This is a genomic window from Pseudomonas fontis (assembly GCF_028656955.1).
Lineage (GTDB): Bacteria > Pseudomonadota > Gammaproteobacteria > Pseudomonadales > Pseudomonadaceae > Aquipseudomonas > Aquipseudomonas fontis.
In genome coordinates, this window is sequence record NZ_JAMDGY010000056.1 from 55,587 (window position 1) to 113,257 (window position 57,671).

General features: G+C 63.9%; 43 protein-coding genes and 1 tRNA gene (2 of these 44 cut by a window edge). 25 read left to right on the forward strand and 19 right to left on the reverse strand.

Features of this window, described 5'->3' with window-relative positions; genetic code table 11:
* The 3 genes from selA to M5G11_RS18065 all read left to right on the forward strand — a co-directional run.
* Positions 1 to 296, forward strand: partial view of an L-seryl-tRNA(Sec) selenium transferase gene (selA, locus tag M5G11_RS18055; protein WP_273912113.1) — the 3' portion only. 1,135 nt of this gene lie to the left of the window's left edge; 296 of the gene's 1,431 nt are visible here — the last part of the coding sequence; the start codon falls outside the window, past its left edge; the stop codon is at positions 294 to 296.
* Entirely contained in the window at positions 293 to 2,215 is a 1,923-nt protein-coding gene (gene selB, locus M5G11_RS18060) for a selenocysteine-specific translation elongation factor (RefSeq protein WP_273912112.1), read from the forward strand. The genes selA and selB overlap by 4 nt, the downstream gene beginning before the upstream one ends.
* 4 nt (positions 2,216 to 2,219) lie before the next feature.
* Positions 2,220 to 2,315, forward strand: a tRNA-Sec gene (locus M5G11_RS18065).
* 5 nt (positions 2,316 to 2,320) lie between these two features.
* Here M5G11_RS18065 and M5G11_RS18070 read toward each other — a convergent pair.
* Positions 2,321 to 3,313: an asparaginase gene (locus tag M5G11_RS18070; RefSeq protein ID WP_273912111.1), complete on the reverse strand. Its 993-nt coding sequence runs from the start codon at positions 3,311 to 3,313 to the stop codon at positions 2,321 to 2,323.
* An 82-nt stretch (positions 3,314 to 3,395) separates the two neighbouring features.
* Positions 3,396 to 4,838, reverse strand: coding sequence for an alanine/glycine:cation symporter family protein (locus M5G11_RS18075; protein ID WP_273912110.1), 1,443 nt, complete (start codon positions 4,836 to 4,838; stop codon positions 3,396 to 3,398).
* Positions 4,839 to 5,014: 176 nt separating this feature from the next.
* Here M5G11_RS18075 and M5G11_RS18080 point away from each other — a divergent pair, with 176 nt between their 5' ends.
* Positions 5,015 to 5,833: a helix-turn-helix domain-containing protein gene (locus M5G11_RS18080; RefSeq protein ID WP_273912109.1), complete on the forward strand. Its 819-nt coding sequence runs from the start codon at positions 5,015 to 5,017 to the stop codon at positions 5,831 to 5,833.
* Positions 5,834 to 5,839: 6 nt separating this feature from the next.
* Here the strand turns inward: M5G11_RS18080 and M5G11_RS18085 are convergent, their stop codons facing one another.
* The 3 genes from M5G11_RS18085 to M5G11_RS18095 are packed head-to-tail and all read right to left on the reverse strand — an operon-like array spanning position 5,840 to position 8,546.
* Positions 5,840 to 6,679 (reverse strand): alpha/beta hydrolase, encoded by an 840-nt coding sequence (locus tag M5G11_RS18085; protein ID WP_273912108.1) that lies wholly within the window; start codon positions 6,677 to 6,679, stop codon positions 5,840 to 5,842.
* A gap of 9 nt (positions 6,680 to 6,688) precedes the next feature.
* On the reverse strand, positions 6,689 to 7,483 hold the full coding sequence (locus M5G11_RS18090; RefSeq protein ID WP_273912107.1) for a TSUP family transporter: 795 nt from the start codon (positions 7,481 to 7,483) through the stop codon (positions 6,689 to 6,691).
* Between the two features lie 19 nt (positions 7,484 to 7,502).
* The gene (locus M5G11_RS18095; protein WP_273912106.1) at positions 7,503 to 8,546 is read right to left on the reverse strand and encodes a Fe(II)-2OG oxygenase family protein; all 1,044 of its coding nucleotides are present in this window, start codon (positions 8,544 to 8,546) and stop codon (positions 7,503 to 7,505) included.
* Between the two features lie 296 nt (positions 8,547 to 8,842).
* On the opposite strand from M5G11_RS18095, the gene M5G11_RS18100 reads away from it, so the two are divergent.
* Positions 8,843 to 9,727 carry a sugar nucleotide-binding protein gene (locus tag M5G11_RS18100; protein ID WP_273912105.1) on the forward strand — a complete coding sequence of 295 codons (885 nt, stop codon included), beginning with the start codon at positions 8,843 to 8,845 and terminating at the stop codon, positions 9,725 to 9,727.
* Positions 9,720 to 10,649, forward strand: a complete 930-nt coding sequence (locus M5G11_RS18105) for an NAD-dependent epimerase/dehydratase family protein (RefSeq protein ID WP_273912104.1) — start codon at positions 9,720 to 9,722, stop codon at positions 10,647 to 10,649. The genes M5G11_RS18100 and M5G11_RS18105 overlap by 8 nt, the downstream gene beginning before the upstream one ends.
* Positions 10,650 to 10,848: 199 nt before the next feature.
* Here the strand turns inward: M5G11_RS18105 and M5G11_RS18110 are convergent, their stop codons facing one another.
* The 5 genes from M5G11_RS18110 to M5G11_RS18130 form a co-directional block, all read right to left on the reverse strand.
* On the reverse strand, positions 10,849 to 11,532 hold the full coding sequence (locus tag M5G11_RS18110; protein WP_273912103.1) for an OmpW/AlkL family protein: 684 nt from the start codon (positions 11,530 to 11,532) through the stop codon (positions 10,849 to 10,851).
* Positions 11,533 to 11,641: 109 nt separating this feature from the next.
* The gene (locus M5G11_RS18115) at positions 11,642 to 12,157 is read right to left on the reverse strand and encodes a DUF3299 domain-containing protein (RefSeq protein WP_273912102.1); all 516 of its coding nucleotides are present in this window, start codon (positions 12,155 to 12,157) and stop codon (positions 11,642 to 11,644) included.
* Positions 12,154 to 13,419 carry an ABC transporter permease gene (locus M5G11_RS18120; RefSeq protein ID WP_273912101.1) on the reverse strand — a complete coding sequence of 422 codons (1,266 nt, stop codon included), beginning with the start codon at positions 13,417 to 13,419 and terminating at the stop codon, positions 12,154 to 12,156. Before M5G11_RS18120 ends, M5G11_RS18115 begins: the two co-directional genes overlap by 4 nt.
* Positions 13,419 to 14,138 carry an ABC transporter ATP-binding protein gene (locus M5G11_RS18125; protein ID WP_273912100.1) on the reverse strand — a complete coding sequence of 240 codons (720 nt, stop codon included), beginning with the start codon at positions 14,136 to 14,138 and terminating at the stop codon, positions 13,419 to 13,421. The genes M5G11_RS18120 and M5G11_RS18125 overlap by 1 nt, the downstream gene beginning before the upstream one ends.
* A 3-nt stretch (positions 14,139 to 14,141) precedes the next feature.
* Positions 14,142 to 14,708: a DUF2796 domain-containing protein gene (locus tag M5G11_RS18130; RefSeq protein WP_273912099.1), complete on the reverse strand. Its 567-nt coding sequence runs from the start codon at positions 14,706 to 14,708 to the stop codon at positions 14,142 to 14,144.
* Positions 14,709 to 14,840: 132 nt separating this feature from the next.
* On the opposite strand from M5G11_RS18130, the gene M5G11_RS18135 reads away from it, so the two are divergent.
* Complete coding sequence (locus M5G11_RS18135) at positions 14,841 to 15,182, forward strand: hypothetical protein (protein WP_273912098.1); 342 nt, start codon at positions 14,841 to 14,843, stop codon at positions 15,180 to 15,182.
* Between the two features lie 54 nt (positions 15,183 to 15,236).
* Here M5G11_RS18135 and trxA read toward each other — a convergent pair whose 3' ends face one another.
* Genes trxA through M5G11_RS18150 form a run of 3 tightly spaced genes read right to left on the reverse strand, consistent with a single transcriptional unit; the run spans position 15,237 to position 17,246 of the window.
* Positions 15,237 to 16,109 carry a thioredoxin gene (gene trxA / locus M5G11_RS18140; protein WP_273912097.1) on the reverse strand — a complete coding sequence of 291 codons (873 nt, stop codon included), beginning with the start codon at positions 16,107 to 16,109 and terminating at the stop codon, positions 15,237 to 15,239.
* A gap of 40 nt (positions 16,110 to 16,149) precedes the next feature.
* Positions 16,150 to 16,803, reverse strand: coding sequence for a class I SAM-dependent methyltransferase (locus M5G11_RS18145; RefSeq protein ID WP_273912096.1), 654 nt, complete (start codon positions 16,801 to 16,803; stop codon positions 16,150 to 16,152).
* Positions 16,800 to 17,246 (reverse strand): YbaY family lipoprotein, encoded by a 447-nt coding sequence (locus M5G11_RS18150; RefSeq protein ID WP_273912095.1) that lies wholly within the window; start codon positions 17,244 to 17,246, stop codon positions 16,800 to 16,802. The genes M5G11_RS18145 and M5G11_RS18150 overlap by 4 nt, the downstream gene beginning before the upstream one ends.
* Before the next feature lie 108 nt (positions 17,247 to 17,354).
* Between M5G11_RS18150 and nrdR the strand changes: the two genes are divergently transcribed.
* The 12 genes from nrdR to M5G11_RS18210 all read left to right on the forward strand — a co-directional run bounded on the left by nrdR (position 17,355) and on the right by M5G11_RS18210 (position 26,053).
* On the forward strand, positions 17,355 to 17,819 hold the full coding sequence (gene nrdR, locus M5G11_RS18155) for a transcriptional regulator NrdR (protein WP_273912094.1): 465 nt from the start codon (positions 17,355 to 17,357) through the stop codon (positions 17,817 to 17,819).
* A gap of 2 nt (positions 17,820 to 17,821) precedes the next feature.
* Entirely contained in the window at positions 17,822 to 18,952 is a 1,131-nt protein-coding gene (ribD, locus tag M5G11_RS18160) for a bifunctional diaminohydroxyphosphoribosylaminopyrimidine deaminase/5-amino-6-(5-phosphoribosylamino)uracil reductase RibD (protein ID WP_273912093.1), read from the forward strand.
* A gap of 45 nt (positions 18,953 to 18,997) precedes the next feature.
* On the forward strand, positions 18,998 to 19,660 hold the full coding sequence (locus tag M5G11_RS18165) for a riboflavin synthase (RefSeq protein ID WP_273912092.1): 663 nt from the start codon (positions 18,998 to 19,000) through the stop codon (positions 19,658 to 19,660).
* Between the two features lie 18 nt (positions 19,661 to 19,678).
* Positions 19,679 to 20,773, forward strand: coding sequence for a bifunctional 3,4-dihydroxy-2-butanone-4-phosphate synthase/GTP cyclohydrolase II (ribBA, locus tag M5G11_RS18170; RefSeq protein WP_273912091.1), 1,095 nt, complete (start codon positions 19,679 to 19,681; stop codon positions 20,771 to 20,773).
* A gap of 89 nt (positions 20,774 to 20,862) precedes the next feature.
* Positions 20,863 to 21,339, forward strand: a complete 477-nt coding sequence (gene ribH, locus M5G11_RS18175; protein ID WP_065759168.1) for a 6,7-dimethyl-8-ribityllumazine synthase — start codon at positions 20,863 to 20,865, stop codon at positions 21,337 to 21,339.
* Positions 21,336 to 21,836: a transcription antitermination factor NusB gene (gene nusB, locus M5G11_RS18180; protein ID WP_273912090.1), complete on the forward strand. Its 501-nt coding sequence runs from the start codon at positions 21,336 to 21,338 to the stop codon at positions 21,834 to 21,836. Before ribH ends, nusB begins: the two co-directional genes overlap by 4 nt.
* Before the next feature lie 18 nt (positions 21,837 to 21,854).
* Positions 21,855 to 22,820, forward strand: a complete 966-nt coding sequence (gene thiL / locus M5G11_RS18185; protein WP_273912089.1) for a thiamine-phosphate kinase — start codon at positions 21,855 to 21,857, stop codon at positions 22,818 to 22,820.
* A complete protein-coding gene (locus M5G11_RS18190) occupies positions 22,817 to 23,320 on the forward strand; it encodes a phosphatidylglycerophosphatase A family protein (protein ID WP_273912088.1) in 504 nt (167 codons plus the stop codon). The genes thiL and M5G11_RS18190 overlap by 4 nt, the downstream gene beginning before the upstream one ends.
* 16 nt (positions 23,321 to 23,336) lie before the next feature.
* Positions 23,337 to 24,092: a substrate-binding periplasmic protein gene (locus tag M5G11_RS18195; RefSeq protein WP_273912087.1), complete on the forward strand. Its 756-nt coding sequence runs from the start codon at positions 23,337 to 23,339 to the stop codon at positions 24,090 to 24,092.
* 112 nt (positions 24,093 to 24,204) lie between these two features.
* Complete coding sequence (gene ribA / locus M5G11_RS18200) at positions 24,205 to 24,822, forward strand: GTP cyclohydrolase II (RefSeq protein WP_273912086.1); 618 nt, start codon at positions 24,205 to 24,207, stop codon at positions 24,820 to 24,822.
* Entirely contained in the window at positions 24,819 to 25,238 is a 420-nt protein-coding gene (locus tag M5G11_RS18205; protein ID WP_273912085.1) for an MFS transporter, read from the forward strand. Before ribA ends, M5G11_RS18205 begins: the two co-directional genes overlap by 4 nt.
* Positions 25,239 to 25,243: 5 nt before the next feature.
* Positions 25,244 to 26,053, forward strand: a complete 810-nt coding sequence (locus M5G11_RS18210) for a cobalamin-binding protein (RefSeq protein ID WP_273912084.1) — start codon at positions 25,244 to 25,246, stop codon at positions 26,051 to 26,053.
* On the opposite strand, the gene M5G11_RS18215 is transcribed toward M5G11_RS18210, so the two are convergent.
* From M5G11_RS18215 to M5G11_RS18230, 4 genes are all read right to left on the reverse strand, one after another.
* Positions 26,031 to 27,911 carry a TonB-dependent receptor domain-containing protein gene (locus M5G11_RS18215; RefSeq protein WP_273912083.1) on the reverse strand — a complete coding sequence of 627 codons (1,881 nt, stop codon included), beginning with the start codon at positions 27,909 to 27,911 and terminating at the stop codon, positions 26,031 to 26,033. The genes M5G11_RS18210 and M5G11_RS18215 overlap by 23 nt on opposite strands.
* Positions 27,912 to 28,151: 240 nt before the next feature.
* Positions 28,152 to 30,050: a 1-deoxy-D-xylulose-5-phosphate synthase gene (dxs, locus tag M5G11_RS18220; protein WP_273912082.1), complete on the reverse strand. Its 1,899-nt coding sequence runs from the start codon at positions 30,048 to 30,050 to the stop codon at positions 28,152 to 28,154.
* A 186-nt stretch (positions 30,051 to 30,236) separates the two neighbouring features.
* Positions 30,237 to 31,124, reverse strand: coding sequence for a (2E,6E)-farnesyl diphosphate synthase (gene ispA, locus M5G11_RS18225; protein WP_273912081.1), 888 nt, complete (start codon positions 31,122 to 31,124; stop codon positions 30,237 to 30,239).
* Positions 31,121 to 31,363 carry an exodeoxyribonuclease VII small subunit gene (locus tag M5G11_RS18230; protein ID WP_273912080.1) on the reverse strand — a complete coding sequence of 81 codons (243 nt, stop codon included), beginning with the start codon at positions 31,361 to 31,363 and terminating at the stop codon, positions 31,121 to 31,123. The genes ispA and M5G11_RS18230 overlap by 4 nt, the downstream gene beginning before the upstream one ends.
* 245 nt (positions 31,364 to 31,608) lie before the next feature.
* Here M5G11_RS18230 and M5G11_RS18235 point away from each other — a divergent pair, with 245 nt between their 5' ends.
* From M5G11_RS18235 to M5G11_RS18250, 4 genes are all read left to right on the forward strand, one after another.
* Positions 31,609 to 33,012, forward strand: coding sequence for an MBOAT family O-acyltransferase (locus M5G11_RS18235; RefSeq protein WP_273912079.1), 1,404 nt, complete (start codon positions 31,609 to 31,611; stop codon positions 33,010 to 33,012).
* Entirely contained in the window at positions 32,999 to 34,087 is a 1,089-nt protein-coding gene (locus tag M5G11_RS18240; protein ID WP_273912078.1) for an SGNH/GDSL hydrolase family protein, read from the forward strand. The genes M5G11_RS18235 and M5G11_RS18240 overlap by 14 nt, the downstream gene beginning before the upstream one ends.
* A gap of 1 nt (position 34,088) precedes the next feature.
* Complete coding sequence (locus M5G11_RS18245; protein ID WP_273912077.1) at positions 34,089 to 35,294, forward strand: SGNH/GDSL hydrolase family protein; 1,206 nt, start codon at positions 34,089 to 34,091, stop codon at positions 35,292 to 35,294.
* Between the two features lie 401 nt (positions 35,295 to 35,695).
* On the forward strand, positions 35,696 to 36,901 hold the full coding sequence (locus M5G11_RS18250) for an RtcB family protein (RefSeq protein WP_273912076.1): 1,206 nt from the start codon (positions 35,696 to 35,698) through the stop codon (positions 36,899 to 36,901).
* Positions 36,902 to 36,922: 21 nt separating this feature from the next.
* Here the strand turns inward: M5G11_RS18250 and M5G11_RS27760 are convergent, their stop codons facing one another.
* Together M5G11_RS27760 and M5G11_RS18260 are read right to left on the reverse strand one after the other, a co-directional pair.
* Positions 36,923 to 39,049 (reverse strand): methyl-accepting chemotaxis protein, encoded by a 2,127-nt coding sequence (locus tag M5G11_RS27760; protein ID WP_273912075.1) that lies wholly within the window; start codon positions 39,047 to 39,049, stop codon positions 36,923 to 36,925.
* Between the two features lie 71 nt (positions 39,050 to 39,120).
* Entirely contained in the window at positions 39,121 to 40,467 is a 1,347-nt protein-coding gene (locus tag M5G11_RS18260; protein WP_273912074.1) for an APC family permease, read from the reverse strand.
* Positions 40,468 to 40,984: 517 nt separating this feature from the next.
* Between M5G11_RS18260 and M5G11_RS18265 the strand changes: the two genes are divergently transcribed.
* Positions 40,985 to 42,703: a ShlB/FhaC/HecB family hemolysin secretion/activation protein gene (locus M5G11_RS18265; protein ID WP_273912073.1), complete on the forward strand. Its 1,719-nt coding sequence runs from the start codon at positions 40,985 to 40,987 to the stop codon at positions 42,701 to 42,703.
* Positions 42,704 to 42,731: 28 nt separating this feature from the next.
* The coding region annotated (locus tag M5G11_RS18270; protein WP_273925333.1) for a two-partner secretion domain-containing protein crosses the window boundary (this coding region is incomplete at its 3' end): on the forward strand, positions 42,732 to 57,671 show 14,940 of its 15,707 nt. Its footprint extends 767 nt past the window's final position.

A 57,671-nucleotide genomic window follows, 5' to 3' on the forward strand; every position in this document is an offset into this window, starting at 1 on the left:
AGGTGCTCGGCAGCGCCTGGCAGGTGGCAGCGGTGCCAGCATTGGGCATGATCGGCAGCGGCAGCCAACCGGTAGCACGCCTGCCCAGTGCGGCGCTGTGTGTGCGCCCACTGGTGTCGAAACGACTGCGCGGGCGCAGCCTGCTGGCGCTGGAGGCGGCCTTGCGACGCTTGCCGGTGCCGGTGCTCGGTCGCATTGACGACGACGCGCTGTGGCTGGATTTGCGCCAGCTGGACGATGAAGCCGGATGGCTGGCGCAACTGGGGCAATTGCAAGTGGAGCACCCCGCGCCGTGATCGTGGGGACGGCAGGCCATATCGACCATGGCAAGACCGCGTTGCTCGAAGCACTGACCGGGCAGGCCGGCGACCAACGCCCCGAAGAGCGCGCGCGGGACATGACCATCGACCTCGGTTATCGCTACGCCGCCCTGCAACCGGGTGCGCCGCTGACCGGGTTTATCGACGTGCCGGGCCATGAGCGATTTATCCGCAACATGCTGGCCGGGGCACAGGGTATCGACCTGGTTTTGCTGGTGGTGGCTGCCGACGATGGGGTGATGCCGCAAACCCGTGAGCACCTGGCGATTGTCGAGTTGCTCGGGATCCCACAGGCGCTGGTGGCGATCAGCAAATGCGACCGCGTCGAGCCGGCAAGAGTCAGCGAAGTACAGGCGCAGGTCACCGAGTTGCTGGCGCGAGGGCCTTTTGCTGGCGCCGCGCAGTTCCCCCTGTCGAACGTCACCGGCGAAGGCGTCGATGCCCTGCGTCAGGCGTTGTTGCAGGCGCAGGAAACCCTGGCCCAACGCGCCGTCTCGGGTGGCTTTCGACTGGCCATCGACCGCGCGTTCAGCGTTGCCGGGGCCGGCATCGTGGTGACTGGCACCGCCCTGGCCGGGCGGGTGCGCCAGGGCGACAGCTTGCTGCTCGGGCACGCCGGCAAACCGGTGCGGGTACGCGGCCTGCATGCGCAGAACATCACCGCCAGCGAAGCGTGCGCCGGGCAACGGGTGGCCCTGAACATCAGCGCCGAACGGCTGGCCGTCGAGCAGATCCATCGGGGCGATTGGCTGGTCGCCGAGTGGCTGTTTGCGCCAACCCAGCGGGTGGACATGCTCTGGCACCTGCTGCCTGGCGAGACGCGGACGTTCGAACATTTCAGCCCGGTGCACGTGCACCTGGGCACTCAGGATGTCACGGCGCGGCTGGCATTGCTCGAGGGTGAGCGGCTGGCGCCGGGGCAGCAGATGTTCGCGCAGTTGTTGCTCAATGCCCCCCTGCAAGCAGTGCACGGTGACCGCCTGGTAGTGCGTGACCATAGCGCCCAGCGCACGCTGGGTGGCGGCACGGTGCTCGACCCGTTTGCCCCGGCCCGGCAACGGCGCGAACCGGCCCGGCTGGCGCAATTGCAGGCGCTGGCAGACAGCGACAGCCTGGAGGCGGCGTTGCCGGCATTGATCGCCAACAGCCCGGCCGGGCTTGTACCGCAGCGCCTGGAGCGTCAGTTCAACCGCCTGCGTGACAGCTGGCAGCTGGCGCAGGACGTGATCGTCATCGCCACGCGCCAGGGGCCGCTGCTGTTCGCCACGGGGCAATGGCAGGCGCTGAAAGCGCAATTGCTGGAAACCCTTGGACGCTTCCATGAGCTGGAGCCGGACCAACTCGGCCCGGACCGTGATCGCCTGCGCCGCTTTGCGGCGATGCCGGTGGAGCGCCCGGCGTTCATCAGCCTGATCGAGGAATTGCTCGGCAGCGGCCAGTTGGCCAGCAGCGGGCAGTGGCTGCACCTGCCGGGGCATCAGGCACGCCTGACGGCGGCGGACGACGCCCTGTGGCAGCAGGTGCAGCCGCTGTTGCTGCAAGCCGGCTTCGATCCGCCGTGGGTGCGCGACCTGGCCCGGCTCACGCACACCGAGGAAGCCGCCATGCGCCTGCTGCTGCGCAAGATGGCGCGCCTGGCGCAGGTGCACCAGGTGGTTCGCGATCTGTTCTACGCCGACGCCACGCTCGGGCAAATGGCGTCTATGCTGGTGCGCATGGCGGGCGATGAAGGGGTGATCCAGGCTGCGGCCTTTCGCGATGCATTGGGCATCGGGCGCAAACGCAGTATCCAGATCCTTGAGTACTTCGACCGTATCGGCCTGACCCGACGCCTGGGCGAGCAGCGTCGCCTACGCCGTGACAGTGCCCTGGCCCAGGCCGGCGCGCACGACTGAACATGGAAGGCAATCGCGCCCGGTGGCGCGGCCGGGCTTCAAACCCGGTTGGGGGCGGCAGCCGTTCCCGGGCAGGTTCGACTCCCGCTGCCTTCCGCCACTTTCCTAGGCTACGCGTTCCCCGCACAGGTCCAGGGCGAACCAGTGCTGCGCGGTTGCCAGGTCCAGGCCGGCACCCAGCAGCGCGAACAGTTTGCCCAGCGCCGCTTCACGGGTCATGCCACCTGCCGAGACCAGCCCGCTGTCGCGCAAGCGACTGCCCGCCGCGTAGGTGTCGAACATCACGCTGCCTTCCGGGCACTGGCTGATCGCGACGATCAGCACGCCTTGCTGGCGCGCATCAGCGAAGGCATCCAGCAGCGCCTGGTCATCGGACGGGCCGGTGCCGCTGCCGTAGCATTCCAGCAGCAAGCCCTTTACGCCGCTGTCGACCAGCGCCTTGACGTGGGCCGCCTGCAAGCCGGGGAAGATCGGCAGTACCGCGAGGTTTACCGGAATGCGCGGCTGGCAGTAGGTCAGGACGGCCGGAATGTGCCCGGCCTTCTCACCCTCACGCTGGCGCGGCAGCGCGGCAAAAGCCTCGAAGGCCTCGCTGCGCAACTTGCTGGCGCGGGCGCCGTGCAGCAACTGGCCGGCGAAGTACAACTGCACGCCGTTTTCTACGCCCTGCTCAAAGAGCTTCAGTGCCCCGCACAGGTTGCCCCAGGCATCGCTGTCCGGCGCCCCGGCGGGCAGCATCGACCCGGTCAGCACCACCGGCACATCCAGCCCCAGCAGCAGGAACGACAAGGCCGCTGCGCTGTAGGCCAGGGTGTCGGTGCCGTGCAGCAGCAGGATGGCGTCGTGCCCGTCCTGCTTCACCGCTTCGACGATGGCGTCGCACATCGCCAGCCAGTTGGCTTGCTGCATGTTCGCGCTGTCGAGCAGCGGCGACAGTTCCCGCAGGGTCCAGGCGATGCGCGGGCTGTCGGGGTGTGCGTCAAGGTAGCTGCGCATGCGCGCCTCGAAGCCAGCGGCGGGCGCCAGGCCCTGGGGGGTTTCGAGCATGCCGATGGTGCCCCCGGTGTAGAGGACGAGGAGGTTCTTGACTGCGCACATGGTGGGCCTTCCGGGCGGATGAAATGCAAGGGCGGGGGAATGCAAAGCCGCCCGCGAACGGGGCGGCTTTTCAGGGGGCGACTCAGCGTTGCGCTTGAGGCTCACCGACAACGACGGTGTTGCTGGCTTCGGCGCGTGGCGTGGTTGGCCAGGCGTTGAGGTCCAGGTCCAGGTCGCTGAACTTCGAGGCGTCGAACACCGGCTGCTTGACGCCGGCCTTGCGCTGCTCGTCGTAGTCGCGCATCACCCGCAGGCCGATCTTGAACAGCAGGGCCAGGGCGATCAGGTTGACGAACGCCAGGCAGGTCATGGTGATGTCGGCGAAGGCGAACACGGTGGACAGGTTCTGTACCGAACCCCACACCACCAGCGCCAGCACCAGGCCACGATAGATCATCAGCACCACACGGTTGCGGGTGAGGAACTGCAGGCTGGTTTCGCCCAGGTAGTAGTTGTAGAGGATGCAAGTGAAGACGAACAGCGACAGTGCGACGCTGACGAACAGGCGGCCCCAGTCACCGACCACGGCAGCCAGCGAGTTCTGCGTCAGCACGATGCCGTCGCCTTCGAAGCCCGGAGTGTAGAAGCCCGACAGCAGGATCAGCAGCGCGGTGCAGGTGCAGATCACGAAGGTGTCGAGGAACACGCTGAACGCCTGGACCACACCTTGCGCGCCAGGGTGACGCACGGCGGCCACGGCGGCGACGTTGGGCGCACTGCCAAGGCCGGCTTCGTTGGCGAACACGCCACGCTTCACGCCCATGACGATGGCGCTGCCGAGCAGGCCGCCGAATGCCGGGTCAAGGCCGAAGGCGCTCTTGAAGATGGTTTCCAGCATCGCCGGGACGTGCTCGATCTGGCTGCCGATCACGTACAGGGTGACGCCGATGTAGGCCAGGGTCTTGACCGGCACCAGCAGGTCGGAGACCGCCGCGATGCGCTTGATGCCACCAAGGAAGACGATGGCCAGCAACACGGCCAGGGCGATGCCGGTGTGCTCGGGGGCAAAACCGAAGGCGTTTTGCAGCGAGTGGGTCACGGTGTACGACTGCAGGCCGTTGAAGGCGAAGCCATAGGTCACCAGCAGCAGGATGGAGAACACCACGGCCATGCTCTTGATCTTCAGGCCATGCTGGATGTAGTACGCCGGGCCGCCGCGGTACAGGCCATCGCCGTCGGCGCGCTTGTAGACCTGGGCCAGGGTGCACTCGAAGAAGCTGCTGGACATGCCGACCAGTGCGGTCACCCACATCCAGAACACCGCGCCCGGGCCACCCAGGGTCACCGCAATGCCGACACCGGCAATGTTGCCGGCGCCCACGCGACCGGCCAGGCTGAGCATCAGCGCCTGGAACGAACTCAACTGGCCTGCCTGGCCATGCAGCGATTCCTTGAACACACTGAACATGTGGCGGAAGTGACGGAACTGGACGAAACGGGAGCGGATGGTGAAATAGCTGCCCAGTCCGACGATAAGCACGATGAGGAGTTTCCCCGAAAGGAAATCATTGAGCGCTTCGAGCATGGTGGAGACCTCGATTCTTATTCTTTGCATGAAAGACGTAGGGACGGCGTCGATGCGCCGTGTCCGTGGGGCGCATGGTTGGCTATGACAAACATCGTTACAATTTCGCGGGTTGCTCTGAATTGATGCGACTTGATGCTAAACTGGCGCCTTTCGCATCAGCCGGTACTGCCTCAATGAGTGAATCCCTGGGCCTCAACCTCAAATTGGCGTGCAGCCACTACCGCTCTATCTCGGAGGTTTGCCGGCAGCTGTCGATCAATCGGGGGCAGTTCAACAAGTACCTGAGCGGGCAGAGCCGTCCGACGGCTTACAACCTCAAGCGCATCGGTGATTTCTTCGGTGTGGAGGATTACGAGCTGGGTTTGCCGCCAGAACAGTTCGCCCGGCTGATCGGCGCGCGCAGTACCGCGCTGTCGCCGCAAGGGCAGGGCGACCCGCTGGTGGACCTGCTGCGGCCGCTGCGCGAACACGCCGGCAACCTGTCGCGCTACTGCGGCTACTACTTCGAATATTCCAACTGCATGTCGGTGCCGGGGACCATCCTGATTTCCCTGGTGCACCTGCGCGAAGAGCGCGGCACTTACCTGTTCGAGCGCCAGGAGCGGCAGGAGCGCTTGAGCAGCACCGATGTGCAGGGCGAGGACTGGGTGCGTTGTCGCTACCTGGGGGCGGCGTTCCAGTTGCAGGATCGGTTGTTCCTGATGGACTACGAGTCGCTGACGGTGAACGAGATGAGCCAGACCATTCTCATCCCCAGCTTCAAGAGCCGCATCACCCGCCTCAACGGCCTGAAGACCGGCGTGTCCAGTGGCGACCGGCGGACCCCGGCCTGCACCCGCGTGGTCTGGGAATACCTCGGCGCGGAGATCAACCGGATCAATGCCTACCGCCAGGTGAAGCTGTATCAGCCCGATGACCCGCGCATCGATGACGATGTGCGCGAGCGCCTGAACGTCGGGCCGATCAGCAACGGCTTGTTCGAGATCGAGTGAGCAGCGTCAGCCGAGGATGAATTCCGCCACGGTCTGCGCGACCTGATCGGCCACCTCCGGCGTGCCGCGCAAATGCGCGGCGATGCCGTGATCGCAGTCTGCGAGCAGCAGGCATTCCAGGTCGGGCGGCGGCACCGCGCGCAACAAGCCACGGGTGACTTCTTCAGGGATCGGGCTGTAGCGCTGCGCGCCGGCCAACCAGAGGGTGCCCGCCGAGGTGCCGGCGCCCTGGCCGAAGGTTTGCGAATTGAGCCCGTCGTATTCGCCCATCACCAGCAACACGCGGCCCTTGAACTGGTTCAGGAAGGCATAGCTGTCGCAGGCGAGAAACTCGTAGGGTTTGCTGATCGCCGCCTTGAACGCCGGGCCAAAAGGCGCGTTGTGCGCGGCATCGGGGTACACGGCCGGGCAGATCAGGATCAGCTTGTCCACAGCCGGCATCTGCGCCGCCAGCTTCAGCGCGATGGCCGCGCCCAGGCTGTGGCCGACCAACGTGGTGCACTGTGGGGCGATGTGCCGATGAAAGCGCAACGCCTCGTGCAGGTTGGTCGACAACGACGGTGCAACGGCCCCCGGCTCGCTGGCCAGGCTGTGCCCGGAGAGGTTGCCGGTCAGTGAGCCGATGCCCTGTTGTTGCAGGCGGTAGAGCAGCGGGTTGAGCCGGGTGAAGTCCGAGCGTGCGCCACCCACCACGAACAGCGGCGGCGCCTGCTCGGCATCGGCTACCAGCAGCCGTGCCTGCTGCTGGTAGCCGTCGAAGGCCTCGGTGATGAAACGCTCCGCACCGGGAGCAGGTTCGTCGTATTGCCAGGTGGAGCGTTGCGTCGTGGTCGCTTCAGGGAGCATGGACACCGCCTAGAGGAACTGATGATGCAGCCATTCGCCGAGTGGGTTGCCTGCGCTGAGCAACAGCTTGAGGGCCATGATGCAGCACACGCAGACCAGCAGCGGCTTGATCAGTTTAGGACCGAAATGCACGGCGCAGCGTGCCCCCAGTTGCGCGCCGATGAACGCCGCGCAGGCCATCGCCAGGGCCAGTGGCCAGACAATCGCCCCACTCATTGAAAATACCGACAGTGCGCCAAGGTTGCACGCGGCGTTCAGCAGTTTGGCGTTGCACACGGCGCGCAGCATGGTCTGGCCGAGCAGGATCACGCAGGCGAGCATGAAGAACGAGCCCACGCCGGGGCCGAATATGCCGTCGTAGAAGCCGATCAGTGGGGCCACTGCCAGGCAGAACAGGCTGATCGAGATCTTGGCCTTGCGCGCATGTTCGTCCGGCTTGGGGCTGAAGGCGAAATAGGCCGCCACCAGGATCAGCAGGACCGGCACGCAGGCCTGCAAAAACTCCTTGGGCACCAGGCTGACCGACAGCGCCCCGAGGGCGCCCCCGGCAAACGACATGGCGGCCATGGGCAGGCCATTCTTCCAGTCGATCATGCCCTTGCGGGCAAAGGCATAGGTGGCGGACACCGTGGCCGAGGCGGCCTGGAACTTGTTGGTGGCGATGGCCGCCAGCGGGTCGATGCCGGCGACGAACAGCACCGGCAAGGTGATCAGGCCGCCGCCGCCGGCAATCGCGTCGAAGAAGCCGGCCATCAGCGCCACCGACGCCAGGGTCAGCAGCAGGGTGAGATCAATTTCCATCATCTAGGGGGTTTCCTTGGGGCTAGCCGCGTACCAGCAGCGGGTCTTCGGTGATCACCACCGGTTGGGCGAAGCGCGAATAGCCGAACAGGCGCACCAGCAGGCGGCGGTTGTCCTGGAGAATGTCGCGTCCGTGCAGCGCCCGGCAGTTGTTGACCAGTAGCGCGGTGTCGGGCTGCAGCACGAATGGCAGCGGCTCGGCCGCGCCGACCAGCGCCTGGAAGGCGTCGAAGGCGTTGGCGGCGGTGTTGCTGGCCAGGTCGTTGAGCGAAAAACGGTAGGAGTTGTAGCGCAGGCTGAAGCCGCCGTTGGGGTCGAACTGCAGCATCGAGGTGGCTTTGCCGGCCTCGCCTTGCCCGGCGACAAAGCAGTCGCTGCGGGTAAAGTCGAAGGAATCGGAGGTCAGCGCCAGGGCATGCAGGCTGCCGAGCTGCTCGATGATGCCGCGCAGCGGGATGATCCGCGTCGGTTCGTTTGCCGGGTTCCAGCGCGCCGAGAGGATCAGCGCGGACGGTGCAGGGGACTGCCCGGCGCTGGCGATGACCGAGCAGTTGTACGGCGCTTCGGTGTGCGGGCCCAGGCGCAGGCCGGCGTGGGAGCTGAGCTCGACATGCGCGCTGCGGTCTTCATCGGCGCGGGCGACGCTGCCGCCGCCCTTGAAGTTGCCGACCAGGCGGGTCTGCTTGCCTTCGTTGTCGATATCGAAGGCAAACGCGCGGTAGCGCACCAGCTCCAGCAGCAATTGGTTGCGCGACGCCAGGTACAGGCAACGGTTGCTGCGCTCCAGCGTGGGCAGGTCGGGTAGTTGCTCGGGGATCGGGTCGCTGCCGGGGCACGGCATGTGCGAGCACATCAACGCCGACAATTGGCCATCGGCAAAGCGCTGCAGCGCGGCCAACTGGTGAGTTTCGAGGGTTTTTTCGATTCGCGAGGCCCAGAACCTGGCCTTGATGGCCACACCGGGTGCTTGCGGGCCGCCGAGGTCGGCGAGGTCCTGACTGGCGGCGGCGAGCGCTCGGGCCTGGTCTTGGTCGAAACTCAGGTACGCGACTTCCGATTCCTGCATGGGGAACATTCCTTGTTATTGATTTTACTTGGCAATCCCTGCCGGCCGGTTATCAGACGGAATGTCTGGCAGCCGGTAAGCGAATGAGCTAACTATTCAACGCGGTAAATCCATTCGCGGCTGTCAGCTCATTCCCGGCGCATTATAGGCAGTTTCCTAATTCGCGAAAGTGGCAAGCAAATGGCTTGATATCGGCGCAGAAGTAGCGCCTTGCCGGGCCTGTGTTGGACTTCCCCTGCCGGAAACCGCAAAATGAATCCTTTCCTTCAATCGATCTGACCGGACCTGTTGACTCTATGCGAATGCGCCTGATGCTGTTGGGTGGTGGAAATGCCCTCGGGCAAGCGCTGATTCGCCTTGGGGCCGAGGAAGACATCGGCTTTCTGGCCCCGCGACCACCGGACCAGGGCTGGGATGCGGCGAGCCTGACCCAGCTGCTTGACGATACCCGCCCCGATGCCCTGATCAACCTGGCGTACTACTTCGACTGGTTCCAGGCCGAGGCGGTCAGCGAACAGCGCCTGGCCGTGCAGGAGCGCTCGGTCGAGCGTCTTGCCGAGCTGTGCCAGCACCACAATATTGTCCTGCTGCAGCCTTCCAGCTACCGGGTGTTCGATGGCTCGCGGGCCACGGCCTATAGCGAGAAGGACGAGCCGGTGCCGCTGGGTTCGCGCGGCCAGGCCTTGTGGCGGATGGAGCAGAGCGTACGCGCGACGTGCCCGCAACATGTGCTGCTGCGCTTTGGCTGGGTGCTCGACGAGAGCATCGACGGCATCCTCGGGCGCTACCTGACCCGTGCCGAAAAGCCCCAGGAACTGCTGCTGGCCGATGACCGACGGGGCAACCCGACGCCGGTGGACGACGCTGCACGGGTGATCCTCTCGGTGCTCAAGCAGCTCGATTGCGCTGCGCCGCTGTGGGGCACCTACCATTACGCCGGCAACGAGGCGACCACGCCGCTGGCGCTGGGGCAGGCTATCCTCACCGAGGCGGCGCAGTTGCACCCGCTGGCGGTCGAGGCGCCAACCCCGCAGGCCCACGCAGCCCGCTCGGATGCGGCAGAAGAGCCGCAGCATGCGGTGCTGGCCTGCAAGAAAATCCTGCACACCTTCGGCATCAAGCCGCGCGCCTGGCGTGCCGGCCTGCCGACCTTACTGGAACGATTCTACCGTCATGGCTGATGCTCCCATTCTGATCACCGGTGGCGCTGGCTTCATCGGTTCCCATCTCAGCGATGCGCTGCTGGAAAAGGGCTACGCGGTACGGGTACTGGACGACCTGTCCACCGGCAAACGCAGCAACCTGCAAATTGATCATCCGCACCTGCAATTGCTCGAAGGCGATGTCGCCGACGCGGCACTGGTGGCCCGTGCGGCGGAAGGTTGCCAGGCCGTGGTGCACCTTGCGGCAGTGGCCTCGGTGCAGGCCTCGGTCGACGACCCGGTGAAAACCCACCAGAGCAACTTCATCGGCACCCTGAACGTCTGCGAGGCGATGCGCCTCAATGGCATCAAGCGGGTGGTGTTTGCCTCCAGCGCGGCGGTTTACGGCAACAATGGCGAAGGCGAGTCGATTACTGAAGACACCCTCAAGGCGCCGTTGACGCCTTACGCTGTGGATAAGTTGGCGGGTGAGCAATACCTGGATTTCTACCGTCGCCAGCATGGGCTGGAGCCGGTGGTGTTCCGCTTCTTCAACATCTTCGGGCCGCGCCAGGACCCCTCGTCGCCGTACTCCGGGGTGATCAGCATCTTTGGTGAGCGAGCGTTGGCCGGGCAGCCGATCAAGGTGTTTGGCGATGGCGAGCAGACCCGCGATTTTCTCTATGTCGGGGACCTGGTCACGGTGATGGTGCAGGCGCTGGAAAAAACCCAGGTTGAAGAGGGCGCGGTGAATATCGGCCTGAACCAGGCGACCTCGCTGAACCAGTTGCTGGAGGCATTGCGTGGGGTGGTGGGCAGCCTGCCCGAGGTGAGCTACGGGCCGGCGCGTTCGGGCGATATTCGCCATTCGCGGGCGAATAACGCACGGTTGCTGGCGCGCTTTGACTTCCCTGAGCCGACGCCGTTGACGCAAGGTCTGGCGCGACTGCTGGGGCGCTAGTTGCTCCTGATTTTGTAGCCGCTGCCGACAGGCTGCGCTGGAGCCCGCAAGGGCTTCCAAAGGCGGCGCCTGCTATGCAGGCGAGCGCAGCCTGACGGCAGCGGCTACAGGAGCAGCCACAGATGCCAATTGGCGCTGCATCCAGAATAAAAAAGGCCGCGACGGTCACCCGTCGCGGCCTTTTTCATTCATGCCGTGATCAGAACTTGTAGCCGATACCGACCATGTAAACCCATGGGTCGACGTCCACGTTCACCTTGGTCTTGCCCACGCCCAGCGCGCTCGGGCCGTCGATGGTGGCCTTGGTGTCGATGTCCACGTACCAGACCGCAGCGTTGACCAGGAAGTTGTCAGTCAGCATGTAGTCCATGCCCAACTGGCCTGCCAGGCCTATCGAGTCCTTCATCTTCAGGTTGCTGAAGCCCTGGGCTTTACGGTTGCTGCTCAGGTCTTCGTCAAAGAACATGGTGTAGTTCAGACCGATACCGGCGTATGGCTGGAATTTGGAAGTCGGCTCCATCGGGTAGTACTGCAGCGACAGGGTCGGTGGCAGTTGCTTGATGTCGCCCAGCTTGCCATCCAGGCCGGCGCCCAGGCCCTTGACGCCCACTTCGTGCTGGAATGGCGTGGCCGCCAGCAGTTCCAGGCCGATGTGGTCGGTCAGCATATAGGCGAAGGCCAGGCCCAGCTGAGTGTCGCTGGTCAAGGTTGCCTTGGTGCCCGACGCCTTGACGCCGTCGAGTTTGATCTCGCCGCTGTCTTCGTTGGGAGCCGTGGTGATCGCCCCCGCACGCAGGATGAAGTCACCCGCCTGGTGGGCGTGGGCAACAGGGGCTGCAAGCGCCAGGGCAATGAGCGAGGCGCTGAGCAAGGACTTGTTCATGGAAGCTCCCAAAGGACATTTAGAATTTAATGTGTCCAATGGTAAGCAGGCGGCTACCGGGGAATCTTGACGCAGCTCAATGAAAGCTCAAGCGCCTGGGCGCGGCCAATCATTGTAGTTCATAGGCGTAGATTTTCTCGGCTTCCATCTGGTAGCCGGCCTCGGCCAGTTCGCTACTGGTCGCTTTCACCTGCATCGGGCCCTCGATCCAGTAAGGCTGGTAGAGGTCTTCGACCTTGATGCCGATCTCGCTGAACACATGCACGATCTGGTTCGCCGGTGGCGGTGGCACATGGATGCACGCGCCGTAGTAAGGCACCAGCAGGAACTCGGTGGTACGGCCTTCTTCACTGACCTCCAGCGGCACCACGTAGCCGGGCAATTTCACCTGTTTGCCATCCAGCGCCTTCACCACCGGGGCATCCGCCCCTTGCTGGTGCGCCGCCGGGCCGGACTCGCCACCGGCCAGCGCGCTGCTCAATTGCGATAGATCGTGCAGCGGGGTCATCTGCGGCTCAATGATCGGGGCACCTTCGGGGATCATCTCCGGCCACTGCAAGGTACGCGGCTCGCCGGCCCAGGCGGGCGCGGCGATCAACAACAGCATCAGCACAAGCGTTTTCATAGGTGAATGGACAGCCCGTCAGCCAGGGATTGTCGATAGGCGCGCCAGGCCGGAATGCTGCCCATCAGCACGGCGGCGCCCAGGATGATGCCCAGTAACGTCCATTCATGTGCGCTTGGCAATGCCAGCGGCAGGAACAGGCCATAGTTCGATTGCACATAGCCCTGCGCCACGGCGATACCGAAGTACAGCAACCCCAGGCCGACCGCGATGCCGGCCACGGCCAGGGAGAAGGCCTCCAGCACCAGCAGGCCGGCGATATGCCAGGGGCGCGCACCAACCGAGCGCAGGATGGCCATCTCGCGGCGCCGTTCGTTGAGGCTGGTGAGAATCGCCGTGAGCATGCCGATCAACCCGGTCAGCACGACGAACAGCGAGACCACGAACAAGGCCTGCTCGGCTGTGCCCATCAGGCTCCACAACTCTTGCAGGGCCACGCCGGGGAGGATCGCCAGCAGCGGTTCGCCACGGAACTCGTTGATCTCCCGTTGCAGGGTGAAGGTGGCGATCTTGTTGTTCAGGCCCAGCATGAAGGCGGTGATGGCCTTGGGCGTGAGGTCCATGCTGCGTGCCTGCTCGGCGCTGATGCGCCCGGCGCCGCGCGCGGGCACGCCGTTCTGCCAGTCGACGTGGATCGCCTCCATGCCGCCCAGGCTGATGTGCAGCGTGCGGTCCACCGGGGTGCCGGTGCGCTTGAGCACGCCGACCACGGTGAATGGCTTGTCGTCATGCTTGACCAGGCTGATGACCGCCACGCCATGGGCCAGCACCAGCTTGTCACCCAGCTTGTAGTGCAACGCCTCGGCGACTTCGGCACCCAGCACCACTTCAAACGGGTCGTTGGCGAAGGCGCGGCCCTCGGCCAGTTGCAGGTTCTGTTTGCGGCCGTACTGGTAGTGCTCGAAGTACGCCTCGGTGGTGCCCATCACCCGGTAGCCGCGGTGCGAGTCACCCAGGGACATCGGGATCGCCCATTTCACTCGCGGGTTGTTGGCATACTGCTCGAAGCTGTCCCAGCGGATGTTGTTGGTGGCATTGCCGATGCGAAACACCGAATACAGCAGCAGGTTCACCGAGCCTGAGCGGGCACCGACGATCAGGTCGGTGCCGCTGATGGTGCTGGCAAAGCTGGCGCGCGCTTCGGTGCGCACGCGCTCGACGGCCAGCAGCAGGCACACCGACAGGGCAATCGCAAACGCGGTGAGGAAGGCAGTGAAACGCCGGTTGGCGAGGCTCGCCAAAGCAAGACGGAGCAGGTACATCAGGCCTCCAGGTCGCTGGTAGGGCGCGCGGCGCGATTGAGTTCGGCAAGGGACAACTGGCGATCGAACAGCGGCGCCAGGCTCTGGTCGTGGCTGACGAACAGCAGGCTGGAGCCGGCTTCGCGGCACTCGGCGAACAGCAGGTGAATGAACGCTTCGCGGGTGTCGGCGTCGAGGGCGGAGGTGGGCTCGTCGGCGATCACCAGCTCCGGCTGGCCGATCAGCGCGCGGGCGGCGGCAACCCGCTGTTGCTGGCCGATGGACAGGCTGTCGGCGCGGCGGGCGAGCAGTGCCGGGTCTTTCAGGCCCAGGTGGGCGAGCAGGGTGGTGGCGGCGGCATCGACACTGCCATGGCGCTGCACCGCGCGCTCGGCACGGCTACGCGAGAAGCGGCAGGGCAGTTCGACGTTTTCACGCACCGAGAGAAACGGCAGCAGGTTGAATTGCTGGAAGATGTAGCCGGTGTGGTCGACGCGAAAGCGGTCGCGGGTAGAGAGTTTCAGCTCGCCGAGGTCCTGGCCGAGCAGGCGGACGCTGCCTCGGTCAGGCTTTTGCACACCGCCGAGCAAGCCGAGCAAGGTGGTCTTGCCGCTGCCGCTGGGGCCTTTGAGAAACAGCGACTCGCCCGCGTCCAGGCGCAGTGCCGGAATATCCAGCAACGGCGCCTGGCCCGGCCAGGCGAAGCTCAGGTCAGTCAGTTCGATCAATGCTTGGGTCATGGGTCAGAATTTAACCGATGGCTTGGCCGCTGTCGCTTCGATGCCTTGCTGGCCGCTTGGGCCGATCAGCTGAAGCTGGATCTTCTGGGTGGCAGGGAAGGCAGTGAACAGCGGCTTGAGGTCCAGCTGGGCCAGTTTCTCCGGCGCGGTGCAGGTGAACTGGTAGTGGGCGTGGATCTCGCTGTGATCGTGATCATGCTCGTCGTCACCGTCGTCATCCTTGGCCGGGGCATCGCCGAACAGTGGGCTTTCCAGTTTCCGGTCAGTTTCTGTACAGCCAGCGGCCTTGGCCAGGCCGAACAGGCTCAGCGGTTGTTCCAGCTGTTTGCGTACGGCAGCGACCTTGGCCTTGTCGGCATCACTGCTGGCGGCGTGTTCGAAGCCGATCAGGTTCATCGCCGGGCTTTGCAGCTCCAGCTCCAGGGTCTGGCCGTCGAGCACGGCATTGAGGCGGGCTACCCCATGTTCGTGGGCACCGAGGCTGCCGTGTTCATGGTCATGGTCGTCGTGGGCAAGGGCCACGGTGAGGGGCAGCAAGGCAATCGGCAAGGCGAGCAGCAGACGACGCATGGAGGATTCTCCGCAGGAGCGTTGGACATGTTTTGAAATGTTATAACAACTTTTGTAGCAAATGCCAGCGCTGCTTGGCGACCGGGTGTGGGCGTGGGAGCATGGGTGCCTGAAACAGTGGAGGGTGCAACGGTGCGAATTCGAGGACACATCGGCGAATGGCCGGTGGATTTGACGGTGGAACTGGAGCCGGCCGAGTGGGCGCAGTTGGGCGGGCAGTTGGTGCACGCGGCGCCCATGGCGGCGAGCAGTACGCCGGTGGTGCAGGCTCGGCCGGACGATGCGTTATGGCAGGCAGCGCGGGAAGTGCTGCGCAAGGCCGGGCATTTGAGCGGGCCGCAGTTGCTTGAGCACCTGGAAGGCCTGGCGGGGAATACGGCGGGTGGCAAGCGCCTGCTGGTGCGCCTGCGCCACAGTGCGGATGTGAAGGTGCAGAGTGGGGCGGATGCGCCGGAGTATCACTGGGTTGGGTAAAGCTGTACTGGCCCTATCGCTGGCAAGGCCAGCGATAGGGCCCGAAAGCGCGGCTCAGTACAGCGCGGCAAACAACTTGCGGCGGAACACCGTCACCAGCGGATGATCATTGCCCAGCAGCTCGAACACCTGCAGCAGGGTCTTGTGCGGCAAGCCGTTCTCATACCCGCGATTACGCTTGAACAGCTTCAACAGCCCCTCCAGCGCCGCCTCGTATTGCTGGCGCGACAGCTGCTGAATGGTCAGCTGATACGCCGCCTCATCGTCCTCGGCATTCTGCGCCAGGCGCGACTTCAGGTCCGCCACTTCCGGCAGGCTTGCCGCCTGACGCAGGAAGGTCAGTTGTGCCTTGGCCCCGGCCAGTGCCGCCTTGTGCTCATCGCTTTTAACCGCGTCCAGCACTGTCTGCGCTTCACCCAGCTCACCGCGTTCAGCCAGGCAGCGCGCATACAGGATCAGCGCCGCCGCATTGCTGTTGTCTTCAGTCAGCAGCGCCTTGAGCGTGGCTTCAGCCTCACTGAAACGACCTTCGGCAAACAGCGCCTGGGCCACTTCCAGCGGGTCTTCGTCGGCGGGCGGCGGCAGTTGTACATGCGGCTCCAGCAGCGCCCGAATCGCCGACTCCGGCTGCGCCCCGGCAAAGCCATCCACCGGCTGGCCGTCCTTGAACAGCACCACGGTCGGCAGGCTGCGAATGCCGAAGCGGGCAACGATGTCCTGCTCGATGTCGCAGTTGACCTTGGCCAGCAGCAGCTCGCCCTGATAGTCCTCGGCGATTTTCGCCAGCAGCGGCATCAGCGCCTTGCACGGCGCGCACCACTCGGCCCAGAAGTCGACGAGCACCGGCTTGACGAAGGAGTTCTGAATGACCGACTGATCGAAGTCGGCGACGGTGGCATCGAAAATGTAGGGCGTTTCTTGACTCATCGCGACTCTCGCACTTGCTTGAATGCCAGCACTATAAGGCTCAGCGGCTGGCGTGGTACAGGCTCACCTGGCGGAACTCGTGGGGTTCGGCCAGATCGGGCAGGGTGAGGGCGTGCAGGGTGTCCAGCTGGCGGTACAGCGGGTGACGGAAATCCCGTACCCGTGAATCGGCCACCAGCGCCTCGCGGCCCCGGCTGAGGAAGGCATCGAGCAGCGGCAGGTTGGCGCGGTCGTAGAGCACATCGGCCACCAGGATCAGGTCGAAGCGGTCGGCCTCCTCGAAAAAATCGTCGCTGTAGCTCAGTTCCACGCCATTGAGCGCCGCGTTGGCCCGGCAAGCGTCCAGTGCCAGCGGATCAAGGTCGCACGCCACCACTTCAGCCGCGCCAGCCCGCGCTGCGGCGATCCCGGCAATGCCGGAGCCTGCGCCGAAATCCAGCACGCGCTTGCCCGCCACCCACTGCGGGTGCTGCTCCAGATAGCGCGCCATTGCCAGGCCGCTGGCCCAGCAAAAGCTCCAGTACGGCGGCTCATGCAGGATGCGTCGGGTTTCTTCGGGGCTGAAGGCGCGGTCCATGTTGTCGGCGTCGATCAACCAGAGCTTGAGCGCACAGTCCGGCAGCTCACTGACGACCAACTGCGCGTCGCCCAGCAGGCCGCTCAGTGACTGCTGCAGTTCAACCGGTGCACTCATGGGGCTTTTTCGAACTGCAACTGGCCGGTGGCCTGGGTGTCGGCGCGGGCAATCTGTAGCGGACGCAGGTGCAGGATCAACTGCCCGGACTGGCTGGCGCGCCCGCGCAGTTCAACGCGCGCGCCGGCCGGGAAGACTTCCGGGTTGAAGCGCAGTTGGAACGGCAGGGCCTGCCCGGTACCGTCCAGGGTACTGCTGGCCAGCAGGCGTTGCGGGCGCCCGCGTTCGTCGATCACCAGCAGCGCCAGCTCGACTTCGGCGCCCGAGGGCACGCCGAGCAGGGTGCCGCTGAGTTCACGCTGGTACGCCGGCAGCGGGCCGGGGCCGGCGGCTTTCTTGGCGGCAGCGGGGGCGGCCTGGGTGGTCTGTTGTTTGGGCGCGTCGCTGCCACACGCGGCCAGCAGCACAGCAAAACTGAGCACAACGAGCGCTCGAATCGGCATGGTGAAATCCTTCAGGGGTATATTTCCTCACTGGATGGTAACCCCTTTGGCTTGTCTTGCCAGTGGGATGCGCTACCATGGCCCTCCCTTTTTTTGTTGCCTGCCACCATGCACTGTCCCTTCTGCGGTGCCAACGACACCAAGGTCATCGACTCGCGATTGGTCGCCGAGGGCGAGCAAGTACGCCGTCGCCGCGAATGCGTGGCCTGTGGTGAGCGTTTCACCACCTTCGAAACCGCCGAACTGGTGCTGCCCCGCCTGATCAAGCAGGACGGTAGCCGCCAGCCTTTCGACGAAGAAAAACTGCGTGCCGGCATGCAGCGTGCGCTGGAAAAACGCCCGGTCAGTGTCGAGCGCCTCGAAGCTGCGCTGGCGCACATCAAGCACAAGCTGCGCGCTACTGGTGAGCGCGAGGTCAAGTCGCTGGTCGTCGGCGAGTTGGTGATGGGCGAGCTGCAAAAGCTCGATGAAGTCGCCTACATCCGTTTTGCCTCCGTGTACCGACGTTTCCAGGACCTCGACGAGTTCCGCGAAGAAATCGACCGCCTGGCCCGTGTGCCGGCTAAAGAGTGAGCATGCCCAGCGAACGCGCCGTACTCGACGCCCACTACATGGCCCGCGCGCTGGAACTGGCGCGCAAAGGCCAGTACACCACCCACCCCAACCCACGGGTGGGTTGCGTGATCGTCCGTGACGGGCAGATTGTCGGCGAAGGCTGGCATGTGCGCGCCGGTGAGCCGCATGCCGAGGTGCACGCGCTGCGCCAGGCCGGCGAGCTGGCCCGTGGCGCCTGTGCTTATGTCACCCTTGAACCGTGCAGCCACCACGGGCGTACCCCGCCCTGTGCCGAGGCGCTGGTCAACGCCGGTGTCGCCCGTGTCGTCGCGGCCATGCAGGACCCCAACCCGCAAGTGGCCGGCCAGGGGCTGGCGCGTTTGGCGGGGGTCGGCATCGAAGTAGCCAGCGGCGTGCTTGAAGCCGAAGCGCGGGCGCTCAACCCGGGCTTTCTCAAACGCATGGAACACGGCCTGCCATACGTGCGGGTGAAGCTGGCAATGAGCCTGGATGGGCGCACCGCCATGGCCAGCGGCGAAAGCCAATGGATCACCGGCCCTGCCGCGCGTTCAGCGGTGCAGCGGCTGCGCGCCCGTTCCAGCGTGGTGCTGACCAGCGCCGAAAGCGTGCTGGCAGATAACGCACGCATGACCGTGCGCGCCGAAGAGCTCGGCCTGGATGCTGAAACCACGGCGCTGGCGATGACTCGCCAACCGCTGCGCGTGCTGATCGACGGCCGTCTGCGCCTGCCACTGGATGCCCCGTTCTTCAAGGCCGGCCCGGCCCTGGTGGTGACGACGGCGGCCATCGATGCGAGTTATGCACAGGCCGGCCATGAAGTGCTGAGCCTGCCGGGCAGCGATGGACGAGTCGATCTGCTCGCCTTGATCAACGAACTGGCGCGCCGGGGCACCAATGAAATCCTGGTCGAAGCCGGCCCCGGCCTTTCGGGGGCGTTTGCCCAGCAAGGCCTGGTCGATGAATACCAGCTGTTCATCGCCGGCAAGTTTCTCGGCTCCAGCGCCCGCCCACTGCTCGATTGGCCACTGGCCCGGATGAGCGAGGCGCAGGCGCTGAAAATCACTGAAATGCGTGCGGTTGGCGATGACTGGCGAGTCACTGCCATTCCTCTGCCAGCAGCCAGCGTATAATTTGCGGCTTGCGCCCCACGCGCGGCCTGTTCTCGAGGAGGACTCATGTTTACCGGCATTATCGAATCCATCGGCAGCATCCGCTCGCTGACCCCCAAGGGCGGCGATGTGCGCGTCTATGTCGAAACCGGCAAGCTCGACCTGGGTGATGTGAAACTCGGCGACAGCATTGCGGTGAACGGCGTCTGCCTGACCGCCGTCGAGCTGCCGGGTGACGGCTTCTGGGCCGACGTCAGCCGCGAAACCCTGGACTGCACCGCCTTCGACGACCTCAAGAGCGGCAGCCCGGTCAACCTGGAAAAAGCCCTGACGCCGACCACCCGCCTGGGCGGTCACCTGGTCAGCGGCCATGTCGACGGTGTCGGCGAAGTGGTCTCGCGCAGCGATAACGCCCGCGCCATCCAGTTCCGCCTGCGGGCCCCGAAAGACCTGGCCAAGTACATCGCCCACAAGGGCTCGATCACCGTCGACGGCACCAGCCTGACGGTCAACGTGGTCGATGGCGCCGAGTTCGAGCTGACCATCGTCCCGCATACCCTGGCCGAAACCATCATGGCCGACTACCGCCCAGGTCGTCGGGTCAACCTTGAGGTCGACCTGCTGGCCCGTTACCTGGAGCGCCTGCTGCTGGGTGACAAGGCCGCCGAGCCGAGCAAGGGCGGTATCACCGAAAGTTTCCTGGCCGCCAACGGCTACCTGAAATCCTGATTTGAAAGGGGGTGCCGCGTGGCGCTCAACAGCATCGAAGAACTGGTTGAAGACATCCGCCAAGGCAAAATGGTCATTCTCATGGATGACGAAGACCGCGAGAACGAAGGCGATATCATCATGGCCTCCGAGTGCTGCAAGGCCGAGCACATCAACTTCATGGCCAAGCATGCCCGTGGGTTGATCTGCATGCCGATGACCCGCGAGCGTTGCGAGCTGCTCAAGCTGCCGCTGATGGCGCCGCGCAACGGCTCGGGCTTTGGCACCAAGTTCACCGTGTCGATTGAAGCCGCCGAAGGCGTCACCACCGGTATCTCCGCCGCCGACCGCGCGCGCACCGTGCAAGCGGCCGCAGCCAAGGATGCCAAGGCTGAAGACATCGTCAGCCCGGGCCACATCTTCCCGCTGATGGCCCAGCCTGGCGGAACCCTGGCCCGTGCCGGCCACACCGAAGCGGCCTGCGACCTGGCGCGCATGGCCGGTTTCGAGCCGAGCGGGGTGATCTGCGAAGTGATGAACGACGACGGCACCATGTCGCGTCGCCCTGAGCTGGAAGTCTTCGCCGCCGAGCACGGCATCAAGATCGGCACCATCGCCGACCTGATCCACTACCGGATGATCCACGAACGTACCATTCAGCGGATTTCCGAGCAGCCGCTGGACAGCGAGCTGGGCAGTTTCAACCTGGTCACCTACCGCGATTCGGTGGAAGGCGACGTGCACATGGCCCTGACCCTGGGCAAGATCTGCGCTGAAGAGCCGACCCTGGTACGAGTGCACAACATGGACCCGCTGCGTGACCTGCTGATGGTCAAGCAACCGGGCCGCTGGAGCCTGCGTGCGGCCATGAGCGCCGTGGCAGAGGCTGGCAGCGGCGTGGTGCTGCTGCTCGGTCACCCACTTGATGGCGACGTGCTGCTGGCCCATATCCGCGAGAGCGGCGACACCAGCGCCCAGGCCAAGGCGCCGACCACCTACAGCACGGTAGGTGCCGGTTCGCAGATCCTGCGTGACCTCGGTGTGCGCAAAATGCGCCTGATGAGTTCACCAATGAAGTTCAATGCGATATCCGGATTCGATCTGGAAGTTGTAGAATACGTGCCCTCCGAATAAAGCAGCGGCATTTCCCGCTGCTTTTTCGTGAACAAAACTCCTACAGGCCGCGTGTTTGCGGCCTGGCTCTTTAAGATGAGAACCCCGCAATGACCCTGAAGACCATCGAAGGTACCTTCATTGCCCCCAAAGGTCGCTATGCTTTGGTGGTTGGCCGCTTCAACAGCTTTGTCGTCGAAAGCCTGGTAAGCGGTGCTGTTGATGCCCTGGTTCGCCACGGCGTCAGCGAAAGCGACATCACCATCATCCGCGCACCTGGCGCCTTCGAAATTCCGCTGGTTGCGCAGAAAGTCGCCCAACAAAGCGAATACGCCGCGATCATCGCCCTGGGCGCCGTGATCCGTGGTGGTACCCCGCATTTCGAATACGTGGCGGGCGAATGCACCAAGGGCCTGGCCCAGGTGTCCATGGAGTTCGGCGTGCCGGTCTCCTTCGGTGTCCTGACCGTCGACTCGATCGAACAGGCCATTGAGCGTTCCGGCACCAAGGCCGGCAACAAGGGCGCTGAAGCAGCCCTGTCCGCTCTGGAAATGGTCAGCCTGCTGGCGCAGTTGGAGGCCAAGTGATTAGCGACGAAAGCGATCGTTTCAACCCGCGCGATCCAAAACCTGCGGATGCTGGCAAACCATCGAAAAGCGCCAAGCGTCGCGAAGCTCGTCAGCTCGCGACCCAGGCGCTGTACCAATGGCACGTGGCCAAGCACTCGCTGAACGAGATCGAAGCGCAGTTCCGGGTCGATAACGATTTCACCGATGTCGACGGTGCCTACTTCCGTGAAATCCTGCACGGGGTTCCGGTAAAGCGCGCTGACATCGACGAAGCGCTCAAGCCTTGCATGGACATGTCCATCGAAGAACTCGACCCGGTTGAACTGGCGGTCCTGCGCCTGTCCACCTGGGAACTGATGATGCGTGCCGACGTACCGTACCGCGTGGTAATCAACGAAGGTATCGAGCTGGCCAAGGTGTTTGGTTCGACCGACGGCCACAAGTTCGTCAACGGCGTGCTCGACAAGCTGGCACCACGGCTTCGCGAAGCCGAAGTGAAGGCGTACAAGCGCTGATTCCGGCGCTTTCGGCCCATGGGTGAGTTCGAGCTGATCCGCCAGTACTTTGCCGCTGCGCACTGCGCGCAGGCGGGCGATGGTGTTGTGCTGGGGATTGGTGACGACTGCGCCCTGCTGGCCGTGCCAGCGGGTGACCAGTTGGCCATTTCTACCGATACGCTGGTGGCTGGGGTGCATTTCCCGGCGATCAGCGATCCGTTCCTGCTCGGCCAGCGCTCGCTGGCGGTGGCGGCCAGTGACCTGGCGGCCATGGGCGCAACTCCCCTTGCCTTTACCCTTGCCCTGACCCTGCCGGAGGTTCGCGCCGACTGGCTGCAAGCCTATGCCCAGGGTTTGAACCAGATGGCCACGCAGTGCGGTTTGGCCCTGGTCGGTGGCGACACCACCCGTGGCCCACTGAGCCTGACCATGACCGTGTTCGGCCGCGTGCCGGCCGGGCTGGCGTTGACCCGCAGCGGCGCCCAGGTGGGCGACCTGCTGTGTGTCGGCGCGGACCTGGGCAAGGCGGCGGGCGCCTTGCCGCTGGTGCTGGGTGAGCGTACGGCCGCCGCTGAACTGGCGGCCCCGCTGCTGGCGCACTACTGGTCGCCACCGCCGCAATTGGCGCTGGGCCAGGCCCTGCGCGGCAAGGCCACGGCCGCATTGGACATCTCCGACGGCCTGCTCGCCGACTGCGGGCACATCGCAACCGCTTCGCGGGTCGCGCTGCGCCTTGAGCTTGAGCGGCTACCCTTGAGTGCAGCACTGCAAGGGCTGTTGGGGCTGGACGGGGCGCGCACGGCGGCGCTGACCGGCGGGGACGACTACGTCATCGCCTTCACCTTGCCACCGAGCGAACTCGACGGCCTGCTGGCGGCCGGTTGGCCGGTGCACGTGGTCGGGCGGGTCGAGGCGGGCAGCGGGGTGACCCTGCATGACCGCGAAGGCGTCGATATCACCCCGCGCACGCGCGGCTACCAACATTTTAGGGAGACACCGTGACCGATCACCCCAACCAGGTGCCTGCGGAAAACGTTCCGCCTTCGGTCTGGCGCAACCCCTGGCACTTCCTGGCCTTTGGCTTCGGTTCCGGCACCTTGCCCAAGGCGCCGGGCACCTGGGGCTCGCTGGTGGCACTGCCGTTCATCCCGCTGTGGCAGATGCTGCCGGACTGGGGCTACTGGCTGATGCTCGGGCTGACCATGCTGTTCGGCTTCTGGCTGTGCGGCAAGGTGGCTGACGATTTGCGTGTGCACGACCACGAAGGCATCGTCTGGGACGAAATGGTCGGCATGTGGATAACCCTTTGGCTGGTGCCGGAAGGTTGGCTATGGTTGTTGGCAGGCTTCCTGATGTTCCGCTTCTTCGACATCCTCAAGCCGTGGCCGATCCGCTGGATCGACCGGCATGTGCACGGCGGTGTCGGCATCATGCTCGATGACGTGTTGGCCGGGGTCTTTGCCTGGCTGGGCATGCAAGTGCTGGTATGGAGCTTCACCTAACAAAGGGAGGGTCACGATGCGTGGATGGCGAGTCATCCTGATGCTACTGGCGCTGGTTGCCGGTGGGGCGACGGTTGCCCAGGCGGTCGAGTTGCCCAAGCAGGTCCGCCTGGCCAGCGAACGCTGGGAGGATTACACCAACGCCGATGGCAGCGGCATGGCCTGGGACGTACTGCGCAAGGTGTTCGAGCCTGCTGGCGTGCGCGTGCAGGTGCTCAGCGTGCCGTACAGCCGCGCCGTCGGCCTGGTCAAGCGTGGCGAGGCGGACGCCTGGGTCGGCTCCTACTTTGAAGAAAGCGACGACTACCTCTACCCGCGCAGGCACTTCGATCTGGATCATATCTTTGCCCTGGGCCTGACCAGCACGCCGGTGCCGACTGCCGAAAGCCTCGGGCAGTTCAAGCTCTCCTGGGTTCGCGGCTACGATTACCAGCGCTACCTGCCCAAGGTTGGCGAGTACCGCGAAGTGCAGCGGCGCGAAGGCATCCTGCCGATGCTCGAGCGCGGGCGGGTCGATTACTACATCGATGCACAGACCGAAGTGGACTACGTCCTGAGCCAGGCCAGCGAAGCAGAACGCAGCAAGTTCCGCAGTACGCATATTGCCGAACTGCCGCTGTACCTGGCGTTTGCCAAGACCGACCAGGGACGTGCGCTCAAGGAACTGTTCGACCAGCGCATGGACAAACTGCTCGCCAGCGGCGAGCTGCGGGCGATCTTCGAGCGCTGGGAGCAGCCATACCCGTTCGATCAAGGCGACAGCCACCACTAGTCGGTATCGAACTTCTCGATCTGTTTGCCCCACAATTCAGCCTAAGCACCTGAACGGTGACGCTGGTACAATCCGTCCACTGAAATCCCAAGTTACTTATCAGGAGCACAAGGTGCCCGTCGTCTTTGTTGCCGCTTCCAAGCTGCCTACGCCTTTCGCTACTTTCACCATGCATGGTTTTCTCGACGAAGCCACAGGCCGTGAGCACGTCGTGCTCAGCCTGGGTGACGTGGCCGATGGTGCACCAGTGCTGGGGCGCCTGCATTCCGAATGCCTGACCGGTGATGCGCTGTTCAGCCAACGCTGCGACTGTGGTTCGCAGCTTGAAGCTGCCTTGCAAGCCATCGCCCGTGAAGGTCGCGGTGTGCTGTTGTACCTGCGTCAGGAAGGCCGTGGTATCGGCCTGCTGAATAAGATCCGCGCCTATGAGCTGCAGGATGGTGGCGCCGACACGGTCGAGGCCAACGAGCGCCTGGGCTTTGCCGCCGACCAGCGTGACTACGGCATGTGCCAGCCAATGCTTGAGCACCTGGGCGTCAAGTCGCTGCGCTTGATGACCAACAACCCGCGCAAGGTCAAGGCGCTGACCGGCATGGGGATCCCGGTGGCTGAGCGTGTGCCGCTGCACACCGGCCACAACCCGCACAACAAGCACTACCTGGCCACCAAGGCCGGCAAGCTCGGCCACATGATGGGCAACGAGCACCAGGGCGAGGCGGGCCGGGCGTGACGCGGGCGCAAGTGCGTCGTCGGCTGTTCGTCGCGTGGCTGCAATACCTGATCGTGGCCCTGGCGCCACTGCTGGTGTTCTCCTGGGCCTTCGGTGGTGGTGAGCCGCTGATTCCGCTGCTGGCGATGCCGCTGTTCATCGCCGGCATTGCCACGATGTTCCTCAGCCTGCCGCGTTTCGGGGCGTTCAAGCGTGCCTTGATCGCCACCCAGAAAGCCCTGGACACCGAACAAGAGCCCGCCGCCTGGATCGAGTTGGCGCGCGTGCGGCGCATCGGCATGCTGTTCGCCTGCTTCCCGGCCTGGGTGGCGGCATTGTCGGTGCTGGTCGGGTTGGAAGTGGTGCCGCAGATCCTGATGGCACTCTCCAGCGTGGTGGTGCTGTACCTCTATCGCATTCCCCGCCAACTGGGCTGAGACGAATGCGCGGCGTGTTGCTGGCGGTCTTGCTGGCCCTTTGCGGGCCGCTGCTGGCAGCGCCGCGTGTGGTCAGCCTTGCCCCTTCGCTGTCGGAAATCGTCGTTGAACTGAACGCCAGCGATTTGCTGGTGGGCACCGTCGACAGCGATGAACGACCGGCGCAACTGGCGCAGGTACCTTCCGTGGGCCGCTATGGCCAGCTGGACCTGGAGCGCCTGCTCAGCGTGCGCCCGGACCTTATCCTCTATTGGCCCGGCAGCGTGCCGCCGGCCCAGCGTGATCAACTCAAGCGCCTGGGCATCCCGCTATTCAGTGCCGATGCCCATAGCCTTGACGGCCTGATCGAGCAGATAGAAGCCATTGGTGTGCGCCTGGGTCGCCCAGAAGCAGGGCATGAGCGTGCTGCTGCACTGCGCGCGCGCCTGCAGGGGCTGCGTCAGCAGTACCGGCGTGAGCAACCATTACGGGTGTTCTATCAGGTGTGGAACCAGCCGCTGTACACCCTGGGTGGCGGTCAGATCGTCAGCGATGCCCTGGCGGTGTGCGGGGCGCGGAACATCTTCGATGACCTGCGCCTGCCGGCACCGCAAGTGAACCTGGAGACTGTGCTGCTGCGCAATCCGCAGGCCATCCTGGCCGGCGATCAGGCCCAGCTGGAGGCCTGGAAAGCCTGGCCGCAGGTGGCTGCGGTGCAGAAGGGGCAGTTGCTGGTGGTGCCCGACCGGGGCCTGGAACGGCCCAGCGGGCAGATGATCGAAGCCACCGCGCGGCTCTGCGAGTTGCTGGCGACTAGAGCGCCGGCGTCCAGGTAACCCCGAGCATCCAGGTGCGGCCATCTTCGCGGTAGCCGTGGTACTGGCCTTCATAGCTGTAGAGGGCGCGGCTGCTGGTTTGGTCGAACAGGTTGTCGAGCTTCATCTCCAGCTTCACTTCCCGGGTCAGCGCCCAACTGCTGCGCAGCCCGAACAGGCCATAGCCGCCGATCTTGCGAGTGTTGGCCTCGTCGTCGTAGCTGCTGCTGACAGCTTGCCAGCTGGCGCCCACGCCCAACTGATCGAACTGACGGTCCAGGTCCAGGCTCAGCGTGCTGCGTGCGCGGCGGGCCAGGGTATGGCCGTTGTCGCGGTCGCGCGGGTCGATCAGCGAGAGACCGAGGGTGCCTTGCCAGCCGAGCAATTCCTGATGCAACGCTGCTTCAAAGCCGTTGATGCGTGCCGAGGCGACGTTACGCGGGATCGAGCCTGCGCCGAAGATGATCGCGTCACGCAGGTCGGTGCGGTACACCGATGCTTCCAGGCGCGTGCTGCTGCTCAGGTCGCTGCGCCATTGCACTTCATAGCTTTTCGAACGCTCGGGCTTGAGGTCCGGGTTGCTGTAGTCGGGGTAGTACAGGTCGTTGAAGGTCGGCGCGCGGAAGCCTTCGCTGTAGGAGAACAGCACTTCGTTGTCGGCATTCACTGGCAGGCTCAGGCTGCCGCTCCAGGTGGTCTGGCCGCCGAACTGCTGGTTCTGGTCGCGGCGTACGCCCAGCTCGGTGGCAAAGCTTTCGCCCTTGAAGCGGTGCTGGATGAACGCGGCGCGGTTCCAGCGGCTGTCTTCGCTGAGGTGTTCGCTGGCGTGCACGCGGTCTTCAAACCAGTCACCGCCGAGCATCAGGCTGTTGCGCTCGTCCAGAGCCAGGTCGTTCTGCCAGGTGACCGAGTCGCGGTAGGTGTTGAACGCGCTGGTTTCCGGGCTGAGCTTGTCGCGCTTCTTGTCGCGGTTTTCGCTGTGCCCCAGTTCCAGGCGTGAATGCCAGCTGTCGGTCACTTGCGCGGCGAGGAAGGTACCCAGGCTGCTGACGGTGAAGTCGGTGTAGGGCTTCTGCCCGAAGGACTCGAAGGTGGTCATGTCGAAGCGCCCGTACGGGTTGTCGTACTCGCTGCGGCCACGGCTGTCGAGCAGGTTCACGCCGGCTTCGAGGTTGTCGGTGAACTGGTGGCTCAGGCTCAGGTTGAAGGCTTTGGCGCGGTAGGCGTCGTGGTCCTTGTCGCTGGCATAGGACTGATAGGTGTCGTTGATGCCATCGCTTTCATCGAGGCTGGCGCCCAGGTTGAAGCGGGTGTGCTGGTCGCCCCCGGACAGGCCGAGGCTACGCTGCCAGGTGTGCTGGCTGCCGGCACTGATTTTCAGGCGCGGTTGCAGGCCTTGGTCAGCGCTGCGTCGGGTGAAGATCTGGATCACCCCGCCAATGGCGTCGCTGCCGTAGACCGCCGAGCGCGAACCGCGCAGCACTTCGACACGTTCGATCTGGTCGATATTGAGGAACTGCAGGCCGCTGTCGCCGGAGGTGGCGTTGGCCACGCGCATGCCGTCGACCAGCACCAGGCTCTGGGCGGTCTTGGTGCCACGGATGAAGATGCCGGGTACGCTGCCACGGCCGCCGGTGCGCGCGACTTGTAAGCCGGGCACGCGGGTCAGCAGGTCGGTGATGTTGGTCGGTTGCAGGCGGTCGATGTCTTCGCGGGTGAACACGGTGTTGGCGGCGCTGGATTGAGCGCGGTCTTCCACCTGGCGGTTGGCGGTGATCACCACGTTGGACAGCTTCAGGGCTTGTTCGCGGTCGACCGGGGCGGCCAGGGTGGCGCCGGGGGCGAGCAGGAAGAGTGGGGCAAAGTGAAGAAGCTTCATGGGCAGTTCCATTGCTGTCGCTGGCAAGGCCAGCTCCCACAGGGTTCAGCACAGGCAGCTTGATTGATAGGGTGGCAACTATCGAACACAGCATCTTGTAGCCGCTGCCGATAGGCTGCGCTGGAGCCCGTGAGGGCTCCCAAAGGCGGCGCCTGCTATGCAGGCGAGCGCAGCCTGACGGCAGCGGCTACAGGGATGCTGGCTTTGCCAGCGACGGGGCCGGGACGGCCCCCACAGGAATCACAGGCCGAGCAATTGCATCCGCAGGCGTACCGCCGCCTCGATACCGGCTTCATCCAGCCCGCACTCAGCCAGCATTTGCGCAGGCTTGGCGTGCTCGACATAGACATCCGGCAAGCCCAGGTGCAGCACTGGCTTGAGCACGGCTTCGCGCGCGAGGAACTCGCTGACCGCCGCACCGGCGCCACCCATGATGGCGTTCTCTTCGATCGTCACCAGCAGTGCATGGCTGTCTGCCAACTCACGCACCAGCGCTTCATCCAGCGGCTTCACGAAGCGCATGTCGACCACGGTCGCATCCAGCGTCTCGCCGACTTTCAGCGCCTCCGCCAGTTGCACGCCGAAGGCCAGCAGGGCGATTTTGCTGCCCTGACGACGCACCACACCCTTGCCGATTTCCAACGGTTCGAGGTTGCTCTCGATGGTCGCGTTCGGGCCGCTGCCACGCGGGTAGCGCACTGCCGCCGGGCCGTTGAACAGGTGGCCGGTGGTGAGCATCTTGCGCAGCTCGTTCTCATCGCTCGGGGTCATCACCAGCATGCCGGGGATGCAGCGCAGGAACGACAGGTCAAAGCTGCCAGCGTGGGTCGGGCCGTCTTCACCGACCAGGCCCGCACGGTCGATGGCGAACAGCACATCGAGGTTTTGCACGGCAACGTCATGGATCAGCTGATCGTAGGCGCGTTGCAGGAAGGTCGAATAGATTGCCACGACAGGCTTGGAACCTTCGCAGGCCATGCCGGCCGCGAGGGTGACCGCGTGCTGCTCGGCAATCGCCACATCGAAGTAGCGCTGCGGGTAGCGTTCGCTGAAGTCGACCAGGTCCGAGCCTTCTTTCATGGCCGGGGTAATGCCGACCAGGCGCTCGTCCGCTGCCGCCATGTCGCACAGCCACTGGCCAAACACGGCGGAATACTTCGGCCCACCGGCTTTTTTCGGCGCGGCGGCAGGTTTATCCACAGGCTCGAGCTTGGTGATCGCGTGGTAGCCGATCGGGTCGGCTTCAGCCGGGGCGAAGCCCTTGCCCTTCTTGGTCACCACGTGCAGGAACTGCGGCCCCTTGAGGTCGCGCATGTTGCGCAGGGTGGCGATCAGGGTGGGCAGGTCGTGGCCGTCGATCGGGCCGATGTAGTTCCAGCCCAGCTCTTCGAACAGGGTGCCGGGGACCAGCATGCCCTTGGCGTACTCTTCGGTGCGACGGGCGATTTCCCAGGCCCCGGGCAGGCGCGACAGCACTTTCTTGCTGCCTTCGCGCATGCTGGCGTAGGTGCGGCTGGAGAGAATCTTGGCCAGGTAGTTGGACAGCCCGCCGACGTTGCGCGAGATCGACATGTCGTTGTCGTTGAGGATCACCAGCATGTCGGCGTTGACTTCCTGGGCGTGGTTCAACGCCTCGAAGGCCATGCCGGCGGTGAGCGCGCCGTCGCCGATCACGGCGATCGACTTGCGTGCCTCGTTTTGCAGGCGGGCGGCAATCGCCATGCCCAGCGCAGCGCTGATCGAGGTGCTGGAGTGACCGACGCCGAAGGTGTCGTATTCGCTCTCGGCGCGTCGCGGGAAGGCGGCCAGGCCGTCCTTCTGGCGCAGGGTGTTCATGCGCTGGCGGCGACCGGTGAGGATCTTGTGCGGATAGGCCTGATGGCCGACGTCCCACACCAGCCGGTCGTCCGGGGTGTCGAAGACGTAGTGCAGGGCAATCGTCAGCTCGATGACGCCCAGGCCGGCACCGAAGTGCCCGCCGGTCTGGCCGACCGAATAGAGCAGCTCCTGGCGCAGTTCGTCGGCCAGGTTCTCCAGGTCGGCTTCGGCCAGACGACGCAGGCCGGCTGGCGTATCGGCACGGTCAAGCAGCGGCGTGACCGGGCGTTCGCGGGGGATCTCTTGAAACGTCGTGGGCATCAGGCGAATCGTTATAGGTGTGAAGTGGCGGCAGTTTACCTTATTGCGGTAATGGCTGCCCATTGAGTGCAAAAGCTGGGGGGCTTGCAGCCCCCATCGCCGGCAAGGCCGGCTCCCACAAAGGGTGGTGTGATGCCAAGCCCTGTGGGAGCCGGCCTTGCCGGCGATGAGGGCCGTACGGCCGACTCAGTTCCTGCGTTCGACGATATACCGCGCCAACGCCCGCAGCGGCTCTGCGGCGTGGTCGAAGCCCTGCAAGGCATCCAGCGCCTGGTCGCGCAGTTCCAGTGCATAGGCTTTCGCCGCCTCCAGCCCAAGCAGGGCCGGGTAGGTCGGTTTGTCGCGGGCGATATCGGCGCCCTGGCGCTTGCCAAGGGTTTCGGTATCGCTTTCGACGTCGAGAATGTCGTCCTGCACCTGGAACGCCAGGCCAATGGCCTGGGCGTACTGCTGCAGGGCCTTGAGCTCGCGTTCACCGGCGCGGGCACTGGCCAGCGCACCCAGCTTGACGCTGGCTTCGATCAACGCGCCAGTCTTGTGCCGGTGCATGTATTCCAGGGCGTTCTGGTCGAGCTTCTTGCCCACCGAGCCAAGGTCGATGGCCTGGCCACCGACCATGCCGGCAGGGCCGGCGGCCAGGGCCAGGGTCTGCACCATCTGCAGGCGAATGGCATCGCTCTGTGGGCTCAGCCGTGCATCGAGCAGGGCGTTGAAGGCCAGGCTCTGCAAGCCGTCACCGGCGAGGATCGCGCAGGCTTCGTCGAATTTCTTGTGGGTGGTCGGCTGGCCACGACGCAGGTCGTCATCGTCCATGGCCGGCAAATCGTCATGCACCAGCGAATAGGCGTGGATCAGCTCCACCGCACACGCCGCGCCATTGGCTTGCTCAGGTGCAGCCCCCAGGGCCTGGCAGGCGGCGTAGGCGAGCAGCGGGCGTACACGCTTGCCGCCGTTCATCACGCTGTAGCGCATGGCTTCATACAAGCGCGTCAGCTCGACCGACGGCGCGACAAACAGTTGCTCCAGTGCAGCGTCGACACGGGCCTGGCTGCTGGCCTGGTAGGCGGCAATCATTCCGGCTGTTCCGCGTCGAACGGCTCGGCGGCGAGTTCGCCGTCGCGCTCCAGGAGGATCTGCACCTTCTGCTCGGCCTGGGTCAGAGCACCCTGGCAATCGCGGGTCAGGCGGATACCTTGCTCGAAGGCGGTCAGCGAGTCTTCCAGCGACAGTTCGCCGTTCTCCAGGCGCTCGACCAGGGCTTGCAGGTCGGCGAGGGATTGCTCGAAATCAATGGCGGCTTTTTTTCGGGCCATGGCGGCTGTCTCTGGTGGCAGTTTGAACGGCGCGACACTAGCAGAGCGGGGCAGGGGGAGCAAATCAGAGGGTGGGATCTTTCGTCGCATTCTGTTGCATTACCCCGCTGGACGACAGCCGGTACTTTCTGAACGCCTTGCATTGTGAGCGCTCAAGGCTGTCTGCCATAATCGCGGCCGCTCTGCGTCGCTGCTTTCACCGCGCGTGCAGCCCCCTCTTCTGATGTTGCGTAATGGACTACGTTGTGAGCTTTCTCTCGATCGAATTCGGCCTGTGTTTCATCCTGTTTTTCGCGGTCTACTGGAGCCTGTGCTGGAGCGTTCGCGCACAGAACCTGCTGTTGCTGGCCGCCAGCTATGCCATCGTCGCCAGTTTCAGCCTTGAATCCCTTTATATCCTGCTGGGCTACACCGTCGCGGTGTATCTGCTTGGCTTGATGGGCGCGCGTTATCCTGGGCGGCACATCAACTACCTGCTGACCTTGCTGCTGGTGCTGGGCTGCTTCTACCTGTTCAAGTTCCAGGAGTTTTTTGTCGCCGGGGTGCAGGCAGCGCTGGCCGGCATGGGCCTGGAGGTCACGCTGCCGGTGCTGCAAGTGCTGGTGCCGATTGGCCTGTCGTTCTATGCCTTCCATTCCGTCAGCTACCTGGTCTCGATCAATCGCCGGGAGCTGGCGCCGGCCAGCCTGCCGACCCTGGCGTTGTACCTGGCGTTCTTCCCCAGCCTGATCGCCGGCCCGGTAAACCGCGCCCTGCACATGCTGCCGCAGATTCACCCGGGCGGAATGCGCCAGGTACTGGAGCCGCAGCGGGCGCTGGGGTTGATCGCGCTGGCGGTGGTCAAGCTGTTCTTCTTCAGCGGCTGGCTGGCCAGCCAGTGGGTCGACCCGGTGTTCGAAACCCCGGCGAGCCATTCGCCCGAGCAGATCCTGCTGAGCATCTATGGCTACAGCTTCCTGATCTATTTCAACTTCAGCGGCTACACCAACCTGGTCACCGGGGTGGCGTTGCTGCTGGGGTTCCGCCTGCCCGACAACTTCAACGCGCCGTATGCCGCGCGCAACCTCAAGGAATTCTGGGGGCGCTGGCATATCAGCCTGTCGACCTTCATCCGCGACTACGTCTACATCCCGCTGGGCGGCAATCGCCAGGGCGCATGGCGCGGCAACCTGAACATGCTGCTGGCCATGCTGATCTCCGGGCTGTGGCACGGCGCGAGCCTGAACTTCATCATCTGGGGCGCGTTGCACGGGCTTGGCCTGGCGCTGTACAAGGTCGCCAGCAATTGGCTGCCGCAGCCCATGCGCTGGCCGGGCGCAGACCTGTTGGCGCGCCTGCTGACCTTCCACTATGTCGCCTTCGCCTGGGTATTCTTCCGCAGTGCCACGCTGGATGACGCGCTGGACATGCTCGGCGGGCTCGCTGACCTGAGCCTGAGTGCGTTGGCCAGCAGCAACGGCCTGCTGGCATTGGCTGCGGTGGCCTGCGTGGCGATTTATCCACAGGCGCTGGCGCTGCTGCGCCAGGGCTTTGCGGCGAGTAGCCGTTTGCCCTGGGCGTTTTATCCGTTACCGCTGGGGTTGTTCATCACCTTGGTGATCTTTGCTTCGCAGTCGGGCGTGCCGGGGTTCATCTATGCCAGTTTCTGATTCGGGCGTGTTGTTCGGCACGCAGAAGTCCGCAGCCAAGACACTCTATGCATTGCTGGTGACCACGGTGTTGCTGTTCTGGCTGAACCAGAACTCCATCAGCCTGTATTGCCAGCAGAAGTACCACGAGAGCTGTGAGCTGCCGTTGATCGGACAGAGCGCGGCATGGCGCCTGGGCGGCAACCTCAGCGAGGCGTTGGGCGATGCCCGCACGGCCTTTGCCGACAGCCTCTCGCGGCGGGTACAGCTGGCCCAGGCGCCAGAAATAGTGCCGGTGGTGTTGCCGCCGCCGATGCCGGTGGTGTCGGTGCACCTGGAGGCACCGCTGGCACCCGCGCCAGCGCCGGCCAAGGTGCCCGTCGCCAAGCCGCTCAAGGTTGCCGCTGCGCCGCTGCCGGCCCAGGCTTCGCAGCAGGTGGTGAGCCTGGCGGCGGGCGATGAAGTGTTCCTGGTCGGCGACTCGCTGATGCAGGGCGTCGCCCCGCACCTGGCCAACTCCTTGCGCAAGCGCTACCAGATCAACAGCGTCAACCTCAGCCGGCAGAGTACCGGGCTGGCGTACCCGGGCTTTTTCAACTGGCCGCAGACCGTCGCCAGCACCCTGAAAAGCAAGCCGAACATCCGCCTGATGGTGGTTTTCCTCGGGCCGAATGACCCGTGGGACATGCCGCAGGGCAAGGGCAAGCCGTTCCTGCGTTTCAAGAGCCCGGAGTGGGAAGCGCTGTATCGCCAGCGCATCGACGCGATGCTGGAATCGGCCCGTGAGCACGGCGTGCAGGTGATCTGGGTCGGCCCGCCGAACATGGAGAAGCCGCGCCTGTCCACCGCCATGGCCTACCTCAGCGATTTGTACCAGCGCGAGACGCAGTTGTATGGCCAGCACTATGTGTCGGCGAACACGGTGCTGGGTTACAAGGCGGATGAATTCGCCTATACCTTGCAGGACAGCCAGGGCAAGCGGGTCAAGACCCGTGGCGACGATGGCATTCATTTCACCATTACGGGCCAGAAACTGATCGCCGGGCAGGTTCTGTCGCTGATCGCCTTCCCGGGCCTGACCGTTACAGGACACTGACATGCGCCGATGGCACACCCTTCTGGCGCTGGCGGCGCTGATCTTCGCCCTGCCGGGTTGCAGCCCGGTGGCGGCGGGTAATCCACCGCTTTCGCGCGCCAGCGTGGTGGCGCCGGTGACCCCGGCTCGTGATGGCAACCTGGCGGTGCTGGCGGGCAAGTTGCGGGCTTCTGGGCGCATGCCGGTCAGCATTGTGCAGTTCGGCGATTCGCACACGGCGGCGGACCTGTTCAGCGGTGAGCTGCGGCGCTTGTTCCAGGCGCAGTACGGCGATGGCGGCATCGGCTTTGTTGCGGCCACGCCGGTGCCGGGGACGCGCTACGACCGGGTGATTGTGAAAGCCGCGCCGCGTCAGTGGGACCTGGTGTCCGCACGCAACCAGAGCAGCGAGCAGTTCCCGCTGGGCGGTTATCTGTCCGTGCCGGTTGCAGCGAACCCTGCGGTGCGCATCGAAGCCCGCGAGCCGAGTGCGCAGCGCTATCGGGTGTCTGCCTTGTATCAGGCACGCGAGAGCAGCACGCTGAGCGCCCGTGATGGGCAACAGCAGAATCGCAGCGTGATGCTGGCGGCCAGCAACGGGCAATGGCGTTTCAGCCCGCAACTGCTCAATGTCGGCTTGCCGGTCGACATGACCCTGCGGGCGCGCCCGGGCAGCGTGCTCGGCGGCTGGTACATCCAGGGCCAGAAGAATGCCGGGGTGACCTTGTCGGCCCTGGGTATCAACGGCGCCCGGCTGTCGGTCCAGGACAAATGGCAGGCCGGTTGGCAGGACAATCTGAAGACGCTGCGCCCGGACCTGGTGATCCTCGCCTATGGCACCAACGAGGCGTTCGACAACACGCTGGACCTGGTCGAGTACCAGACGCAGCTGACCCGCACCTTGGCCGACCTGCGGCGTGAATTGCCGAGGGCGGTGGTGTTGCTGATCGGCCCGTCCGACTCGATCAAGCAGCGCAATGCACGCGGTTGTGCGGCGCGTCGGCCGCAGATGTTGGCGGAGGTGGTGCGCATTCAGCGCCAGGTGGCCAAGCAGGCCAAGGTGTTGTTCTGGGACTGGCAGGCGTTCATGGGCGGCGAGTGTTCGATTGCCGGGTGGCAGGCGCAGGGGCTGGCGCGACCGGACCTGGTGCACCTGACGGCGGACGGTTATCGGCGCAGTGCGGCGGGGTTGTATGAGTATTTGCGAGGGCAGTTGGGGCTGCGCTGAAAACCGAGGGGCTGAACCGGCAGGTGGGATGGGCTTGCGGGCCCCGACCTGTGGATAACAGCCCCTCTAATGCAGCGGTCGATTCTCAGCAATCGACTTCAAGGTGGAGCATAGGCGGGTTTGGAAAAACGTCGAGGGACAAGGGATTGTTCTTTAGTCCTACAGATTTTTGCAGAAAGTGCTGCCTCGCAAAATCGGTGATCTCTGTAGGGTGATTTTCTTGCACAAAACCTTGTAGCCGCTGCCGTAAGGCTGCGCTGGAGTCCCGCAGGGCTCCCAAAGGCCGCGCCTGCGTTGCAGGCGAGCGCAGCCTTACGGCAGCGGCTACATGGGCGCGGCGTTGCGTGTGCTGCGATCGACCGTGAAACGGTCACAGTATTAGCACTCATTGAGAACCTGCCATGAACCTCCTCGAAGTCGCCAACGGCAAACCGATCAAGCTCTGGACCGACGGCGTCCCCGTGGAAGACCAGGCCCGCCAGCAACTGATCAACACCGCCCGCCTGCCGTTCATCTTCAAACACCTTGCGGTCATGCCGGACGTGCACCTGGGCAAAGGCTCGACCATCGGCAGCGTCATCCCCACCCTGGGTGCCATCATCCCGGCCGCCGTCGGTGTGGACATCGGCTGCGGGATGATCGCCGCGCGCACCTCGCTCAACGCCGCCGACCTGCCGGACAACCTGCATGGCCTGCGCAGCGCCATCGAAAAAGCCGTACCCCACGGCAAGACCTTCGGCCGCCACGACCAAGGCGCCTGGACCAGCGTGCCGCACAACGCCGACCACGCCTGGCGAGCCCTGGCTGGCCGCTTCAAGGCCATCACCGAGAAACACCCAAGGCTGGAAAAAACCAACAACCGCCAGCACCTCGGCACCCTTGGCAGCGGCAACCATTTCATCGAGGTCTGCCTGGACGAAGCCAACCGCGTCTGGTTCATGCTGCACAGCGGCTCACGCGGGGTGGGCAACGCCATCGGCAACCTGTTCATCGAACTGGCCAAGGCCGATATGCGCCAGCACATCGCCAATCTGCCCGACCAGGACCTGGCCTACTTCGAGGAGGGCAGCCGGCATTTCGATGACTACGTCGAGGCTGTCGAGTGGGCGCAAGACTTCGCCCGGCAGAACCGCGCATTGATGATGCAGGCGGTGATCGCCGCCGCTCGCCAGGTCATCCGCAAACCCTTCGAGGCCAACCTTGAAGCAGTGAACTGCCACCACAACTATGTGCAGCGCGAGCGGCACTTTGGCCAGGACATCCTGGTCACGCGCAAGGGCGCGGTGTCGGCACAGAAGGGCGAGCTGGGGATCATCCCGGGTTCGATGGGGGTGAAGAGCTTCATCGTCCGTGGCCTGGGCAACGAACAGTCGTTCTGCTCCTGCAGCCATGGCGCGGGCCGGGTGATGAGCCGCACCCAGGCGAAGAAAACCTTCACCCTCGCCGATCAGTTGCGCGCCACCGCCCACGTCGAATGCCGCAAGGACAAGGACGTGATCGACGAGATCCCCATGGCCTACAAGGACATCGACGCAGTGATGGCCGCCCAGCGCGAACTGGTGGAAGTGGTCCACACGCTGCGCCAGGTGGTGTGCGTCAAAGGCTGACGCGCACCGCTGGCGCACGGCTTACACGCGAAACTGCTCCATCAGCCCCTGCTGATGGTTGGCCAGGCGGTTCAGCGCCTGGCTGATCTGCGCCGACTCATCGGCCTGCGAAGACAGCGACTCGGTGACGTCACGAATGCTCGCCACGTTGCGGTTCACTTCCTCGGCCACGGCGCTTTGCTCTTCAGCCGCCGAGGCGATTTGCAGGTTCATGTCGGTGATCACCGCGACCGCTTCGCTGATCCGCTGCAACGCCGGCACGGCCTGTTCTGCCCGCTCGACACTGCCTTGCGCCTGGCGATGGCTGCTGTGCATCGAGCCCACCACATCGCGGGTGCCCTGTTGCAGGCCTTCGATCACCTGGCGAATTTCTTCCACGGAATCCTGCGTGCGCTTGGCCAGGTTGCGCACCTCATCGGCGACCACGGCAAAGCCGCGTCCGGCTTCCCCCGCGCGCGCCGCCTCGATGGCGGCGTTGAGGGCCAGCAGGTTGGTTTGCTCGGCGATGGCGCGGATCACTTCAAGCACCGAACCGATCTGGTCGCTGCGGCTGGCCAGTTGCTGGACTTCCTCCATGCCCGCCGACATCTCGCAGGCCAGCTGCTCGATGGCGCGGGTGGTGTGGTGGATCATCTCGATGCCTTCGCGAGTCGCCAGGTCAGCGCCGCGTGCGGCCTCTGCGGCGAGTGCGGCGTTGCGGGCGACGTCCTGGGCGGTCGCGCTCATCTCGTGCGAGGCGGTCGCCACCTGATCCACTTCACGGTACTGCTGGTGCATGCCGGCGCTGGTCTGGCTGGCGATGGCGGCGGATTGATCGGCAGTGCCACGGGCATCGCGCACCGAGGCTTTGACATCGGCAATCACCGGTTGCAGCTTGTCGAGGAAGCGGTTGAACCAGCCTGTCAGCTCGCCCAGTTCATCTTCACGGGCGTAGTCCAGGCGACGGGTCAGGTCGCCTTCGCCGCTGGCGATATCCTTGAGGCGATGGGCCACCTCAAGGATCGGCCGCGTCACGCCGCGGGCCATCAGCCAGATCACCAGCAGGCCAACCACGGCGGCCGCCAGGCCCATCAACAAGCTGCTGAGGTTGGCCGTGCTGTTGTGTGCGTCCAGTTGCGTATTGAGCTCGATGGCGGGTGCCTGCAAGACCTGGTCGGGCACTTCCAGCAGCACGTTCCAGGGCTGTGCACCCGGCACCGGAGCGAACGACTGCAACACCTGCAGGTTGCCGTTCTCATTGAACTCGGCCGCCTTGCCGGTGCGCATCTGCGCAGTCAATGCACTGGCATGTGCGCCGAACACCTCGGCGAGCTTCTTGCTCAGTTGCTTGGCATCCTGGCTGTGCCCGGCGAGCAGGCCGGCCGGGCTGATGATGCTGACCTGGCCATTGCCATCGAACAGTTCCTGGCGGCCTTCCAGGCTCAGTTGCTGGAGGTTGTCGAGGCTGATATCCAGCCCCATCACGCCGACGATCTTGCCGTTGTGCTTGAGCGGGAAGGCAATGCTGGTCATCAGCGGCGAGCGCTCGCCAACGGTGTCGAAGTACGGGTCCACCACACAGGCTTCGCCGGTTTCCAGCGGGCAGGTGAGCCAGCGGTTGTAGGCCGAGCCGTTGGCCGACAGGCTGGTGTCGGCGAGCATCGACTCGGGCATTGCCTCGGACTCCAGCTCGCCGGCATTGGGCTGCGACCAGTACAGGGAATAGCGCCCGATTTCATTGCTGCCCACCGCCGCGTTATCGACGAAGTCGGCGTCTTTGCCATCCAGCGCGTTGGGCAGGAACACCAGGTACAGGCCGAGCAGGTCCGGGTTTTCGCCCAGTGCCAGCTTGGCCTGCTGGGTCAGCGCTGCACGCAGGTCCGTCGGCCCTTGCGCCTTGATGTACATCAGCTGGCGCGACACGCCGTTGCCGTACAGGTAGGCATCCATGAAGTAGCGCTGGATGCGTGCGGCCTGCAATTCGGCGTGGGTGTGCAGGCGCAGGCGCGCACTTTTGTCGAGCATCTGCGTATTGGCGCTGTTGACCAGCGCGGCGCTGCGACCGGACTGGAACAGCGCAGCCCCCACCAGCAATGCCACGATGGCCAGCAGGCAGAAGCCGGCGAGCAGGGTGATCTTCCATTGGATGAGGAGGCGACGGAACAACATGCAGACGTCCTTGTTCAAGGGTGTTGAAAAACAAAAGGCCCATCGAAGTCGACGGGCCTTGGCGTTACGCGTTACTCGGCAATGAAACTGGGCGGGGCGACCTTGAAGGCCTTGGTCAGGTACGCCAGGTACAAGACGCCGATCACGGCCCACACGCCGCCGAACAGCAGCGAGTGTTCATCCAGGTCCAGCCACAGCACGGCGATGATGCAGAAGCCGATGGTGGGGGTGACCAGGTACTTGAGCTTGTCGGCCAGGGTCTTGCTGCGCCCTTCGCGCAGGTAGCAGTGCACGATTACCGACAGGTTGACGAAGCTGAACGCCACCAGCGCGCCGAAGTTGATCACCGAGGTGGCGGTGACCAGGTCGAAGAAGATCGCCGACAGCGAGATCAGCCCGACGATGCCGATGTTCAGCACCGGGGTTTTCCATTTGGCATGCAAGTGGCCAAACACCCGTGGCGAGATCACCCGGTCGCGGCCCATCACGTACAGCAGGCGCGACACGCTGGCTTGCGAGGCCAGGCCCGAGGCCAGGGTATTGATGAATGTGCAGCAGATGAAGATCGACTGGAACAGCTTGCCGCCGACGTACAGGGCGATTTCCGGCAGGGCGGCTTCGTGGTCCTGGAAGCGGTCCATGTTCGGGAAGTACGACTGCACGAAATACGACACCACGATGAACACCAGGCCGGCGATCAGCGCGATCAGGAAGATTGCCCGCGGGATCACCTTTTCGGCGTTCTCGGTCTCTTCCGACAGCGTGGTCACGGCATCGAAGCCCAGGAACGAGAAGCACAGGATGGTTGCGCCGGCGACCAGGGCGTTGAAGTGGGTGTCTTCGTTGGCGAACGGCAGCAGGCTCCATGTGGTGCCCAGGCCTTCGCCGCTGTGCAGGCCACGCACCGTGAGGTAGATGAACACGCCGATGATCAGGGCCTGGATGCCCACGAACAGGGTGTTGAAGTTGGCGACCAGGTTGATGCTGCGCATGTTGATCAGGCTCATGATCGTCACGAAGCCGACCACCCAGGCCCAGGCGGGCACTTCGGGGAACAGCACGGACAGATAGAGCTTGGCCAGCAGGGCGTTGACCATCGGCAGCAGCAGGTAGTCGAGCAGTGACGACCAGCCGACCAGGAAGCCGACATGCGGGTTGATCGCGCGGCGGGTGTAGGTGTAGGCCGAGCCGGACTCCGGGAAGCGGCGCACCAGCACGCCGTAGCTCACGGCGGTGAACAGGATGCCGAGCAGGGCGAGCACATAGGCGCTGGGGACGTGGCCACTGGTGATGCCGGAGACGATGCCGAAGGTGTCGAACACGGTCATGGGCGCGATATAGGCCAGGCCGATGATCACCACGTGCCAGAGTTTCAGGGTTTTGCGAAATTGGGGTGCAGCGGTGTCGTTACTGGGCATGCTGGCCGCGCTCCTGGATGACGAGGGCGCGATTGGGCTGGTGGAGTGAAGCGACGAGAACGGGTCCTTTGTTCTGCTGGTGAGGTGCACGCGTAGAGACTGGCATAAGGATGGTGCTTGCCCGTGTGTGTTGAACATTGTTTTTTTTAGGGGGTGCCGCGGGGGGGAATAGAAAACGATGTGGGGGAGGGGTGTCAATTAAATTCTTACAGAGTGTTTCGCGGTGATGGCGATGTGATGACAGGTAAATAGCTAGTTTTGTGAGGGTTTTACCGGTTTTTGACGAAAGTCATGTTTTGCAGGTTGTTGAAAAAAATCAACGTTTCCCGGGTTGCGGGGCATGTGTGGCGACGAAAGTTTTTTTGGCGCTGGACGGTCGGCTCTTAGTCGGCTGGCGGAGTCATGAATTACAAACGTTCCCAACTACATTGAATTGATGTTTCAAGAGAATGCGGCGCGTTGGCAAGCCATTTGAGTGATGTTAGTTTGCCATCAATTTTTTTCAGACGACTGAAACATGCGTTTTACATTGCCACGCAGTGGTTTGTTTTACTGTGCGCTGCTGCTCGGTATCACTGTTCAAAACGACGTCTGTGCTGCCCCCTTTGATAACCCTGCTTCTCAGAACCTGATCCGGGACCGCCAGGACCTGCTCCTGGAAGAGCAGCGCAAACGCCTGGACGAACTGCGCAACCTTCCCGGCGCGCAAGCGGCCCCGGTCGTGCCCCCGGCAGCAGACGATACCCGCTGCTTTCAGATCGACAGCATTGAGATGAAGGGCGCGGACAGCCTCACTTCGGCTGAGCGCGAGCGCCTGTCCCGCCCGTATGTAGGCCAATGCCTGGGTGTACAGCAGCTCAATGGCGTGCTCAAAGTCATCACGGACAACTACCTGGGCCGGGGCCTGGTCACCAGTCGCGCCTATTTGCCCCAGCAGGACTTGTCTAGCCGGCACCTGGAGATACAGGTGGTGGAAGGCCGTCTGGAAGGCCTCAGTGGTGACGCCGACAGCGGCGTAACCCAGCGCGAGTTGGCCATGACCTTTCCCGGTAGCGTCGGTGAGACGCTCAACCTGCGAGACATCGAGCAGATGGTCGACCAGCTCAACCGCTTGCCTTCCAACCGGGCGCAGATGGCGTTGACCCCTGGTAGCGCTGTCGGTGGCAGCACTGTGCTGGTCAAGAATGATCCGCAAAAGCCCTGGCGGGCGAGCCTTTTGCGCAACAACGAAGGGCAGAAGTCCACCGGTGAACAGCAGTGGGGCGCCAACCTGGAGTGGGACAACCCGCTGGGCCTGGCCGATCAACTGATGCTGCGCAGCGGCCGTGATGCGCTCAGTGACCATCAACGCACCTCCCACAACGAGATGCTCTATTACAACCTGCCCTGGGGCTGGTGGAACCTCAGCTACCACTACAGCCAGAGCGAGTACCGCTCCCAGGCCCAGGCCAACGGTTTCAACTTCAAGCAGAGCGGTGATACGCAAAACCACCAACTGCGTATCGAGCGGGTGGTCCATCGTGATGCGGTGAGCAAGACCTCCTTGAGCACCGGCCTGGCTTACCTGCGGACCAACAACTACATCGAAGACAGCAAGCTGGCCCTGAGCAGTAACCGCTTGAGCGAATCGCAGTTCGGCATCAACCACGGGCGCCGTATTGGCAGTGCATTCGTCAACCTTGACCTGGGCATGCAGAACGGAATCGGAGCCTTCGATGCGCAAGGCAGTCACGATGTGAAGCCCGGCCAGCCCGACGCCGGATACCGAAAATACACGGCCACCCTGAGTTACCTGCAGCCGTTCACGTTGTGGGGTGAATCGCTGACGTTCAGCAGCCTGATGACCGGCCAGCGCAGCGAAGACCCATTGTTCAGCCCGCAGCGCCTGAGCCTGGGTGGCCTGTCATCGGTGCGTGGCTACAAGGACCAGTCGCTGGCCGGTGACAGTGGTGGCTACTGGCGCAATGACCTGCGCTGGAGTCGCCCGGTAACCCTGCCTTGGTTGCAACCGGTGCTGGCCGAGTACGGCGCCAGCGTCGGCTATGACCAGGGCGTGATTCGTGGCGATCGCTACAACCTTGACCAGCACGGCCGCGTCTCCAGCAACTCCCTGGAGTTGTTCGCCCGGGGCAAGCACGTCAACGCCAGCGTGACGTTTGCCCATTCCCTGGAACGGCCCGACGCAATTGCCAGGGGTGAAAGCCCGATTTATTTGCGCATGGAATTCCTTCTTTAAATTGCCACCGCTGCAATGAGACTTCGACATGGATGTTCGTCAGTTCGCCTTTCTAGCCCGACAACCTTCGGCAGCCCTGCTGCTGCGTGAGCGCTTTTGGGGAATGCCCAAGCGCGGGTTGGCGCTGATCCTGGCCAATGCCATGTTCTGGCAGCCGCTGTGGGCCCAGGCCGACAGCATCGTGGTCAGCGCGCCGGGCACCAGCCTTGGCCAGGCGGGCAATGGCGTGCCAATCGTCAACATTGCCGCGCCCAATGCCAACGGTTTGTCGCATAACCAGTTCAAGGACTACAACGTCGCGGCACAAGGCCTGATCCTCAACAACGCCACGGCGCGGACCCAGGACACCCAGCTGGGCGGGATCATCGTCGGCAACCCCAACCTGCATGGCCAGGCGGCCAACATCATCCTCAACGAAGTCAACGGTGGTAGCCCCAGCCAGCTGCGTGGCTATACCGAGGTGGCAGGGCAGTCGGCCCATGTGATCGTCGCCAACCCCTATGGCATCAGTTGCAATGGCTGCGGGTTCATCAACACCCCGAAAGTGACCCTGAGCACCGGCAAGGCGGTGATCGAGAATGGCCAGATCAACCGTTACCAGGTCGATCAGGGCAGCGTTGCCATCGACGGTGCCGGTTTGAACGCCAGCAATGTCGACCAGTTCGAGATCATCACCCGCGCGACAAAAATCAATGCGCAGATCCAGGCGAAAAACCTCACGGTGATTGCCGGTCGCAACGATGTGGATGCGCGTACCTTGAGCGCTACGGCGCGAGCGGCGGATGGCAGCCAGGCACCGGAGCTGGCCATCGACTCGTCGGCCTTGGGCGGCATGTACGTGGGGGCGATCAAGCTGGTCGGTACCGAGGCCGGCGTCGGCGTGAGGCTGGCCGGGGACATGCTGGCCGGCGGTGATATCCAGATCGATGCCAGCGGCAATGTCAGCCTGGGCCAAGCCTCCGCAGGGAGCGCGATAACCATCAAGGCCGCCAGCCTCGACGCGCAGAGCGCCGTGTATGCCGGCACCGAGCTGGCGGTCAAGACGCAAGGCGCACTGTCCAATCGACAAACCCTCGCAGCCCGGGACAGCATTGCCCTGGACAGTGGCGGCCAACTGAGCAACAGCGGGATCATCGAAGCAGGCGTCAATGCCGACAAAAGCCGCAACGCCAATGGCGATGTGCGCTTGTCGGCGCAGGCCATCGACAACAGTGGCAAGACCGTCATCGCCAGCCGCGATTTGACGATCACCAGCACACAACTGACGAACCAGGGCGGCACCTTGAGCGGCCAGCGCCAGGTACAGGTGAATGCCACGCACCTGGATAACCAGAACCAGGGGCGGGTGCTGAGCACTGGCAACCTCGATGTGAACGCCGACCAGTTGCTCAACAGCCAGGGCGGCTTGATCACCAGCAGCGGGCAATTGACGGCAACGGTTGGCCAGTTGATCAACCGCAACGGCGAATTGTCGAGCCTTGGCCAGGCCACCTTGCAGGTGGCAACGCTGGACAACGTCGCGGGCCTGGTCTCCGCCGGGCAAGCCTTGAACCTGCTAGCGAGCGGGGCCGTCACCAACCAGGGGGGAAGGATCGCTGCACAGCACACCGTGCAATTGAAGGCAGGCTCACTGGACAACAGCCAGAAAGGCTTGCTGACCAGCCAAGGCACGCTCGGGCTCGAATTGAGTGGCACGTTGGCCAACCAGCAACAGGGGCGGATCGAATCTTCCGCTGGCGCGCGGGTCAAGGTCGGCACCTTGGACAACCAGCAGGGCGGTGTGCTCAGCAGCAGCCAGAGCCTGGAACTGAAGGCTGGCGCGGTCAACAACAGTGGCGCTGGGCTGATCGCCAGTGCCCAGGGCCTGAAGGCCAATGTGGCCAGCCTCGACCAGCATGACGGCGGGCGCCTCTACAGCAATACCGACTTGAGCCTGGACCTCAATCAGGGCCATCTGGACAACCGCAACGGGTTGATCAATGCCACGGGGCAATTGACCTTCAGCAACCTCAACAGTGTGGATAACCGACAGGGCGAAATGTCCAGTGCGCGGGCCTTTGCGGTCGCGGCACGGACTTTCGACAACAGTGCGGGCAAGTTGCTCAGTGACCAGGGGTTGGCCCTGCGGATCGCCGAGACCCTGAACAATGGCGCCGGGCTGATCAGCGCCAAGGGCCTGCAGATCAGTGTTGCCAACCTGATCAACAGTGGCGGTCGCTTGTCCAGCCAGGGCAACTTGAGCCTGGACCTCAATCGTGGGCATCTCGACAACCAGGGTGGGGTGATCAACGCGCCGGGTCAGTTGTTGTTCAGCAACCTCAACAGCGTTGATAACCGCAGTGCGGAAATTTCCAGCAGCACGGGTTTCAGCCTGCAAGCCGACAGCCTGGATAACCGCAACGGCAAGCTCTTGAGCGAGCAGTCATTGACGCTGGCCATCGCCCGGGCAATCAACAACGCCGCCGGCCGGGTGAATGCCTCATCGCTGCAGGTCGACGCCGGCAGCGTCGACAATAGCGGCGGCCAATGGGTGGCAGTGGAGGGCTTGACCCTGGGCGTTGACGCCGCACTGGTCAACCACAGCGGGGCGATCCTGGGGCGTGAGGTGCGGCTCACCACAGGCTCGCTGGATAACGCCAGCGGGCGCGTGCAGGGTGACAATTTATTGAAGGTCGACAGCGGCCACCTGAGCAACCGCAATGGCACCCTGAGCAGTCTCCAGGCCCTGGAGTTGAACGCATCCAGCCTCGACAACAGCCTCGGTAAACTGGCTAGCAACGCCGCACTGACAGCCACGATTGGCGGGCACCTGCTCAACCAGGGCGGGCTGTTCAGCGCAGGCTCGCACCTGCAATTGAGCAGTGCCGACCTGAACAACCAGGGCGGCCAGCTAAGCGCTGGCGGTACCCTGCAGGTGCGTGCCGGCTTGCTCGATAACAGCAATGGCGGGCGCATCAACGGCAAGGCCCTCAGTGCCAACGTCGCCGGTCTGGATCAGCGCAACGATGGTCGTCTCTCAAGCCAGGGCGACCTGAGCCTGGACCTCAATCGTGGTCATCTCGACAACCAGGGTGGCGTGATCAATACGCCGGGTCAGTTGCTGCTGAGCAACTTGCACAGCGTCGACAACCGTAGTGGGGAAATCTCCAGTACTACGGGTTTCACCCTGCAAGCCGACAGCCTGGACAACCGCAATGGCAAGGTCTTGAGCGAGCGCTCATTGACCCTGGCCATCGCCCAGGCCATCAACAATGCCTCCGGTCGGGTGAGTGCCTCATCGTTGCAGGTAAGCGCTGGCAGCCTCGACAACAGTGACGGTCATTTGCTGGCGCTGAACAACCTGGCCCTGGGCGTCGGTGCAACGCTGGTCAACCATCGCGGCGAAATACTGGGCCGTGCAGTGCAGCTCACGGCGGGTACGCTGGACAACACCCAAGGGCGGGTGCAGGGCGACGACCTGTTGAAGATCGACAGCGGCGCGCTGAGCAACCGAAATGGCACCCTGGCCAGTGTCCAGTCCCTTGAGCTAAGTGCGGCCAGCCTCGACAACAGCTTCGGCAAACTGACCAGCAACGCAGCGCTGACGGCCACTATTGCCGGGCACCTGCTCAACCAGAGTGGGCTGCTGAGTGCGGGCTCGAACCTGCAACTGAGCAGTGCCGACCTGAACAACCAGGGCGGTCAGCTACGGGCCGACGATACCCTGCATGTGCGTGCCGGCTTGCTGGATAACAGCAATGGCGGGCGTATCAACGCCAAGGCCCTCAGTGCCAACGTTGCCGGCCTGGATCAGCGCAATGATGGTCGTCTCTACAGCCAGGGCGACCTGAGCCTGGACCTCAACCGTGGCCACCTGAACAACCAGGGTGGGTTGATCAACGCGCCGGGCCAGTTGCTGCTGCGCAACCTCAATAGCGTCGATAACCGCAGCGGGGAAATTTCCAGCGCCACCGGCTTCAGCCTGCTTGCAGACAGTTTGGACAACACACGTGGCAAGGTCTTGAGCGAGCACGCCCTGATCCTGAAGATTGCCCAGGCGCTGGACAACACCAAGGGGCTGGTGTCTGCGAAATCCCTGGACCTGCATGCCGATAGCGTGAGCAATCAGGGGGGGCAACTCACTGCCAGCGAAGGCTTGGCAGTGCAGGTCGACGGTGCGCTGGATAACCGCACGGGCAAGATCCTTGCGCGCAGTGCTTCGGTCACTGTCGGCTCCCTGGACAATCGCCTGGGCTTGCTGCAAGGCGACACGACAACGAGCGTCAACAGCCTGGCTGCCCTGGATAACCGCCAGGGCACGCTGTTTGCTGGCCAGTCGATGGATTTGGCTGCCGGCAACCTGGACAACAGCACTGGCAAGCTGACCAGTGATGGGCAACTGACCGCGCGCATTGCTGGGCAATTGCTCAACCAGACGGGATTGTTTGCAGCGGGCGGCAACCTGTACCTGAGCGCAAGCAGTGTCGACAACAGCAGCAAGGGCAGCCTCTACGCCAAGACGCATCTGCAACTGGCTGTAACTGGCAACGTGAACAATGCGCAAGGCAGCGTCAACAGTGACGGTACGCTGCGTCTGGTTGCGGGCGAGGTGAACAACAGCACCGGTGGACGGCTTACCAGCCGGCAGCAGCTTGATGCATCCGTTACCGGCCTTGACCAACAAGCTGACGGTCGCCTTTACAGCCAGGCGGGTGTGAGCCTGGACCTGAACCATGGCCACCTGAACAACCAAGGGGGCGTGATCCATGCCCCCGGTGCGCTGCTGCTGAGCAACCTCGCCAGTGTGGACAACCAGGGCGGGGAAATCTCCAGCACCCAGGCGCTGACGTTTGCAGCCCAAAGCCTGGATAACCGCGGCGGCAGCCTGCTCAGTGAGCAAGGCTTGGTGGTGCGCATTGCCAAGGCGCTGAACAATACCAAGGGCCTGGTCTCCGCTACCGGGCTGGATTTGCGGGCCGATGGCCTGGTGAATACCGAGGGCTCCCTGAAGATTAGAGACGGCCTTGCGGCACACGTCACTACGTCGCTGGACAACCACCAGGGTGAAATCCTTGGTGCCAACGTCAGCCTTTCCGGGGCGTCGCTGGATAACAGCCATGGCCTGATCCAGGGCGACAAATCGCTCACCCTCAATTACCTGGACGCAGTGACCAACCGCACTGGGCGTCTGGTCACCGGCCAGGCCTTGGACCTGAACGCGGCCAGCCTCGATAACACCCAGGGCAAGCTGACCAGCGACGGCACCTTGAACGCGTTGATCAGCGGCCAGTTGCTCAACCAGGCCGGGCTGTTTGCTGCCAGCGCCCAGTTGCACTTGACGGCTGCCAGCCTGGACAACCAGGCCAAGGGGCGTATCAGCGGCAAGAGCGACCTGAACCTGACCATTGGCCAATTCGACAACCGTGGTGGCAGTGTTGTGGCGGTGGGGCAGTTGCAGGTCAAGGGTACGGCATTGGATAACCGTGCCGGCGGCCTGCTCAATTCGGGCAAGGTCATGACCCTGGCAGTGGACACGCTGGACAACCGTGCCGGGGAGGTTTCCAGCGTCACCGACCTGAGCCTCGGCGGGAGTCAGCTCGACAACAGCCAAGGGGGCCGCTTGCTGGCCAACGGCGATATGCAGTTGACCCTGGAGCGCCTGAACAACCGGCTCAAAGGCATCATCAGTGGGCAGCAAGCGATCAACCTGAGCGCGGCGCTTGTGGACAACAGTGGCCAGGGCAGTGTGTTCGCCAAAGGCAGTCTGTCCATGGCCTTGAGCGGTCACCTGGACAACCAGCGAGGCGCACTGCGCAGCAATGCTGGCTTGACCTTGAGCAGTGCCAGCGTCGACAACCACGGCGGGGAAATCATCGGCGACGGTGCCGTGCAGGTCACCACTGGCACCCTGAACAACCAGCAAGGTGGTCGGCTCACCAGTGCCGCCAGCCTGAAGCTGGTGGCGGGGCAGGTGGACAACCGGGACGCTGGCCGCATCGCCAGCAACCAACTCCTCAGCGCCAGTGTCACGGGCCTCGACCAACGCGGTGGCGGTGAGTTGTACAGCACTAGCGCGCTGACCTTGAACATGAACAAGGGCCATCTGAACAACACCGCTGGCCTGATCAACGCACCTGGCCCGCTGGTGTTCGAGAACCTATCGAGCGTGCTCAACCAGGGCGGCGAGATTTCCAGCAAGCAAGCTTTTGCCCTGAACGCGCAAAGCCTGGACAACAGCGGCGGCAAGTTGCTGAGTGGGCAGGTACTGACCCTCAAGATCGATCAGGCGCTGCTCAACATCAAAGGCAAGATTTCGGCCGCCGGGCTTGGCGTTCAAGCTGCAAGCCTGGACAACAGCGCGGGGATATTCAGCAGTTCGAAAGACTTGTCGCTGAGCCTGATCGGGGAGCTGCTCAACGCGGATGGCAACGTTTCCAGCGCTGGCGCCAGCGTGGTCAATGCCATGACCCTGAACAACCGCAACGGCCAGGTCATGGCTGACATCAGCCTCGACCTGACTACCCAGGGAGCACTGGCCAACCAGGGCGGTACCCTGGGTGCCGGCCAGCGCTTGCAGGTGACATCGGCCAGCCTGGACAACAGCCAGGCTGGCAGCCTGGTAAGCGATGGCGACGTGACCGTAAAGGTCGCGGGCCTACTGGATAACCAGGCCAAGGGCAGTGTCTTGGGCAAAGGCGTCATGGACATCCAGGCGGCGACGCTGGACAACCGCGAGGGGCGTTTGTCCGGGCAAAACCTGTTGACCGTGCGCGGTGACAGCCTGGACAACCGCAGCGGTGTGATCCGCGCCAATCAGAATGTAAACCTGCGCCTTGGCCAGTTGGACAACCGTCAGGGTTTGCTCAGCAGCAAGCAGGGGTTGGAGATTGCTGGGCAACAGGTGCACAACCAGGGCGGCTTGATCAGCGCTGCCGGGCCGCTGCGCCTGACACTCGATGGCGTCAATAACGCCAAGGGCCGTATCGCCAGCCAGGCTGACCTGAACGCCACCATCGGTGCCTTGAACCAGCAAGGCGGCGAACTGGTTGCCCAAGGTGATCTGACCCTGGCTGGCGGCACCCTCGACAACCGTGATGGCGGTCGGGTAGGGGCCACAAAAGCGCTGAAACTCAAGGTTGACGATGTCGACAACCGTCTCGGCGAAATCTCCAGCCAGGCAGACGCCGAGCTCAACGGCCAGCGCTTGGACAACAGCGGCGGCAAGCTGCTCGCCGGGGTTGCCTTGCAAGTGGCCGTGGCCAATGTGATCAACCAGGCCAAGGGCCTGGTGTTCGCCCAGAATGTCCGCTTCACCGGTACCACGCTGAACAATGCCCAAGGCACCTTCGCCGGCCAGCACTCACTGGCCCTGCAATTGTCACAAGGGCTGGACAACCGCCACGGCAAGATCAGCAGCGAAGGCACCTTGAAGCTGGTCGGCCAGCGTATCGACAACAGTGCAGGGAGAGTTTCCAGCGCCGGCCAACTGGACATCACCAGCAGCGCAGAACTGCTCAACCTGGGCGGCCTGGTTGAAACCGCAAACACCCTCAACCTGACCAGCGCCAGCCTCGACAACAGCCAGCAGGGCCTGCTCAAAAGCCAGGGTGGCGCAACGCTCACTACCGGCCTGTTCAACAACACGCTGGGTGGCCAGTTGGTCAGTGCCGACAGCCTCGACCTCACCGCCACCCAGGTCAGCAACGGCGGGCGTATCTCCAGCGCGGCAACGTTGACCGCCAACCTCACCGGCCTCAACCAGCAGGGCGGCGAGCTGTTCAGCAATACGCAGTTGAACCTCGACCTGAACCAGGGCGACTTGAGCAACGCCGGCTTGATCAACGCACCGCTCCTGGTGCTGAAAAACCTTGGCAAGGTCACCAACCACAGTGGCGAAATATCCAGCCAGAATGCCTTCACCCTGGCCGCTCGCAGCCTCGATAACAGCAGCGGCAAGCTGATCAGCAACCAGGCCCTGACCCTGCGCATTGACCAGGCCCTGGCCAACGTCAAAGGCCGTATCAGCGCCGCCAGCCTCACTAGCCGTAGTGCCAGCCTGAACAACACTGAGGGCCTGCTCAGCAGTCGTGGCAGCCTGGATGTCGGCGCCAGCGACCTGATCGACAACCAGCGCGGCGTCCTGGCCGGTGACGGCAGCCTGCTGCTGACCAGCGCCAACCTGGATAACCGTAGCGGCGAGATCGCCGGCAAGGCTGACTTGACCGTCAATGCGCGGCGCATCGATAACCAGAAAGGCAAGTTGATCAGCACCGACACGTTGCACGCCGGGGGCGCCAGCCTGGACAACCGTGGGGGCCTGGTAGGCGCCACAAAAGCGCTGAAACTCGACATCGCAACCATCGACAACCGCGCTGGCGAACTGACCAGCAATGCCGACGTCACCCTCACGGGCCAGCGTCTGGACAACAGCGACAGCGGTCAGGTGTTTGCGGCGCAGGGCCTGCACCTGTTGGTCGATCAGGTGCTCAACCGCAACGGTGGCCAACTCAACGGCCAGCGCCTGGTGCTGCAGGGGGCGGGGCTGGATAACACCGGCGGGAAAGTCTTCAGCCAGATGCCATTGGCAATTGATCTGGTCGGTGACCTGGACAACAGCCAGGGGCTGCTCAGCAGCGAAGGTAGCCTCGACGTCAAGGCGCGCTCGCTCAACAACACCCAGGGCAGCTTGTCCAGCGCTCATGGTTTGAGTGTCGCCGTGAGCGGCACCTTGAACAACCACAGTGGTGAACTGGTCAGCGACGCTGGCGTGCTGCTGCGCAGTGCCAGCCTTGGCAACCAGCAAGGCACCATCAGCGGCAAGGGCGCCGTTGTGCTCAGCACCGGCGCACTGAACAACCACAGCGGTCGCCTCAACAGTGGCGACACCCTGGAGCTGACCGCCGGGCAGGTCAGCAACGGCGGCAGCATCGGCAGCGCCAAGGCGCTGAGCGCCAGCGTTACCGGCCTCGATCAGCAGGGCGGCAAGCTCTTCAGCAACAGTGCCCTGACCCTCAACCTGAACAACGGGCACTTGAACAACCAGGACGGCCTGATCAGCGCCGCCGGCCAGTTGCAGCTCAATAGCCTCAACACCGTCAACAACCAGAACGGCGAGATATCCAGCGCCCAGGCGTTCACCCTGACAGCGCAACGCCTGGACAACAGCCACGGCAAGCTGCTGAGCAATCAGGGCCTGACCCTGCGCATCGACCAGGCCCTGGCCAACCTCAAAGGTTTGATCGGCGCGGCCAGCCTTGATGCCCGCGCGGGGTCGCTAGACAACCGCGGCGGCACCCTGACCAGCCGGAGCGACTTGCAACTGACCAGTGATGGCCTGCTCAACAACCAGGACCAGGGGTTGATCAGTGCGACCCAGTTGCTGACGCTTCGCAGCGCCGACCTGAACAACCAGAACGGCACCCTGATTGGCACTGGCGCCATCAGCCTCAGCGCCATGGCGCTGAACAACAGCGCCGCCGGCTTGATCAACAGCCAGGGCGACCTCTCCCTGAACGCCGCCAGCCTCAGCACGGGCAACGGCGGTGAAGTGTCCGCCAAAGGCGCCATGGCGCTGAAACTGGACGCGCTGTCGCTGGCAGGCGGTCGCGTAGTGGGTGAGCAACAGGTCACGTTGGACATGCACGACGGCGAGCTGGACAACCGCAATGGCCTGATCCTCGCCAAAGGCCCGCTGACCCTCAAGGGTTTGCGTACGTTCAACAACCAGAATGGCGAACTTTCCAGCCAGCACAATCTGTCCATGACCACCGCCACCCTGGACAACAGCGGCGGCAAGCTGATCAGCAGCCAGGTATTGACCGTGAACGCGGCCAACCTGATCAACCAGAACGGTCTGCTCTCCGGTTGGCAGGGCTTGAACGTCACGGGTGGCAGCCTCGACAACCGCAACAGCGGTACTTTGTCCAGCCGCAGCGGCACGCTTGATGTTCAGCTTTCCGGCGCGCTGCTCAATGGCGGAGCCGGTGCGCTGGTCAGTAAAGACCGACTGGGCGTCACCGCTGCCAGCCTCGATAACCGCGGCGGGATTCTTTCCAGTGGCGCGGCGCAGAGCCTGGCTGTCAGCGGGGTGTTGAACAACGCTGACGGCGGCTTGATCGACAGCGGCGCGGGCCTCGACGTACAGGCTGCAACCCTGGACAACAAGGCCGGGGCGCTCAATGCGCAGAGCGCCCTGGCGGTCACCGCCACCGACCTCAACAATGCTGACGGCACGCTGGTCAGCAATGGCCGGTTGACCCTGAGCCTGCTGGGCACCCTCGACAACCGCAATGGCAAGCTGGCCAGCGCCGGCCCGCTGCTGCTGCAGCGCGCCATGCAGGTCAACAACCAGGGCGGCCAGATCGCCAGCCAGGGCCTGCTGACCCTGTTTGCCGGCGGGATCAACAACAGCCAGCGCAGCACCATCGCCGGCAAGGACCGCGTGGCGATCAACAGCACGGGCATCCTGCAAAACGATGCCGATGGTTTGATCTACAGCCAAGGGGCCGACGTGCAGGTCAAGGCCGTCGGCCTGAGCAACCGTGCAGGTGTGGTTCAAGGCCAGAGCGGCCTGGGCCTGGACGTTGGCGGCAACCTCGACAACGAGGGCGGCACACTGCTGGCGCAGACCGGCGACCTGACCGCCAAGGCCAATAGCCTGAACAACCAGGGCGGCACGCTGGTCAGCCTCAAGGGCCTGCTGGATGCCAACGTGGGTGCCCAACTGCTCAATGGCCATGGCCAGGGCAGCAAGGGTGGTGTGATGCAAGGCCAGCGCGTGAGCCTGATCGCCAACAGCATCGACAACCAGTACGGGCGTATCGCCGCCCAGACCGGCGACGCAGTGGTCAGCGCCAATGCCCTCGCCAACGCTTATGGCGGCCTGTATGCCAAAGGCCTGGTGCGGGTGACGGGTGGCGGGCTGGATAACAGCTACGGCCAGATAGCGGCGAATCGAATTGAACTGGGGCTGGGTGGGCAGCTCGGCAACCACGCGGGGATCATCGAAAGCGACACCACCCTGAACGTGCACGCCAACAGCATCGTCAACCAGAACGGCCAATTACGTGCCCTGGGCAACAGCGGCAAAAGCGACTTCCAGATCGGTGGCCTGTTCAACAACAACGCCGGTCGCCTGGAGGTGCGCAACAACGACCTGACCCTGAACTCCGCTGCATTCCAGAACCAGGGCGGCAGCCTGCTGCACAGTGGTACCGGGGCCTTTGACATCGCCACTGCGAACCTCACCAACGTGGGCGGTGCCGTGGTGACCCGTGGCGGCTTGACCCTGGCCGCAGACAGCTGGACCAACAGCAGCGTGATCCAGGCCGGGCGCCTGACCGTGAACGTCAACACCCTGAATCAGACCGCAAGCGGGCAGTTGCTGGGGGCTGAAAGCTTTGTCGGTAACGGGGTCAACTGGAGCAACGATGGCTTGCTTGCCAGCGATGCCGGTATGGCGGTGCAACTGGCGGGTAGCTACAGCGGCAGCGGCCGGCTCACCAGCCTGGGCGACATGAGCCTCAGCAGTGCCAGCCTGAACCTCAGTGAAAATGCCCGCATTGGCGGTGGCGCAACCACCCGTATCAGCAGCACTACCCTGAACAACCGGGGCCGGGTGAGTTCCGTTGGCGACCTGACGGTCGATGCGACCACCCTGAACAACTACGGTTCGCTGGGTGGCACACAGAAGGTCCGCCTGAACGCCGGCCACCTGCTCAACGAACGCGGCCTGGTCTTCAGCGGCAACGACATGACCTTGCGGGTCAACGACTTCAGCAACCGTTTTGGCGACGTCTACAGCCTGGGTGGCCTGGACATCGCGCGTGATGACAGCGGTGCTCGCAGCGCGCTGATCGAGAACATCTCCGGCACTCTGGAAAGCGCCGGCAACATGCGCTTGCTGGCGGACAGCCTGAGTAACCGTCGTGATCAATTCAGCACCGAGAAAAAAATCATCTCGGGCCATGTCAACGTCTACTCCAACGACAACTGCAAGGGCAAAGGCTGCATGCTGTACTTCAACGCCGTTGAAAAGTCCGAGGACTACATCACCGGCAGCTCCGCCAGCGCGTTCCTGAATGCCGGTGGTGACCTGACAGTTGGCAGCAAGACCTTCGACAACCTTTACAGCTCGGCGTCAGCGGCGGGCAACATCCTCATCAACACCGATGTGCTGAACAACACCGGTGCGTCCGGTGGTGAAGAGCGCCATATTTCGACGGGCATGTATACCCGTAATCGCGATCTGCACTACAGCTTCATGGACCTTCAGGCGCGGTTCAACGATAGCAACAATCCTGCATCGGCAAACTACCGTCCAGGGGACGTGACCCTGGACCAGGTCCTGGCAGTAAACGCTTTCTTCGATTTCAGCACCTACGTGGTGCCGACGTCTGGAAGTGTCATCGCTCAGGCGCTCATCCAGGCGGCGGGCTCGGTAACGGTCAACGCCACGCAGAAAATCGACAACAGTGTCATCCGTCCGAACGCCACGGATATCAACACCCCGGCGCACAATCGCAACACCAACGCCGATGTGTTTGCCTCCACCGTCAAGCCAGTGATCACGGCACAGCTGCCCCCAGACCTGGCACAGCGCCAAGTCAACCCGGTGACGTTGCCGGGCTTCAGCTTGCCCACCGGGCAGAACGGCTTGTTCCGCCTGAGCGGGCAGGGCGCCAGTACGGGCCAGGCAGCGTTGGGCAGCGCCGGCCCGCAAAGTTGGGCCCTTGGCGGCGCCAGTGTCGGCCTGGCACAGCGCCAACAGAGCCTGCCTGAAACCCAGGGCCGCACCCTCCAATTGGAAGATGTCGGGCAGTTGTCCGCCAGCGCCAGGCAGGTATCGGTGGCGGCACGTGAGGCCAGTGGAATCGCTGCCAGCGTTGGCACCATCAACGTCGCAGGCCTCGGCAATGCGGACGCAGGCACCTGGCAATCCGGGCAGGCAGTCGTGGCTGGCATTGCGCAGGTTGACGGCATCAGCGCGCAAAACCCTGCAGACGGTTCCCGACCGACGGTCGACGTTACACGACCGAACCTTGAGCTACCCGGCCTGACGCCGGCCGAGCGCGATGCGCAGATCGTGGTCACTGCGCCTTCGGGTTCGGGTACTTCCCAGCCGGCGCTGAACGTTCCGAGCCTGACCGTTGGCGGCCGGGACGTGAAAGTCACCGGCAACCAGGCGCAGGTGCCGCGCCCGGATTTGACTGTGGCGCACCTGACCACTCAAGAGCCTGAGGTCCAGGTCATCGGCAGCCAACAGCCGGTGCTGACGCCGGCCATTGTGAGTGCACCGGTTGCAGTTGCCCCGCTGCCTGCGCAAGCCGGTACCCGACCTGGCGTGGTCGTCGCCCAGCCGATTGCCGCTGCCGAACAGTCAACGCCGGTGGCGAGCCAGACCATCGATCGGGTCAAGGGCCTGCCAACCGGCAGCTTCGTGTCGCAGCCGCACAAATACCTGATCGAGACCAACCCGGTACTGACCGACCTGAAGCAGTTCATGAGTTCGGATTACCTGTTGGCCGGGCTTGGCTACAACGCGGATGAAAGCGCCAAGCGCCTGGGTGATGGCCTGTATGAGCAGCGCCTGATTCAGCAGGCAGTGCTTGAACGTACCGGCCAACGCTTTATCAACGGCCAGAACACCGACGAAAAGTTGTTCAAGTACCTGATGGACAACGCCCTGGCCAGCAAGCAGCAACTGAACCTGGCGGTGGGGGTGACCCTGACTGCGCAGCAGGTTGCAGCGCTGACCCACGATATCGTCTGGCTTGAAACCCATGAAGTGAATGGCGAGAAGGTGCTGGTGCCGGTGCTGTACCTGGCCCAGGCCGACAACCGTCTGGCGCCGAACGGCGCATTGATCGCGGGTAAGGACCTGAACCTGGTTACCGGGGAAAACCTGTTCAACGCCGGCACCCTGCGGGCTACCAACAACCTCTCGGCGATGGCTGGCAACGACCTCATCAACAGCGGCCTGATCGAAGCGGGTAACCGCCTTGACCTGTTGGCGGGCAACAACATCATCAACAAATCCAGCGGGATCATTAAGGGTCGTGACGTGACCTTGACCGCCGTTGATGGTGACGTGATCAACGAACGCACTGTAACCACCCTCGACAACAGCACCGGCAAGTCGCTGACGCGCGACTTCATCGACAGTGCTGCGCGTGTCGAGGCGGCCAACGACTTGAGCCTCAAGGCCGGGCGTGACGTGGCGAGCGTCGGCGGCGAGCTGAGCAGTGGTCGTGACACCAGCATTGCGGCTGGGCGGGATGTGCACATCAACTCGGCGGAGCAGCGCGTCAACATCGATGTGGGCAAGTTCCTGCGTTCACAAACCACCACGCAGCACGGTGCGAGCGTGGAAACCGGGCGTGACTTGAAGATCACGGCGGGTCGGGACTTCACCGCGATTGCCAGCGAGATCGACGCCAAACGTGACCTTGAAATTGCGGCGGCGGAGAACCTCACGGTGGGTTCGGCGGCGGACGAGGAGCACTCCACCAGCAAGACCCGCACGGCGAAACGCCAGGAAGACCACGTCAGCCAGGTGTCGTCGGTATTGAACGCGGGTGGGGACGTCACGCTTGTGGCCGGTAAAGACCTGGCCATGATCGCCAGCCGCATCAGCGCGGGAGATGACGCTTACCTGGTGGCGGGCGATCGACTTGGCTTGCTGGCGGCTGAAGACAGTGATTACTCGCTGTATGACATGAAGAAGAAGGGCGGTTGGGGCAAAACCCAGACCCAGCGTGATGAGGTGACGCAGGTCACCCACATCGGCAGCGAGATCAAGACGGGTGGGGACCTCACGCTCAAGAGTGGCAGTGATCAGCTGTACCAGGCGGCCAAGCTGCAGAGTGGTGAAGACCTCACGCTGGACAGCGGTGGTGATATCACCTTTGAGGCGGTCAAGGACCTGCATCAGGAGAGTCACGAGAAGAGCAGCAACAGCCTGGCGTGGACCAGTGCCAAGGGCAAGGGG

Bases quoted from the DNA above. Each gene is read 5' to 3' on its own strand.
- M5G11_RS18070 (WP_273912111.1), bottom strand. From the start codon at position 3,313: ATGTGCGCAGTCAAGAACCTCCTCGTCCTCTACACCGGGGGCACCATC.
- M5G11_RS18075 (WP_273912110.1), bottom strand. From the start codon at position 4,838: ATGCTCGAAGCGCTCAATGATTTCCTTTCGGGGAAACTCCTCATCGTG.
- M5G11_RS18080 (WP_273912109.1), top strand. From the start codon at position 5,015: ATGAGTGAATCCCTGGGCCTCAACCTCAAATTGGCGTGCAGCCACTAC.
- M5G11_RS18085 (WP_273912108.1), bottom strand. From the start codon at position 6,679: ATGCTCCCTGAAGCGACCACGACGCAACGCTCCACCTGGCAATACGAC.
- M5G11_RS18090 (WP_273912107.1), bottom strand. From the start codon at position 7,483: ATGATGGAAATTGATCTCACCCTGCTGCTGACCCTGGCGTCGGTGGCG.
- M5G11_RS18095 (WP_273912106.1), bottom strand. From the start codon at position 8,546: ATGCAGGAATCGGAAGTCGCGTACCTGAGTTTCGACCAAGACCAGGCC.
- M5G11_RS18100 (WP_273912105.1), top strand. From the start codon at position 8,843: ATGCGAATGCGCCTGATGCTGTTGGGTGGTGGAAATGCCCTCGGGCAA.
- M5G11_RS18105 (WP_273912104.1), top strand. From the start codon at position 9,720: ATGGCTGATGCTCCCATTCTGATCACCGGTGGCGCTGGCTTCATCGGT.
- M5G11_RS18110 (WP_273912103.1), bottom strand. From the start codon at position 11,532: ATGAACAAGTCCTTGCTCAGCGCCTCGCTCATTGCCCTGGCGCTTGCA.
- M5G11_RS18115 (WP_273912102.1), bottom strand. From the start codon at position 12,157: ATGAAAACGCTTGTGCTGATGCTGTTGTTGATCGCCGCGCCCGCCTGG.
- M5G11_RS18120 (WP_273912101.1), bottom strand. From the start codon at position 13,419: ATGTACCTGCTCCGTCTTGCTTTGGCGAGCCTCGCCAACCGGCGTTTC.
- M5G11_RS18125 (WP_273912100.1), bottom strand. From the start codon at position 14,138: ATGACCCAAGCATTGATCGAACTGACTGACCTGAGCTTCGCCTGGCCG.
- M5G11_RS18130 (WP_273912099.1), bottom strand. From the start codon at position 14,708: ATGCGTCGTCTGCTGCTCGCCTTGCCGATTGCCTTGCTGCCCCTCACC.
- trxA (WP_273912097.1), bottom strand. From the start codon at position 16,109: ATGAGTCAAGAAACGCCCTACATTTTCGATGCCACCGTCGCCGACTTC.
- M5G11_RS18145 (WP_273912096.1), bottom strand. From the start codon at position 16,803: ATGAGTGCACCGGTTGAACTGCAGCAGTCACTGAGCGGCCTGCTGGGC.
- M5G11_RS18150 (WP_273912095.1), bottom strand. From the start codon at position 17,246: ATGCCGATTCGAGCGCTCGTTGTGCTCAGTTTTGCTGTGCTGCTGGCC.
- nrdR (WP_273912094.1), top strand. From the start codon at position 17,355: ATGCACTGTCCCTTCTGCGGTGCCAACGACACCAAGGTCATCGACTCG.
- ribD (WP_273912093.1), top strand. From the start codon at position 17,822: ATGCCCAGCGAACGCGCCGTACTCGACGCCCACTACATGGCCCGCGCG.
- M5G11_RS18165 (WP_273912092.1), top strand. From the start codon at position 18,998: ATGTTTACCGGCATTATCGAATCCATCGGCAGCATCCGCTCGCTGACC.
- ribH (WP_065759168.1), top strand. From the start codon at position 20,863: ATGACCCTGAAGACCATCGAAGGTACCTTCATTGCCCCCAAAGGTCGC.
- thiL (WP_273912089.1), top strand. From the start codon at position 21,855: ATGGGTGAGTTCGAGCTGATCCGCCAGTACTTTGCCGCTGCGCACTGC.
- M5G11_RS18195 (WP_273912087.1), top strand. From the start codon at position 23,337: ATGCGTGGATGGCGAGTCATCCTGATGCTACTGGCGCTGGTTGCCGGT.
- M5G11_RS18210 (WP_273912084.1), top strand. From the start codon at position 25,244: ATGCGCGGCGTGTTGCTGGCGGTCTTGCTGGCCCTTTGCGGGCCGCTG.
- M5G11_RS18215 (WP_273912083.1), bottom strand. From the start codon at position 27,911: ATGAAGCTTCTTCACTTTGCCCCACTCTTCCTGCTCGCCCCCGGCGCC.
- dxs (WP_273912082.1), bottom strand. From the start codon at position 30,050: ATGCCCACGACGTTTCAAGAGATCCCCCGCGAACGCCCGGTCACGCCG.
- ispA (WP_273912081.1), bottom strand. From the start codon at position 31,124: ATGATTGCCGCCTACCAGGCCAGCAGCCAGGCCCGTGTCGACGCTGCA.
- M5G11_RS18230 (WP_273912080.1), bottom strand. From the start codon at position 31,363: ATGGCCCGAAAAAAAGCCGCCATTGATTTCGAGCAATCCCTCGCCGAC.
- M5G11_RS18240 (WP_273912078.1), top strand. From the start codon at position 32,999: ATGCCAGTTTCTGATTCGGGCGTGTTGTTCGGCACGCAGAAGTCCGCA.
- M5G11_RS18245 (WP_273912077.1), top strand. From the start codon at position 34,089: ATGCGCCGATGGCACACCCTTCTGGCGCTGGCGGCGCTGATCTTCGCC.
- M5G11_RS18250 (WP_273912076.1), top strand. From the start codon at position 35,696: ATGAACCTCCTCGAAGTCGCCAACGGCAAACCGATCAAGCTCTGGACC.
- M5G11_RS27760 (WP_273912075.1), bottom strand. From the start codon at position 39,049: ATGTTGTTCCGTCGCCTCCTCATCCAATGGAAGATCACCCTGCTCGCC.
- M5G11_RS18260 (WP_273912074.1), bottom strand. From the start codon at position 40,467: ATGCCCAGTAACGACACCGCTGCACCCCAATTTCGCAAAACCCTGAAA.
- M5G11_RS18265 (WP_273912073.1), top strand. From the start codon at position 40,985: ATGCGTTTTACATTGCCACGCAGTGGTTTGTTTTACTGTGCGCTGCTG.